Origin of the sequence: Bradyrhizobium sp. HKCCYLS2038, from assembly GCF_051167655.1 — a bacterium.
In the GTDB taxonomy this organism is placed as follows: Bacteria; Pseudomonadota; Alphaproteobacteria; order Rhizobiales; family Xanthobacteraceae; genus Bradyrhizobium.
This window is the reverse complement of record NZ_JBNPTM010000007.1, coordinates 169,034-225,291: the sequence shown is the minus strand read 5'-3', so window position 1 is coordinate 225,291 and position 56,258 is coordinate 169,034. Positions and strand designations below refer to the sequence as shown.

Genomic DNA, 56,258 nt, shown 5'->3' with positions numbered 1-56,258 from the left:
GCTTCGACATCGCGGTGGTCGTCGGCGTGCAGGAGAATTCCGAGCTGGCGCAGAAGGTCCTGATCGGGGGCCGGCTGATCTGGGTGACGAGCCCGGCCTATCTCGCCGCGCATGACATCGGCGACGACCTCCGCGCGCTCGATAGCCATCTGATGATCTGCGAGCGCCGCTACGGCGATCGGACCCTGATGATCAAGCAGCACGGCCATCTCGTCCGCTTCGACGTCGGGCCGCATGTCGCCCGCATCAACAATCCGCTGGCGGTGCGCCGCGCCGTGGCGCACGGCGCCGGGCTCTCGTTCCTGCCGGAGCATTACTGCGTCGAACTGCTCGGCGAGGGGCGCCTCGTCGAGATCGGCAAGGAGGTCGTGTTCGACACCCGCGCCGCCCAGCTCACCGCGATCTTTCCGAGCCGCAAGCTGATCTCCTCGCGCGCCCGCGCCTTCCTCGACTTCCTCGAGGAGATCTGCGCCGAGCCTGCGCGCGCTTGAGCGGGCGCGTGCAAGCAAAACGTCACATGACACGCTTCACGAAGGAGTTTAAGACGCGCGGCTCTTGAAATTGAACCGTCAGGCGAGAGGCTGCCATGAATCTGCGCGAGCAATGGGAAGATCAGGCCGCGCAATGGCTCGCCTGGGCGAGGGCGCCGGGGCATGACAGCTTCTGGCGCCATCATCGCGATCAGTTCGCCAGCCTGCTGCCGGCGCCGGGCGCGTTGACGCTGGACATCGGCTGCGGCGAGGGCCGGCTGTCGCGGCATCTCACCTCGGAAGGGCACAGGGTGATCGGCATCGACGCCTCTCCCTCGCTGATCGCGGCGGCGCGCGCCGTCGACCCCGCGATCCCCGTCATGCGTGCCGATGCGGCATCGCTGCCGCTGGCTGACGCCTGCGCCGATCTCGCGATCGCCTTCATGTCGCTGCAAGACATCGACGCGATGCCGTCAGCGCTGCGCGAGGCGGCACGGGTGCTCAGGCCGGGCGGCCGGCTCTGCATGGCGATCGTCCATCCGCTCAACTCGGCCGGCAAGTTCGCCAGCCTCGCGCCGGACGCGCCGTTCGTCATCCAGGGCAGCTACCTCGACTCCTTCAACTACAGCGACCCGATGGAGCGCGACGGCTTCAGCATCGTCTTCCACAGCGCGCATCGGCCGCTGCAGGTCTATTTCGCCGCGCTGGAGGAGGCGGGCTTTCTGATCGAGCGGCTTCGCGAGCCATCGATCCCGGCAGACACGATCACCCGCGACAGCAGCCGGCGCTGGCTGCGCGTGCCGATGTTCCTGCATCTGCGCTGCCTGCGTCCTTAAGCGCCGGAGCGCAGGAACGCGCTCCGGCGTCGCGCATCGTCAGCCGCGCCTTGCGGCCTCGATCGCGGCCACGTCGATCTTGTGCATCGTCATCATCGCGGCGAACACGCGCTTGGCGACGTCGCCGCCTTCGGCCATCGCGTCGGTCAGCGCGCGCGGGGTGATCTGCCAGGAGAGGCCCCATTTGTCCTTGCACCAGCCGCACGCGCTCTCTTTGCCGCCATGGCTGACGATGGCGTTCCAGTAGCGGTCGGTCTCTTCCTGGTCGTCGGTCGCGATCTGGAACGAGAACGCCTCATCGTGTGTGAACGCCGGCCCGCCATTGAGCCCGACGCAGGGAATGCCGCACACGGTGAACTCCACCACCAGCACGTCGCCGGCTTTGCCTGATGGAAAATCCCCCGGCGCGCGGTGCACGGCGCCCACCTGGCTGTCCGGAAACAGATCGGCATAGAACCGCGCGGCCGCCTCGGCGTCCTTGTCGAACCACAGGCAGATCGTGTTCTTGTGCTTTGCCATGAGGGCTTCCTTCCGTTCTCGCATGTAAGGCCACGCTTCAGCCATCTGATCGGCGGCCGTCCGGGTGTGAGCCAGCTGATCTCGATCTGGCTGATCCAAGGACGGCCGTGGTGGCGGCGATCCGACATCAGAATCTGTAACCTCAGAATATTTTTTGCCAATCGCGCGAAGGTTCCATTGCCACCTTGAGGTTGTGGTTCTTGCGCGGCTCGATCGTGTAGGCTGCGCGCTGGATCAAACGGGGAATGGGGACCTGGGAGAATGAGTATCGGGCGCATATCGGCTGGTCCGTTGGTCCGACTGGTGGCGATTGTCCTGCTGGCATTGGTCGTCCTGGCCGGCCATCGCGCCGAAGCTGCGTTCGACTTTGCCCGCTACAAGGAGGCCAGCCTCGATGATCTGCTGGCATTGCCGCGTCCGCGCACCGGCGTCGATGTCAAGCGCGCCGCGCCGTTCAAGCTGGAGGTGACGCTCAGCGATGTCGGTGGCGTCTGTCCATCCGAGTTCCTGAAGCGATCGATGCTGATCTCCGGATTCACCAAGGAGCAGGTCGACGCTCTCGGCGTGTCACATTGCATCAAGGTCCGCTCGGCGAAGGGGCGCGAGCTGAAGGTGTTCGTACAGGACATCGTCTACGGCTTCCTGCCGCGCGAGGTCCCGGTCGGCGGCAAGCTGACGCTCTACGCCATTCATGTGTTCACGTCGGCCGAGGGGCCGGGTCTGCTGGTCAACGAATTCCAGACGGCACAGTCGGCCGAGCAGCCGAAGCCGCCATCATCGCCATCGGAGACCGCGATGGCCCGCTGCGGCTGCTGGACGCAGAGCGATCATCCCGGTGTCGACCTCGAGGGCGACGTCGTCGGAGCTCCGGTCGGCGTGATCGAGGATGGCGTCGTGGTCAAGATCGAGCAGAACGAGCAGGCGCCAGCGGATCTTCCGATCATCGGCGGCTGCGGCCGCTACGTCGTGCTCAAGCACAGCTACCCGAATGGCGCCGTCGTCTTCACCCGCTACGTCGGTCTCGGCCGCCTCATCGATTCGAAGGGCCAGGTGCCCGGGGTCGGTACCCGCATCAAGAAGGGAGAGAAGATCGGCGAGCTCGGCGCGAACAAGATGTTTCATTTCGAGCTCCGCCCGGTCGCGCAGGGCAACGTCACCGCGGATGCGGCCTGGGCGCGGCAATATGGCGGGATTGCCGACATGGAATGGTCGCGCTACGAGCCGGTCGATCCAAAGAAGTTCGATCCTGACGCCTTTGGCGGTCAGGGCACGCGCGGGAAATAGGCGAGATAGGCTGCGGACGATGATGCGCGTTGCGACGACGCTGTTGCGGGTGACGGTCGCGATGCTGACCGTCTGGCTCGTTCCGCCGGCGCAGGCCCAGGCGGCCGGGCGCCCCGCCTCGCCTCAGCCGATGTCGGCCGTCCCTGCCGACATGAAGGACCTGCACGGCGAATGGAAGCGCGCCGGCGCCGGCTTCGCCTGCATCGTTAAGCCGCCGCGCGAACTGCCCCAGGAGCAGCTGCTTGCCGTGATAGCCCGCGCCTGCCTGCGTCTCGGACCCCTCGTGCTCGGCGACGCCGCCAACAGCGCGACGGCTGCGCTCGGGCCGCCGCATCGGACGTTGAAGCAGCCGAAGGGGGAGGTCGCCTGGATCTATTTCATCGGCCAGCGCGAGCGTTATCCGTACTTCGTCGTCACCGTGGCGGCGGACAAGATCGTCGCCCTGCAGGTCACGGGCGACGGCACCACGGCTGCGCCCGGCTACGATCTCAGCCAGGTCGGTCTCGGCGCCACCACCGAGGATCTCGTCAAGGTGTTCGGCCAACCCGGCCATTTCGAGCCGAGCGATCTGAAGGACGTCGAGCTCTGGACCTATCCTCCGCATCCCTTCTCCTTCGAGCTCAAGGGTGGCCGCGTGATGTCGATCCGGCTGCGCCAGCCGTAGCTGGCGGCGATCGCGGCGACGGTGTCACCCCTGAGGCCGTCCGGATTTGACGGGTCTGACGCAGCGGATTCTTCAGAGAGCAGGCATCGCATCGCTGCAATTGCAATCTTGGTCGAGGGTGGCTGGAGCGGGTCGGCGGCGCTGCTGCTCCGTCCGATGAATTTTTGTATTGCGTTTTTTCAGAAATCGTGCTTTTCTCTGCTCAACCCGCCTCGAGCAGAGGGACGTACGCGTCGTCACGAACGTGGAGGTGGGCTGCGATGGACGTGGCGGTTGCGCTTGACGAGTGCGATCGACGCGGACGGCGAAGTCGTGTGGTCCTGGCCTCTCGACGCTGAGGTCAAGTCTGCGGTCAGTTGCCTATGGGCACGCGCGGGCGATGGGGGCAAGAGAGCCGATCCCCAGGGAGAGCACGAAGGACACCGTTAAAACCAGTCGCGCGGGGAAGGCCGGGATGTCCGAGCCGAACCTGTGGTACCTGCCGCCTGCATTTTTTTTCTGCAGGCGGGCCATGGGGGCGGCAGGCTCCCGGCCTTCTCCGCGCCCTCTCGTGATTGGAGGGCGATGACGAATGCATCACTCGGGCACGATGTGCCGCGGGAAAGTGATGTCGCGTGTCATTGATGTCGAGTCCCAATGGTGCCGTGTCTCATGAGCGAAGCGCCAACCACGCCCTCGCTGTCCTGGAGAAGCGCGCGGCACGCGCGCGCAGATCCGGGATCCATAACCCAGGGGAGGAGTTCGAGGCACGATGGCCGCTCCATCCCGCCCCGCCACACCCGTCACGGCGTATGGATCCCGGGTCGGCGCCCACCAACGCTTCGCGTTGGAGGGATTGCCCGGGACGACACTGTTTGTGTGGTGATCGCGTTGGCAAACCTGGACGCGTGAATGTGGAGGTCAACACCGCCAACCACACCTCATCGTCATCCCGGACAAGCGCGCGGTACGCGCGCGCCGATCCGGGATCCATAACCCCAGGTGGATGTTCGAGGCACGATGGCTGCCACATCGCGTCCAGCCACGACCGACCCAGGATGACAGCGAATGTGTTGCGCGCTCCTGGCAGCCATGATCAGCCGTGACTTTGCAGCGCCATCCCGATCCCGTATCCAGCAGCGACAACGCAGAGAGGAAACCACAATGACCAAGACTGCAGCCGAGATCGAGGACGACAGGCAGATTCGCGAACTGCTGCAGAACTGGGCGATCTGGCGCGATGCCGGCGACTGGGAGCGCTTTCGCACGGTGTGGCATCCGGACGGGCGGATGATGGCGACGTGGACGCAGGGCACCGGCGACGAGTTCATCGCGATCAGCAAGGCGGCCTGGGCGAAGGGCGTCAACATCCTGCACTTTCTCGGCGGCATCTCGGTCGATCTCGCAGGCTCCCGCGCCGTCGCGCAGACCAAGATGACGATCTCGCAGCGCGCCGAGGTCGAGGGCGTGCTCTGCGACGTGCTCTGCACCGGCCGGTTCTACGATTTTCTCGAAAAGCGCGCGGGACGATGGGGCATCGTGCTGCGTCAGCCGATCTACGAGAAGGATCGCATGGACCCGGTGACGCCGGGCGACGTGCCCGCGCTCGACCGCGCGCTGCTGGAGCAGTTTCCGGTCGGCTATCGTCACTTGGCCTATCTGCAGACGCGCATCGGCTACACCGTGAAACGCGACATGCCGGGATTGAAGGGCCCCGAAGTCGAAGCGCTGTACGCCCGCGGGGCGGCGTGGCTCACGGGCGAGCCGTTGTGAGCTTGGATGGTCGACCGCGGAGGGCGGCGAGAACCGCGGCCCCTCGCGCTGATCCGCCGGAGCCCGTGTTCCGTTACGAAGTCGGGTTCCGCCCTGCGAGGTGCATGGCGGCGGCCACGCTCACCATCTGGGGCGCACGTCGGGCGGACTGATCTTTCAAGTCATTGAATCGAAAAGGATTTGCGCGACATTCATGGCCGGTTCGGAGGCTTCGTATAGCTTGCTGTATACAAGATGGGTATCTCGTTGCCCAAAAATCTCGAAACTTGCGCCAAACGCCGCAGTTGCTGTATACAATGATCTAATCAAGGTATACTGCCACGAGGACACGCTATGGCCGCTTGCTTCCCGATGAACGCCTGGTACGCCGCGGCCTGGGACGCCGAGGTGAAACAGGCGCTGCTTCCCCGCACGATCTGCGGCAAGCATGTCGTCATGTACCGCAAGGCCGACGGCACGATTGCAGCGCTGGAGGATGCCTGCTGGCATCGGCTGGTGCCGCTGTCGAAGGGCCGGCTCGAAGGCGACACGGTCGTCTGCGGCTATCACGGCCTGAAGTTCAGCCCGCAGGGGCGCTGCACCTTCATGCCGTCGCAGGAGACCATCAATCCCTCCGCCTGCGTGCGCGCCTATCCGGCGGTCGAGCGTCACCGCTACATCTGGCTGTGGATGGGCGATCCGGCACTGGCCGACCCGACGACCATTCCGGACATGCACTGGAATCATGATCCGGCCTGGGTCGGCGACGGCAAGACCATCCAGGTGAAGTGCGACTATCGCCTGGTGGTCGACAACCTGATGGATCTGACGCACGAGACCTTCGTGCACGGCTCCTCGATCGGCAACGACGCAGTCGCCGAAGCGCCGTTCGACGTCACCCATGGCGAGCGCACCGCGACGGTGACACGCTGGATGCGTGGCATCGAGCCGCCGCCGTTCTGGGCCAGGCAGCTCGGCAAGCCCGGCCTGGTCGATCGTTGGCAGATCATCCGCTTCGAGGCGCCGTGCACCGTGACGATCGATGTCGGCGTGGCGCCGACCGGCACCGGCGCGCCCGAGGGCGACCGCTCGCAGGGCGTCAACGGCATGGTGCTGAACACGATCACGCCGGAGACCGACAAGACCTGCCACTATTTCTGGGCCTTTGCCCGCAACTACAAACTCTCCGAGCAGCGGCTGACAACGGAAATTCGCGAAGGCGTGTCGGGCATCTTCCGCGAGGATGAGCTGATCCTGGAAGCGCAGCAGCACGCGATGGACGAGAATCCGGGGCGTGAGTTCTACAATCTCAACATCGACGCAGGGGCGATGTGGGCACGACGGATCATCGACCGGATGATCGCGCGTGAAACGCCGCTGCGCGAAGCGGCGGAGTGAACGGAATGGCTGAGCGTGACAACGAGCGCTCGATCTCGCAGACGGTCCGGGCGCAGCTCACCCTGCGCGACCTGATCCTGACCGGAGCCTTGCGCCCCGGCGAGCGGATCTCGGAGCTGCAGGCGGTGGAAGCCGCAGGCGTCTCGCGCACCCCAGTGCGGATGGCGCTGGTGCGGCTGGAAGAGGAGGGGCTGCTCGAGGCCATTCCGTCCGGCGGCTTCATGGTGAAATCGTTTTCCGAACGCGACGTGCTCGATTCCATCGAGGTGCGCGGCACGATGGAGGGCCTCGCCGCGCGGCTCGCCGCTGAGCGCGGCGTCTCCGTCCGCGACACTGAGCCGATGCGCGAATGCCTTGCGCAGATCGACGAACTGATCGCGCCGCCGGAAATCTCCTTCGACGCGTTCTCGGCCTATGTCGCGCTCAATGCACGCTTTCATGCGCTTCTGGCCGAGCTGTCGCGCAGCCCGCCGGTGATCCGCCAGGTCGATCGCGCCAGCGCGCTGCCGTTCGCCTCGCCGAGCGGCTTCGTGATGGCGCAATCGGCGCTGCCGGAGGCGCGGCACATCCTGGTGGTCGCGCAGGAGCATCACCGCATCGTCATCGACGCGATCGAGAACCGCGAAGGCGCCCGTGCCGAAGGGATCATGCGCGAGCATGCCCGTCTGGCGGCCCGCAATCTCCGGCTGGCCGTGAAGGCCCGCGGTCCAATGGACCTGGTGCCGGCCGCCGTGCTGATCAAGACACAGCTCACGAGCTGAGGGAGACGATCATGCGCTTCCAGGACCACTGGTCGCCCGCGACGCTGGTTTCGACCCGTGATCTCGCACCGGGAATTCGCGAGTTCGTGCTGCGGCCGGACGGCTATGTCTGCGCGCCCTATGCCGTCGGCAGTCACATCAAGGTCGGCGTTCTCATCGGCGGCCAGCCGGATGTGCGATCCTACTCGCTGGTGGGCGAGGCCGATCCGCGCGGGTATCGGATCGCGGTGCGATCAGCGGAAGATTCGCGCGGCGGATCGCGCTATCTGTGGTCGCTGCAGCCGGGCGCGCGGATCGAAGTGAGCAGCCCGAGCTCGCTGCTGCAGGTCGACTGGCAGCGTCAGCACTATTGTCTCGTCGCGGGCGGCATCGGCATCACGCCGCTGGTCGGCGCCGCAGCGGCGCTGCTGCGCAAGACGCCGAACGTGTCGCTGCACTATGCGGTGCGATCGCGGGGCGATGCCGCCTATGTCGAGGAGCTCTCGGCGCTGCTCGGCGACGGGCTTGCGGTGTACGCGGCCGATCAGGCGCAGCGGCTGGATCTGTCCGCCCTGTTTGCCGGTCTGCCGGCCGGCGCTGCGGTGCTGTTCTGCGGACCGATCCGCATGCTCGATGCGGCGCGCGCGGCGTGGGCGGCATCTGGCCGTGCTCCCGCGGATCTCAGCTATGAAACCTTCGGATCGAGCGGCCGCCTCGCCACCGAGCCGTTCAAGGTGCGGCTGCGCGGCTCTGGCGAGGAGATTTTGGTGCCGCGCGACCGTTCGATGCTCGACGTGCTCAATGCGGCGGGTCACGAGATCATGGCCGATTGCCGCCGCGGCGAATGCGGCGTCTGCGCCATCGACGTGGTCGGAATCGAGGGCCAGATCGACCATCGCGACGTGTTCTTCAGCGAGACGCAGAAGCACGAGAACCGCAAGCTGTGCGCCTGCGTCTCGCGGGCCCATGGTGTGGTCACGATCGACACGCTGGAGCGCGCCGACGCGCTGTGAGGTCGGTACGGGCTATTTGTCGGCGACGCTGACCGGCATTGGCGTTGGCGGCCGGGCCTGCGACTTCCGGCCGGTCTGCTCTGCGGCAAGCGCCGCCCGCGCCGCCTTGAGCCGCGCATCGGTGTCCTTGTCGGCGAGCAGCGCGTCGGTGAGGTTGGCTTCGGTGACGCGGGCCGCTTCGGCCGCGGCCTTCGCCGCCGCGAAGTTGGCTGGGGTCGGGTTGGCTTTCGCCAGCGCGTCCGCGGTGTCGCGGTCGGACACCGCCTTCTCGTTGGCCGCCAGCGCCGCGTCGAGCTTGGCGTCGGCGATCTCCTCCGCGGCCTGCGCGGCGGCCAGCGCCGCGGCGGCCGGACTGAGCGGCGGCGGCCGTGTCTTGGCCGCTGGCGCTGGCGCCGACGGCTTGGTGCTCGCCTGCGGCGGCGGCGGTGGTGCGACGACCGGCGGCGGAGCAGGCTGTTGAATGGAAGGAGGCTGCAGCGACGGCATGGTCGGCACCAGCTCGAGCGGCACCACGCGCGCGAACGAGCTGCGCGCGTCGCGCAGCAGGCCGCCCATGACCTGGTCGAGCGGCTCGGCCATCGCAGTCCCGCTCAGCGCCGCAGAGCCGAGCACGGCCAAGGCGACGTTTCTCGAGGTGATGCAGACGGCCATCGGAGACTCCCTACCGACACGATCGGCGCAGCCGACCCTCGGCGTTCACGGCCTGCCTTATTCCGCCAATGGGGTCTCAGGGTGGCGACGTCGTGGAGGACGCCGCCCAACATGCGTCACGTCGGCCGCAATGCGTTCAGGCGAGTTCTTCCCGTACCCGCGCCGCCGCCGCGCACATCGCCTTCAATTTTCCGAACGCGGTCGCACGTGGCAGGTACTTCATCCCGCAATCCGGCGCGACGACCAGCCGCTCCGGCGCCACGACTTTGAGGCCGTTGCGGATGCGCTCGGCGATCACCGTCACCGGCTCGACCTCGGGATCGCCGAGATCGAGCACACCGAGCACGATGGTTTTGGCCGAGAGCTCCTTGAGAATGCCAAGGTCGAGCCGCGGCTGCGCCGCCTCGATCGCGATCTGGGTCGCGCTGCAATCGGCGAGCTCGGTCAGAAACGGATATCCGTTCGGCTTGCTCGATCCCGGTACGATCGCGGCATAGCCGAAGCAGACGTGAACGATCGTCGGCACCGTGATGCGATCGAGCGCGCGGTCGATGGCCTTGACGGCATAGCGCCGTGCCGATTGCGGATTGTTCCGGACCCAGGGCTCGTCCAACTGGATCACGTCGGCGCCCGCACGCTGCAGGTCGCGGGCTTCGGCATTGACGACCTCGGCAAAGGCCATCGCGAGCGCCTCGTCGTCGCGATAGAAATCGTCCTGCGCCTGCTGGCTCAGGGTGAACGGCCCGGGCAAGGTGATCTTGGCGGCGCGCGTGGTGTTGCGGCGGAGAAACTCCATGTCGCGCAGCTCGACCGGGTATTTCCGCCGGATGGGGCCGACGACCCGCGGCACCGGCGTCTTGATGCCGGACGGAGATATGATGATGGCGGGATTGTCGGCATCGATGCCGTCGAGCGCGGTGGCAAAGCGGTTCGAGTAGCTCTCGCGCCGGATCTCGCCATCGGACACGATGTCGATGCCGGCCTGCTCCATGTCGTGAATGGCGACGATGGTGGCATCGTCCTGTGCTTCGTCCAGCAGCGGCCGCTGAATGCGCCACATGCCCTGCAGCCGAATGCGCGGAACGGATTTCGAAAGCATGGCGCGGTCGACCAGCCAGTCCGGCTGCGGATAGCTTCCGACCACGGTGGTCGGCAGGAGATGTTGGGGCATGTTCACCGCAATGGTCCTCCCGCGGTCCGATTCGCTTGCGCCAAGCATGATAGCAGACGATTTGCTAGGCGCCCGCGGATCGGAGCATCCGGGCCGCGCAGGCGTCGATCAATCCGACTATCCATGCATCCTTTTCACCATACAGGTGTTATTTGTAGTGAAAACGCTAGCCATCACCCATCTTTGGATCGTCATCAAAATGCATCGTATTTTGCGCAGTTTGTGAGTTGGTGAGGCCGGTCGCGAGGTACGGCGCCATGCGAGAAAGACAAATCCTGACGCTCAATTCGGGCTCCTCCTCGCTGAAGTTCGCCTTGTTTGAACAGGGCGCCGATCTGGTCGAGACCATGCGGGGCCAGATCGAGGGACTTGGCACCGCGTCACCTCATCTTCAAGCGCGGATGAGGGGAGACGCGCTCGCGGATGAGCGGCTCGGTGCCGCTGATGCGGCTGATCCAGAGGCCGCCCTGCGCGTCGTGCTCGGGCTATTGCAGCGTGCGACCGGACGTGAAGCGATCGACGCGGTGGGTCATCGCATCGTTCACGGCGGTCTCGCATTCGACCGGCCCGTAGTGATCGACGACGATGTTGCGAGGAGCCTTGAAACGCTCAATCCGTTGGCGCCGCTCCACCAGCCTCACAATCTCGCCGGCGTCCGCGCCGCCCATCGCGCCTTCCCAGGAGCGCTGCAGATTGCATGCTTCGATACCGCGTTCCACCGCTCGCATCCGTGGGTGAACGATACCTATGCGTTGCCGCGCGAGTTTTACGATGCGGGCGTCCGTCGCTACGGCTTTCACGGACTGTCCTACGAGTACGTCGTCGCGCGGATGAAGGAGGTCGCGCCGCGCGAGGAGAGGGGACGCGTGGTCGTGATGCATCTCGGCAATGGCGCCTCGATGTGCGCGATCCGCAATGGGCAGAGCATCGGCTCGTCGATGGGCTTCACCGCCCTGGACGGACTGCCGATGGGCACGCGATGTGGACAGTTGGATCCCGGCGTCGTGCTCTATCTACTGCAGGAGAAACGGATGACGGCGGAAGCGGTCACCGATCTCTTGTACAATCATGCGGGGCTGAAGGGGCTTTCCGGATTGTCGCAGGACATGCGTGAACTGGAAGCGGCCGGCACGGTCGAGGCCATGCAGGCGATCGCGTATTTCGTCGACCGGATCAGGCGTGAGCTGGGCGCGATGGCGGCCGTGCTCTCGGGGCTCGATGCAATCGTGTTCTGCGGCGGCATCGGCGAGCACGCCTGGCAGATCCGCGAGCGCGTCTGCGCCGGCTTCGAGTGGCTCGGCATCGCATTGGACGCGGGCAGAAACCGCGCAAGTGAAACCGTGATCTCTTCGGATGGCTCGAACGTCAGGGTGTTCGTGATCAACACCGACGAAGAGATGATGATCGCGCGGCACTCCGCGGCTTTGCTCGACGGAGGGGGCAACGACTGACCTGGTGACCAGATCTGCGGATTTGCCGCTTGCATGCGCTGGTTTTTTGGTATCTCCAGGAGGAAAGACCAAGAGCATTTGGGCAGGGAAGCAATGGACGGCGGCGCGGCGTTGCGTGATGCGGACCTCGAATTCGACTACGTGATCGTCGGCGCCGGTTCGGCCGGCTGCGTGCTCGCCAACCGGCTCAGCAGCGACGGCAGGCACAAGGTGCTGCTGCTGGAGGCGGGCCCGAAGGACACCAACATCTGGATCCACGTCCCGCTCGGCTACGGCAAGCTGTTCAAGGAAAAGGCCGTCAACTGGATGTACCAGACCGAGCCGGAGCCGGGGCTCGACGGGCGCTCGGTCTTCCAGCCCCGCGGCAAGGTGCTCGGCGGCTCCAGCTCGATCAACGGTCTGCTTTATGTGCGCGGTCAGCACGAGGACTATGACCGCTGGCGGCAGCGCGGCAATGTCGGCTGGGGCCACGATGACGTGCTGCCCTATTTCAAGCGCGCGGAAAACCAGTCGCGCGGCGCCGATGACTATCACGGCACCGGCGGCCCGCTGCCTGTGTCGGATTGGCGGCACGAGGATCCCCTGTCTGAATCCTTCGTCAAGGCGGCGGTCGAGGCCGGACTGCCGTTCAATGCCGATTTCAACGGCGCCAGCCAGGAAGGCGCGGGCTTCTTCCAGACCACCACGAGGCGCGGGCGTCGGGCCAGCAGCGCTGTATCCTACCTTCGTCCGGCGCTCGGGCGCGGCAACCTTCACGTCGAGACCGATGCGCTGGCACAGCGCATCCTGTTCGATGGCCGCCGTGCCTGCGGCGTGAGCTTCAGCCAGCGCGGCCGGCTGCGAACGGCGCGGGCCCGCAAGGAGGTCCTGGTCTCGAGCGGGGCCTACAACTCGCCGCAACTGCTGCAATTGTCCGGCGTCGGCCCGGCCGACCTGCTGAAGCAGCACGGCATCGACGTCGTGCTCGATGCGCCTGGCGTCGGCAACGACCTGCAGGACCATCTGCAGGTGCGCATCGTGATGCGTTGCAGCCAGCGGATCACGCTCAACGACATCGTCAATCACCCCGTGCGCAAGGTGCTGGCAGGCGCGCAATACGCCGCGTTCCGCAACGGGCCGCTGACGATCGCGGCCGGCACCGCCGGCGCGTTCTTCAAGACCGATCCGCGGCTAGCGAGCCCGGACATCCAGATCCATTTCATCCCGTTCTCGACCGACAAGATGGGCGAGAAGCTTCACACCTTTTCCGGCTTCACCGCGTCTGTCTGCCAGCTCAGGCCGGAAAGCCGCGGCTCGCTCCGGATCAGGAGCGCCGACCCGGCGGCCCCGCCGGAGATCCGCATCAATTATCTCGCCAGCGAGACCGACCGGCGCGCCAATATCGACGGCATCAGGATGCTGCGGAAAATCCTGGCGGCGCCCGCGCTGAAGCCGTATGTCTCGGATGAAGCCTATCCGGGTTCCAAGGTCGTGAGCGACGACGACATCCTGGCCTATTGCCGGCAGACCGGCAGCACAATCTACCATCCGACCTCGACCTGCCGGATGGGGAGCGATGCTCTGGCCGTGGTGGATCAACGCCTGCGCGTTCGCGGCATCGACGGCTTGCGCGTGGTCGACGCCTCGATCATGCCGGATCTGGTTTCGGGCAACACCAATGCGCCGGTCATCATGATCGCGGAGAAGGCCTCCGACATGATCTTGCAGGACGCGCGCTGACGCAGGAATGAGTTCGTGACAATTTTCCGGATCGGCACCCGCAAGAGCACGATGGCGTTGGCGCAGACAGAGGAGATCGCGCGCCGGCTGCAGGCGGCGATCCCGTCGCTCGACATCGAGATCGTCAAGTTCGAGACAACTGGTGACTCCGACCAGACCAGCAAGCTCCTGACCCATGGTGGCAAGGGGGGAGCCTTCGTCGCCGAGATCCGCCGCGCCATGCTGGACGGCAAGCTGCATGCGGCGATGCACTCGCTGAAGGACATGCCGGGCAACGAGGAGACGCCAGGTCTCGTCATTGCCGCGCTGCTGTCGCGCGATCCGCCGGGTGACGTGCTGGTGCTGCGGAAAGGGCTGTCGCTCGACGAATTTCGCAAGGATGGCGGGCGCGGCTACAAGATCGGCACCAATGCGGTGCGCCGGGCGGCCTATGCGCGGCGGCTGTTTCCACACGCTGAGCTGATCCATTTCCGCGGCGCGGCGGATACCCGCATCCGCAAGCTCGACAATGGCGAGCTGCAGCGGTTGCCGGACGGCGGCGCGGTCGGGCCGGCCGATGCGCTGATCATGGCGCGGTCCGGGTTGGAGCGGGTCGGGCTGGCCGACCGTGGCTCCTATGAATTCCCTGCCGCCGACATGCTGCCGGCGGCCGGGCAGGGCATCGTCGCCGTCGAGTGTCCCGCGGCCGACTTCGAGACCCGGCGCATCCTTGCGACCATCGACGATGCGGCGGCGCGCGCCTGCGCCGATGCCGAGCGCGAGGTGCTGTGGGTGCTCAACGGCCACTGCAACTCGCCGATCGCCGGCTTCTCGACCATCGAGGCCGCGCAGATGACGCTGACCGCCTCGGTGCTCGACGAGGACGGCGGACGCTTCATCGAGGCGCAGCGCACCGGCCCCGCCGATCGTCCCCGCGAGCTCGGCCGTGCGGTCGGGCTCGAATTGCTCGCCAACGGCGCGGCTGCGCTGATCGAGCGCAGCCGGCCGCGCTGATCGGTCAGCCCTTGTAGGCGCGCACCCGCGCCAGCATCTGCTCGACATGGGCGATCGGGGTCTCCGGCGTGATGCCGTGGCCGAGGTTGAAGATATGCCGGCCGCCGGCATAGCTCGCCAGCACGTCGTCGACCGCCTGGTCGAGCGCCGCGCCGCCGGTGATCAGGGCCAGCGGATCGAGATTGCCCTGGACGGCGACCTTGCTCTGCACCCGCTCGCGCACCAAGCCAGGCTCCGCGGTCCAGTCGATGCTGACGGCGTCGATGCCGGTCTCGGTGACATAGCCCGGCAGCAGCGCGCCGGCGCCGCGCGGGAAACCGATGATCTTGGCATCGGGCCGCACCTTGCGCACGCCCTCGACGATGCGGCGCGTCGGCGCCACCGACCAGCGGGCGAACTCGCGCGGCGGCAGCACGCCGGCCCAGGTGTCGAAGATCTGCAGCGCGTCGGCGCCGGCCTCCAACTGCTTCAGGAGATAGGCGATCGAACTGTCGACCAGCGCGTCGATGATCTTGCTGAACGCCTCGGGATGCCGGTAGGCCAGCAGCCGCGCCGGCGCCTGGTCGGGCGTGCCCTGGCCGGCGACCATGTAGGTCGCGACCGTCCATGGCGCGCCGCAAAAGCCGATCAGCGCGGTGCTCTTTGGCAGCTCGGCGCGGACGCGGCGCAGCGCCTCGAACACGGCCTCGAGTTTGGAGAGGTCGGCTTGGCCGGACAGCGTCGCGATCTTTTCAGGCGTATCCAGCGGATCGAGCCGCGGGCCTTCGCCGACCTCGAAACGGACGCTGCGGCCGAGCGCGTGCGGGATGACCAGGATGTCGGAGAAGATGATGGCCGCATCGAAGCCGAAGCGGCGGATCGGCTGCAGCGTGACCTCGGCTGCGAGCTCCGGGTCGAAGCAGAGGTCGAGAAAGCCGCCCGCCTTGGCACGCACCTCGCGGTATTCCGGCAGGTAGCGGCCAGCCTGCCGCATCATCCAGATCGGAGGCACGCTCTTGCGCTGACCGGCCAGCACGTCGAGGAAGGGCTTGTTCACGGCAGTCTCACTCACGCTGGGGCTCCGCAACATTCGGGAACGGTTTACCGTCCGTGATACATGCCTCCGCGGTTCCGGCCAAGGTCATATCGGACGCCCGCCATCGCGATCGTCGCAGCGCCCTGCTGCAGCGTGCCGCCGCCAACGCCGGGGAACACCCGTTTCGGCCATGCGTTGTGGTCGCACAGGGAGATCGATCATGGCCGAGAAATTCAATCCCGCCCCGCGCGACAAGCATGCGGTCGACCCGCGTGAGGCCGCTCGTCTCGACCGCGAGGCTGCGACGCAGCTCGACAAGGGACTCATGGATACGTTTCCGGCGTCCGATCCGGTGAGCCTGCAGCAGCCGTCGACGACGCGCGTGAAGGGTGGCGATCCCGGCGAGAGCGAGCAGCGCGAGCCGTCGCTATGGGACAAGGTGCGGTCGGTGTTCGCTCGTTGAACTATCAACTTCGCCGTCGTTCGTGTTCGATGCGTCTCTCGTTCTCCGTAGAAATACGGCTCTTGCCGTAGTCTTACGGTGCGCTTCGGATCGCGGCTGATCCCGCGCATTTCAGATTTAAATAAGATGTCCATGGGACTCTCGCGCCGTCCGGAGAGTTCCGCGGAATGGACGTTGCTGCGACCAAATCTGATAGAAGCCGTCTGCCGATGTGGGCGGCTGGCGTTCTCGCGCTGGTATGTGGCGCCATTGTCGCCTTCAGCGGCTGGAGCGAATGGGAATCGCGCAACGCCGAGCTGCACAACGCGGAGACCGATCTCGGCAATCTTGCGCGTTCGCTGACTCAACACGTCGAAGACTCGTTCGAGCTTGCGGACTCGCTGCTCCGCGGCGTCGTCGCCGCGCTGGAGACCGACGACGGCAAGCCCGGGGTGGCCACGCGGCTGCAGACGATTCTCAAGTCCAGAAAAGCCAACCTTGGCCGCATCCGCGGTGTGTTCGCCTATGACGAGAACGGCGACTGGATCGCGACCACCGAAGACGTCGTGCTGTCCAACTACAACAATGCCGATCGCGATTACTTCAGCCATCACCGGACGTCGGCCGACCGCTCGCTGCTGATCGGCCACCCGGTGCGCAGCAAGGCCGGGGGACAATGGGTGATCACGCTGTCGCGGCGCTGGAACCACAGCGATGGCCGGTTCGGCGGCGTCGTGGTGGCGACCATCGATGTCGCTTATTTTGCCCAATTCTACCGCCAGTTCGATGTCGGCCAGCACGGCTCGATCAGTCTGATCAGCCGCGACGGCGTTCTGCTCGCCGACAATTCCGAACCCAGTTCGCAGCTCGGCAAGCCTCCGATCGAGCAGATTCCCTATCACCCCACATCGGGTGCCTTGCACTTCCGGCGGCCTGACGAGAGCTCGGATCGCCTCGGCTTCTACCAGCACGCCCAGCGCTACCCGTTCCTGATGATCGTGGCCCGCTCCGAAGCGGATGTGCTCGCGGGCTGGCAGCGCGAGGCGCGTGTTCGTCTCTCGGTCCTCGTCTGTCTGGTCGCGCTGATCATTGCGATCGGGGTCTTCCTGGTCAAACAGCTGGTCAGGCGGCAGCAACTGGCGTCGGCGCTTGCGGCAAAGGAGGAGAACTTCCGGCTGATCGCCGAGGGGTCCAGCGACATCGTGACGCGCATCGAGCTCGACGAATGCATCGGCTACGTCTCGCCCTCGACGATGCGCGTTCTGGGATGGCATCCCTCGCAGCTGCTCGGCAAGCGTGCGATTTCCGGCGTGCATCCGCTCGATCGTCCGCAACTCCAGGAGATCCTCGATCAGCTCAGGAACGGAACCGCGGACGAAGCGCGCGCCACCTATCGCATGCGCCGTCGCGACCGGTCGGAGATCTGGGTCGAGGCCACCGTGCGCGCCACCCGTCGGCCGGACGGCACGCTCGATGGATTCGTCGCCGTGACGCGCGACGTGACCCAGCAGAAGACGCTGCAGGGCAGGCTCGAAACCCTGGCCATCGAGGACAGCCTCACCGGGCTTGCCAATCGCCGCCGCTTCGACGAGCGGCTGTTGGAGGAGTGGGGCAGGGCGTATCGCGACAAGACGTCGCTGGCGCTGCTGATGATCGACATCGACCACTTCAAGGCTTTCAACGACGCCTATGGCCATCCGGCCGGGGACGAATGCCTGCACAGGGTCGCCGTCATCCTGGCCGACGAGGCGCAGCGCAGCTCGGACTTTGCGGCGCGCTATGGCGGCGAGGAGTTCGCGATGCTGCTGCCGAACACCGATGCCGCAGGATGCGCCCGGCTCGGCGAGCGGATCCGGCGGGCGCTGCACGAGGCCGGCATCGTTCATGCCCACAATCCGGCCGGCATCGTGACGGCCAGCATCGGCGGCGCCGTTTGTCGTCCCGGCTTCGAACGTTCCGCCGGCCCGGCCTCGCTGATCGAGGCGGCCGACCGCGCGCTGTATGCCGCGAAGGATGGTGGGCGCGACCGCGTCGTCATGACCGCCGAGGTGATCGAGCTGTCGTCCAGCAAGGCGCCGACGACGGCTCCGGCGTGAGCCGGCGGTTGCGTCAGTAATGCGGCGGCCGCTCATTGCGCGGTCCCTCGGCCTGGTCCTGTGCGTCCGCGAGCCGCTCGACCAGCAGCGCAATCTGCCGCTTCAACGCATCGATCTCGCGCCACTGCGCGGTGATGGTCTGGTTCAGCGTCTCGATCGTGTCGTCCTGGAACGTCAGCCGCATTTCGAGCCGGTCGATCCGCTCGCTGATGTCCTCGCTCGACGGCTCAAAGCTGCTCATCGCGGACGTCCTCCTGGTCTGCGCCGGCGGCGATCGGCTGCTCCAGCAGCCCGTGCCCCAGCGCGACGCGTTCGTCGAACACGAAGCAGCCGCCGCGCCAGCGGCTGTCCTGTTCCGGGACCTCCTCCAGATATTTGAGGATGCCGCCCTTGAGATGGTAGACTTCGGCAAAACCCCGCGCGAGCAGCAGCGCGCTCGCCTTCTCGCAGCGGATGCCGCCGGTGCAGAACATCGCGATGCGCTTGTGCTTGTCTGGGTCGAGCGCCCGCGCGGCAAAATCCTTGAACTGGCCGAAGCTCTGCAGGCCGGGATCGAGCGCGCCTTCGAATGTTCCCATCGCGACCTCGAACGCGTTCCGCGTGTCGAGCACCACCACGTCAGGCGAGGCGATCAGCGCGTTCCAGTCGACGGCATCGACATAGGTCCCGACCTGCCGGGTCGGATCGGCGGCGGGATCACCGAGCGTCACGATCTCCCGCTTCAACCGCACCTTCAGCCGCTGGAACGGCATGGCTGCAGCGCTGGAGAGTTTCAGCTCCAGATTGTCCAGCCGTCCCGCGAATGCCTCTCCCTGGCGCAACTCCGTCACCAGCGCGGCGATGGCTTCGTTTGTCCCGGCGACGGTGCCGTTGATACCCTCCGCGGCGAGCAGGATGCTGCCCTTGATACCGTGCGCGGCGCAGAACGCCTTCAGCGGCTCGCGGAGGTCGCGAAAATCAGGCAATGCAACGAACTGATAGAAGGCAGCGACGGTCAGGGGCATGCGGCGGTTTACCAGCAGACCTGACCATAGAAAAGCTCGTAGCACCGGCCATTGCCGAGGCCGGAAGGAATGTGTCATGTACCCGGTCAGCCCTGGCAGTCCAGCCCTCCGACGATCACGCAGCGAGCAACGATGAGAAGCTTCCATTTCCCCGGCAGGTCCACGGTCCACGCCCAGAATGGCATGATCGCAACCTCGCACCCGCAGGCCGCGCTGGCCGGCATCGAGGTGCTGCGCGCCGGCGGGACCGCTGCGGACGCGGCCGTGGCGGCGTGCGCCCTGCTCGGCGTCATCGAGCCGCAGTCCACCGGTATCGGCGGCGACTGCTTCGCGCTGGTGCAGCCCAAGGGCGAGGGCCGGGTCACGGCCTATAACGGCTCGGGCCGGGCGCCGGCCGCCGCGACCGTGGATTGGTACCTCGAGCGCAAGATGCATTCGGTGCCGCTGACCTCGGCCCATGCCGTGTCGGTGCCGGGCGCGATCGATGCCTGGGACCGCATCCTGCGCGACCACGGCCGGCTCGGGCTCGACCGGCTGTTGCAGCCGGCCATCCGCGCCGCGGAGGAGGGCTATGTGGTGGCGCCGCGCGTCGCCTTCGACTGGAACAACCAGTTCGAGAAGCTCCGGAACGGCACCAACACCGCGCGCTATTTCCTGCCGCGCGGCAAGGCGGCGGTCGTCGGTGACGTGATCCGGCAGCCGGAGCTGGCGCAGACGCTCCGCGTCATCGCCAAGGAGGGGCCGAAGGGCTTCTACACCGGTGCGGTCGCCGAGGACATGGTGCAGACCCTGCGCGGCATCGGCGGCCTGCACACGCTGGAAGATTTCGCCAGCCACCAGACCGAGGTGACCGCGCCGATCGGCACCACCTACAAGGACCACGAGGTCTGGCAGTGCCCGCCGAACGGCCCGGGCATCACCATGCTGGTGATGCTGAACATCCTCTCGCGCTTCGACCTCACGCGCATCGATCCGCTCAGCGTCGAGCGCTTCCATCTCGAAGCCGAGGCGGCGCGCATCGCCTACATGATGCGCGAGCAGCATATCGGCGACCCCGAGCACATGACCACCGAGGTCGCGACCATCCTCGCCAAGGAGTTCGCCGACGAGTACATTTCGCAGATCAGCCTCGACAAGCTCCTGGACCTGCCGAGCGTCGCGCCGCCGATGAACCCGGAGACCGTGTACATCACGGTGGTCGACCGCGACCGCAACGTCTGTTCCTTCATCAACTCGATCGCCCATTCGTTCGGCTCGGCGATCGTCTCCAACGAGACCGGCGTGCTGCTGCAGAATCGCGCCGGCGGCTTCCGCATCCAGCCGGGCCATCCGAACTGCATCGCGCCTGGTAAGCGTCCGCTGCACACCATCATTCCGGCGCTGGCCACCAAGGCCGGCCGCGCCCAGATGTCGTTCGGCGTCATGGGCGGCCAGTACCAGCCGGTCGGCCAGACCCATGTGCTGACCAACATCCTCGACTATGGCTGCGACGTGCAGGAAGCGATCGATATGGCGCGTGGCCTGCACTACGAGGGCGTCTATCAGCTCGAGGACGGCGTGCCGGCCGAGGTGGTCGAAGGGCTGCAGAAGATCGGCCACAAGACCGCCAAGGTGGTCTCGCCGCTCGGCGGCGGCCAGGCGATCTGGATCGATTGGACCAAGGGCACCCTCACCGGCGGCTCCGATCCGCGCAAGGACGGCTGCGCACTGGGCTATTGAGGCGGGCGTCGCAGGCTCTGCTGGCGTCACCGCCGCGCGCCGTCCAGTAGGGTGGGCAAAGGCGCGCCGCGATTCATCAGCATGCCTCGCTGTCTCCCGCGCCGTGCCCACCATTCGCGCACCAGTCTCGCTGACAAACGGTGGACACGCTGCCGCCCTGCGGGCGGCCGCTTTGCCCACCCTACGCGGCCTAAACTTCGCTGTCGTCCCGGCCCTGCGCCGGGACCCATACCCCCAGGGAGTGGTTTGAGGCAGGCTGGTCATTGGCAATTTGCCCTTCACATCTGCTGCGGCGTATGTGTCCCGGATCGGCGCTGCGCCGCGCTACGCGCGTCGCAGCTTGTCCGGGACGACGCGTGGAGGGAGGTTGCTTCACATCTCAAACAGCATGGACATGGCGATACGATCTCGCGGCCTGCACGGCCCGAGGTCTGCGATCAGTTTGTCCCTCACAAAGAGTGCAAGGGCGCAGGGAATGCCGGGTGAGGGCCTCACCCATGGCCCGCCTGCGAAAAGAATGCAGGCGGCAGGTACCACAGGCAAAGCCGGTCATCCGGCATTCCCTGCGCGACAGTCTCACGCTTATACGCAGTCTCCCTGGTGCGCCGGGCTTGTTGGCCACCATTACCACGCGGCACGTCAGTGCCGTCGCGGCTTGATACCAGCGTCGGGGTATCAGGACGCTGCGACTTCACGTCCGCAAGCGATCGTTCGTCCGCACCCTCGTTTGAAGAGGATGCTGCGGTCTCTCGCGGCCATCGCATCCCCGCCTCGCGTGTCGTGACGATCGCGCGCAACGCCCCTTGCAGTGAGGCGGGATGGCCTACACAATCATAAATTCCGATAAAGCGCAAGGTGCTTATTTTTTTCAGAATTAGAGGCGGTGATCGTGTGAAGGGCGACGGGCTGGTCACCTGCGCCGCCATGCGCTAAACCGCGTCTCCCGTGAACGAGCAGAGGCAGTCCGAGCATGCGGCGTCCGATCGATCGAAGAGTTGTGCTGACGGTGGCGGCATCGGCAGCAGCCGCCGTGCTGGGCCCTCATGTGGCTTCGGCACAGACCAGTTCCGCCAAACCGACAGGAAAGACCATGACCACTCCCTCCGGACTGCAGATCATCGACACCAAGGAAGGCACCGGCGCGACGCCGTCGCGTGGCCAGACCTGCGTGATGCACTACACGGGCTGGCTCTACGAGAACGGCCAGAAGGGCAAGAAATTCGACTCGTCGGTGGATCGCAACGAGCCGTTCGAATTCCCGATCGGCATGAAGCGCGTGATCGCCGGCTGGGACGAGGGCGTGGCGACGATGAAGGTCGGCGGCAAGCGCACGCTGATCATCCCACCGGAGCTCGGCTACGGCGCTCGCGGCGCCGGCGGCGTGATCCCGCCGAATGCGACGCTGTTGTTCGACGTCGAACTGCTGGGCGTGAAATAAGTCGCAAATGGTCCCGGGTGGCAACAAAGCGTGATGCCCGATACAGCGCCCTCTCCCGCCCTGGCGAAGCTTTGCTTCGCTTGGGGGAGAGGGCGCATTCACGAGCGCCGGCGAGGATCCTGCAGCGATCTGGTTGGTCGTGGCCATCCATCATCGACTAACAACGAAAAGACCGGCCCGCGAAGGGCCGGTCTTGTTAGTCTCTCAAGCATCATCACGCGACATCAGCGGTCGCGCCGACCCTGCTCAAAGGTTCTTGTTCGCCGCGCCGGCGGCGCTGTTCACGGCGTCCTTGGTCGCCTCCTTGGCGTCGCCCATCGCCTTCTGGCCCTTGCCCTTCACTTCCTGGACGGCGCCTTCGCCCTGCAGGCGCTCGGAGCCAGTGGCTTCACCGATGCCCTGCTTGGCCTTGCCGATCGCCTCGTTGGTCGCGCCTTTGATCTTGTCCGTGGTCGAGCCCATGGTGTGTCTCCATTGTGTGTGTAGACTGCGCGGGGTCAACGCGGGTCTGGCGAAATGGTTCGCGGGGAACCCGAATGGCGCCGATGCGGCATTTCGACTAGAATCAGCTGGGTTCCCTCAGAGAACGTCGAGAAGAAGAAATCATGTCAGGTCCTCACGATCACGCGCACGGCCACTCCCACGATCACGCCGACGAGCGCTGGAAGCACGATGGCGTGCGCGTCATTCCCGGCAATCAGCTCGATTCCAATGTCCCTTCGACACCGGGCATGGACCGCAAGGCAGCGATCAATTTCGCGCGCGTCGGCGCGCAGAAGCTCTGGGCCGGTACCGTCACGATCAAGCCTGACGCCAAGACCGGCGCGCACCATCACGGCCATCTCGAAAGCGTGATCTACGTGGTGAAGGGCAAGGCGCGGATGCGCTGGGGCGAGCAGCTGCAGTTCACCGCGGAAGCCGGTCCCGGCGACTTCATCTTCGTGCCGCCCTACGTGCCGCACCAGGAGATCAACGCCAGCCGCGACGAGGTGCTGGAATGCGTGCTGGTGCGCAGCGACGGCGAGGCCGTGGCCATCAACATCGACATCGAGCCGGTCGAGAAGCCCGAGACGGTGCTCTGGGTCGACCCGGTGCATCGCGATCCGGCCGAGACGAAGTCGTGAGGCGCCGCGCGAGATAGGATTGACCGGCCGACCACGGGGATGCCGCCCTCCCTCTCCCCGTGAAGAACGGGGAGAGGGAGCGCGGCGTCGCTTGGGGATGGCAGGTCGGGCTCAATGAGGAATGCGAGCGGATATTCGCGTGTGCAAGAACTTATTTGTGCAGAGTGACGCCGCTCGCCGCGAGCGCCGCTGCAACTCCCTCTCCCCGTTCTTACGGGGGCGCGACGAGCTTCGTTCGCGCTGAGAGGGGCGGGGTGAGGGGCAGCCCCGCGGGAAGTGCTACTTGTTAGCTTCGGAGGCCTTCATCGAAAGCCAGTCCAAAACCCGCTACTTCGCCAGAAATGCCGTGCCGGCCGGGCCGTTGGCGACGGACATCGACAGGGCGCCGGGGGCGATGTTCCAGTTGGTGGCGTTCAGGATCAGGGTGTTGAACACCATGGTCACGCTGTTGCTCGAGACGTTGGACACCGAGTTGATGGTGACGTTGCGGCTGGGGAGATACATCAGGCCGGTGAAGGACGAACCGCTGGTGCCGTTGATCGGCAGGTTGCTCGTCGACAGGCCGGTCGGCTCGTACATCAGGATGTTGGCATAGGTGCCCGTGGTCGGCGCCGACAGCGTGGCGTTGACGTTGCCGTTGAAGGTGAGGGTCGCGTTCTGATCGACCAGGTAGAAGGTGACGCCGGTGCCGGTGACTGTCCAACTGGAGTTGAAGGTCATGCCGCCGTTCTTGATGACGTAGAGTCCGGGATTGAGCTTCAGCGTGCCGGAGCCGTTGAAATTGGTCCATCCGCAGTAGACGCCCGGATCGAGGGTCACGGTGCCGGAATCGTAGGTCTTGTTGTTGAAGGTGCAGGTCCCCACGGTCGGCACCGGCAGCGTGCCCGCGAACGGATCCGAGATCGCCGCGCAGCTGGTCTCGGCCGGCGGGTTGACGCCGCCGTTCTTGATGATGGTCGAGCCCTTGATGCAGATGCGCTTGGCGTTCAGCGTGGCGTTGAAGATCGCCGCGGGGCTCTGCGTCGACAGCACATGCACCTCGCAGGTCGGTGCATTGAGCTGGGCGCCGGAATTGACCAGCAGCGATTGCGAGTTGAGCGTGCTGACGAGCAGGATGCACACCGGCGTCCTGGTCTGGGCGCCGCCCTTGGCGGTGGCCGTGGCCGTGACGTCGAGCGACGTGGCGCCCATGACGTTCAGGAACGAAGTCGGGACCGTCGCATTGGCGGTGCCCGACACCGAACCATCAGTGTTCGCGACGAAGGTGGCGGACTTCGCCGTGCCGAAGCGGCTGGCGAAATCGCTCTTGAACACGGCGTCTGCCGTCGAGATCTGCTGTCCGCTGGGCTGGATCACTGCGGCCAGGACCGCGGCGTCGACCGACTTCTGCAACTTTGCCTTGACGTCGCCGGTCTTGGCGAGATCCACGGCCGCACCCACCGAGATCAGGATCGGGATGCTGGCGATCGCGAAGATCATGCTGATGTTGCCGTTCTCGGCACGGCAAAACCTGCGCGACAGACGGCGAAGGGAGTCGAGTGAGATCGATGCGGACATAGGTGCGACGCTTCCTGCTGGGTTGCTGTCCGAGGCTCGGCGCTGGCGAAGCGAGCCCGTGCTGCAGGAGTGGACCGCCAGACGTTACCGCCGACTGAATCCGGTTCCATAAAGAAACCTTTGGGAGCGCGGACGGGAACGGAAGGTTATCATTGTGTTTTACTAATTGTGGAGAAATGGCCCCTGGTACCATTCACCGGTGGTGAAGCCATCAGATACCTTCTAACGGCGGTACATCAGCTTGCTGTCAGTTGTGGGCCGGAGGAGGAGTTCTCCTCATCGTCGATGCGCGACTAATGCGAGTGTGCGTGCCAGATTCCACGTGATGCGAGCACGAGGCTGCAGACCAGGGCGTAGGCCACGAGCGATAGGGTGACCATGGCCGCCAGCGAGGCCATGCCGCCGCCGAGCAGGACGATGGCGACGAAACCGCCGCCGGCTGCGATCAGGATGCGCAGCGCGGAGCCCACAAAGGGCCACAGCACATGGCCAGCGCCCTGGCCGGCAAACGACAGCACGAAGCCGAAACCGAGCGCGGCATAGGCGGGGGCGACGGTGCGCAGGTAGGTGGCGCCTTCGTGCAGCACGTCGGCATCATGACTGAACAACGTGAGCCAGAGCGGCGGATGCAGCGCCACGATCAGCCCGATCGCGCCGACCAGGGCCGCACCGCTCAACGCGCTGATCCAGGCGATGCGGCGTGCGCGCGTGCCCTGGCCGGCACCGACATTGATGCCGACCATGGTGAGGGTGGCGGTGCACAGGCCGAACAGGATTGGTATCATGATATAGTCCAGCCGCGAGGCGATGCCGTAGGCGGCGAGCTCCGAGGTGCCGAACCGGCCGGCGAGCGCGGTTACCAGGATGACGGTGAGGTTGACCATGACGGCATTCAGCGCCGTCGGCAGGCCGACCCTGAGAATGTCGGCGAACAGCCGGCGCTGCAGCGGCGCGACGCGCACATGCAGGCTGGAGCGGCCCGAGGCCATGTAGCGCAGCAGCACGAGCATCGCGCCGCAGTAGTACAGTCCGAAGGCGATGCCCGCGCCGGCGATGCCGAGTGCCGGCAGCGGGCCGAGGCCGAAGATCAGCATCGGAGACGCGGGGATCATGACCAGCGCGCCGACCAGCGTGACCAGCGCCGGCACGCGGACATTGCCGACGCCGCGCAGCGCGGCGGCCTGCAGGTTGACGATCCACACCGGAATCGCGCCGGCGAACAGGTAGTTGGAATAGCGTAAGCCCGCCTCGAGCGCGCCGGCGCGGCCGCCGAGCGCGTGATACAGTGCCGGACCTGACAGCGTGATGGCGAGCGTGAACAGGCCGCCGGCGATCACCGCGAGCACGATGGCATGAAAGGCGATGGCGTCGGCATCGGCCTGGCGCCCCGCGCCCACAGCGCGCGCGACCGCAGAGGAGACGCCGCTGCCGATGCCGCCATTGGACATCATCGTCATCAGCATGAACAGCGGGAACACCAGCGCGGCGCCCGCCAGCGCATCGGTGCCGAGGAAGCCGACATAATAGGCCTCGGCGACGTTCACCGCGGTCTGCGCCACCAGCACCGACATCGTCGGCAGCGCCAGGCGGACCAGGGTCGGCAGCACCGGACCGCTCAACAGCGCCGCACGCGTCGCCGCGGCCTTGCTGCGCGACGGATCGGCGACGCCGGGAGAGGGCAGCTTGTCCGGGACGCCGGTCTGCGGCGCCTCGCGGGCCTGGGTCGAAACGTCCATCCTGCCTCCCGCACGCCCGGCAAGCCCGAGGCGTTTGAATGACGATCGTCATTCAATAGGGCCGCAGCCGCGCAGGGGCAAGGGAAGCGCGGCGCAGACCGATCATGAATTCTTGAAGTAACGGCTGCAGGTTCGCCGCGCGCAGGACGGCGGGGTGTGGCTAGTAATGGACGCGCAGGCCGATGCCGCCGTGAATGGTGTTGCCGACCGGCTGCGGGCCGAGCGTGCCGTTGACGAACAGGTCGGCGATCCAGCCCTGGGAAAGCCGGAAGCCGAGCCGGCCGCCATATTCGAACCAACCCTGGTTGCCCATGGTCGGCGTCACCGTGCCGTTGCCGGTAACGGTGGCGACGATGCCGGACCGGGTGCCGAACGACTGCACGTAGCCGCCATTGATGTTGGCCTCGATGGTCGAGCCGAACAGATGCGTCCACTGGCCGCCGACCTTGACCAGGCTGGTGCGGTCGGTGCCGCCGGCGATCGCGGCGTCGGAGGGGTTGAACGTCACGGTGGGATCGCGATAGGCGGCGACGTTCTGCCACAGCTGCCACAGCTCGACCGAGGCGGCGAGCTCGTCGCGCGGCGACATCCGGCTGATCCAGCCGGCGCGGCCATAGACCGCGTAGTTCGACGCCGTCGTCGTGCCGTCGACCGTCACCGTGCCGAGGCTCGTGTTGTAGCTGCGGCCGTAGCGCACGCGCTCATGCGGCGTCAGGATGGTGCCGACGTCGAAGAACGGCCGCGACGATCCCCAGTCGGTGGCGTCGTAGCGCAAGGCGAAGGCGCCGATCGGCGCCGACGTCACGTGATAGCCGTTCTCGTTGTACTGGGTGTAGGCGAGGCCGGCGAGCAAAGCGAGATTGCCGGTGAGCTGCTTGCGGCCATGGATACCGGCTGAGAACGAGCCGGCCGAGCCGAACGCGCTGATGCAGTCGTTGCAATTGACCTGCTCGTTGACGCCGAGCAGCACCAGGCCGAGCACCCGGTTGGTGATCATCTGGTTGAAGCGCTGGTCGGCGAGCCTGTTGACCGCGCCGCGGCTGGAATCGGCGCCGTTGGGCGTCGGCGAGGCGGCAGGCGACGGCGTCGGCGTCGGCGTCGGGCAAGGCACCGCGTTGATGGTCTCGACGTTGCAGCCGCTCTGGGCCGCGGCCGGGACGGCCTGCCAGGCGAGCGCGAAGCTGGCCACGGCCATGATGAGGAGGAGCGGGCGGGCGCGCATCGTCATCGCCCACACAGGATGCCGGTGAAGTCTTGCGGCGGCGCGTTGCTGGCGAGATCGGTGACGGTGCACAATCCGGTCGTCGAGGTGCAGGTCGCCGCAAAGCTCCAGGACGGATTGTTGGTCTTCGTGATCGTGCTGCGGCCCTGGCCGGTCGCGGTGATGATCGCGGTGTCGCCCGGCTGGGTCAGCTCGATGCACTGGAAGGTGAGGGTGCAGACGCGCGATGCGCCCTCCTGCAGCACGACCATGGTCTGGCCGCGCTGCGACCTGATGTCGAGGATGGTGCCGCGCACGCCGATGGTCGCGAGCGGCGTGTTGATCTTGTAGGCGGCCTTTTCGGAATGACCGGTGACGAAGCGGAACGCGCCAGTGCCGAGCCGGATGGCGATGTCGCGATAGCTGGTCTCGTCGTTGAAGACGGTGCGGTCGAGCGTCAGGGTCGCGTTCGGGCCGAGCGAGAGGTTGGTGCTGTCGAGCATCACGAGCCGGGCGGCGCTGTCGCTGCCGGTGCGCACGGTCTCGTTGCGCACGACGCCGTCGCCGACGCTGATCGGGCTGCTCGCGGCGCCGGCCACGCGCGCGACGTCCTTCTGCACCAGCACCGCCTCGCCGATGCGGCTGTCGGCCAGCACCGGGCCCGCCGCGGCCAGCAGGGCGGCGGTCGAGACGGCGGCCACGATTGTACGGCGACGCAGGCTCATGTCAGACTCGACGATGGTTCCCCGCGATCCTAGCGCAAGACGGGCCGCAGGAATGTTGTAAGATGGACACAAGTCGGTCGTGATGCGCAACGCTGGTTAGTTGCGCCCATGGTGAGATCAGTTCAATCGCATGCCCACGAAGGTATCCGCTTCTCGCCACACGGCTGACGACGACACCGACGACGCGGCGCCGGCGCGCGCGGATTCGCTGCGCCGCTCCGTGCTGACGACATTGCTGATCTTCGCGATCGCGCATGTGCTGCTGATGGTCGGCCTCGCCTCGCCGCCGAAATTCATGTTTGACGAGGTGCACTATGTGCCGGCCGCGCGGCAGATGCTCGGCGTTTCGCCTGTGAGCCCGCAGCTCAATCCGATGCACCCGCCGCTTGCCAAGCAACTCATTGCGCTGTCGATCAGGACGTTCGGCGACAATCCGTTCGCGTGGCGCTATCCCGGTACCGTGCTCGGCGGGCTCGCCATCGCCGCGATCTATCTGTGTGGACTGGCCCTGTTCGCGGCGCAGGGACCGGCGCTCACGGCGGCGCTGCTCGCCTTCGTCAACCAGATGCTGTTCGTGCAGGCGCGCGCCGCGATGCTCGACATCGGCGCGCTCGGCTTCAGCCTGCTCGCGATCGCCGCCTTCCTGTTCAGCTTCCGGCTGAGGCGGCCACAAGCCGTGTTTGCTTTGGCGGGCGCGATGTTCGGGCTTGCCATCGCCTGCAAATGGAGCGGGCTGTTTCCGCTGCTGACGGCGCTCATGATCATCGGCGTGATCAAGCTGCTGCAGCATTGGCAGACGACGTTCGGCGATCCCGAGCCGACCGACTGGTATCAGCCCGAGCAATGGCCGCAACTGCGATGGTGGCACGTCGCGCTGTGCCTCGGCGTGCTTCCGGCGCTGTGCTATCTCGCGACCTTCGTTCCGCTGCACGGGCTGTCGATTGGCGCGATTTTCGAGGCGCAGCGGCGCATCTTTGCCGACAGCGTCACGACCGCGATCGCCGGCCACACCTATATGAGCGCGTGGCCGACCTGGCCGTTCCTGGTCCGCCCGGTCTGGTTCCTGTTCGACAAGGCAGGCGACAACGACATCGCCGCGGTGGTGCTGCTCGGCAATCCGCTGGTGCTGTGGCCCGCAGTGCTGGCGGTCGTCGCCTGTGCCTGGGACTTCGCTGCACGGCGCAGCGCGGCCGCGTTCCTGATCCTGGCGTTCTATCTCGGCTGCTATCTGCCCTGGGCGCTGCTGCCGCGGGCGCTGAGCTTCCTGTACTACTATCTGCCGTCGGCGACGCTGGCGAGCCTCGCGCTCGTGCACGTCCTCACACGGCTGCCGCGCTGGGCGACATGGGCCTATGTCGCCGTCGCCGTCGCCGGCTTCCTCGCGCTGCTGCCGGTCAGCGCCGCCTTCCTCGGCACGACGATGCAGACCTTCACAAGGCTGATGCTGTTCCAGAGCTGGATCTGACGACGCTCAAAAAAACGCCCCGCCTGCCAGGGGATCTCGAGCAGGCGGGGCGATGCGCGGCGGAGCGCTCACTTCGCCGCGGTCTTGGTGTCCATGTTGACGACCTGGACGCGACGGTTGAGCGGATCGGCCGGGTTCGCCGCATCCTTCAGCTTGGTCTTGCCATAGCCGACGGTGACGAGGTCCTGGCCGGTCAGGCCGAACTTCTCGACCAGATAGCGCTTGATGGTGTCGGCGCGCCGCTCGGACAGGCCCTGATTGAAGCTCTCGCCGCCGATGCCGTCGGTATGGCCGGCGACCACGAAGGTCGAGCCCTTCAGGTTCGGATCGGACAGCGCCTTGCCGAGCTCCTGCACCGCCGGCATCGACGCCTTGCTGATATCGGCCGAGTTGTAGTCGAACTGGATCTCGAGATCGATCTTCGGCTTGGTGGCGGCGAGTTCGGCGATCTGCTCGCGCTCGCCGAGCGACAGCGAGCGTGTCTTGCGGTTGCGCATGCTGTCGAGGAACGCGGCCTGCTTCGCCTGCGCCGCGGTGTCGACCGGCTGGGCCGCCTGCGGCCCAACCGTCAGGCCGCGCGTGGCGGATTTCGGCTTCAGCGCATTCAGGATCTGGTCGGCCGACACGGCTTCGCCGGCAAGAGCCACACCTGCGCTCATCGTCACCAGGGCGGACAGCGTGGCGGCTTGAATTGCAAAACGTCCAAAATATCGGGTCATCGTCGTCATCCTCGGGTCGTCATGACCTATGGCCATTGGATGTGCCGAGACTACAACCGGTTCAAAGCGTTCGAATGTGATTGATGTCACTCAGCGCCGCCGGCTGGTCTGTTCGCGCGCCGGCACGGCGGGTGCTGCGAGGTTGTCGCAAAGCCATCGGGCCTCGGCCGGCCTGCCAACAACAAATCGGCAAGATGCGGTTCTACCGGATATCCATCGCCGGAAAAAAATCGCAAACGGGGGGTGCGACGCAGGCCAGCGGCGAATTGAGTCAAGAAACGCCAACAGAAAAGCTATAGCCGTGTTCAACTCATCACCCAGGCGCGACTACCAGTCTCATCGGGCCGGCAGCCAGGACCAGGCGGGATCCTCGAGTTCCATGTCGACGCTGATCGGCGCCGGCATCATCGCCGCCTCGATCCTGCTGTCGACGCTGATCACCGCGGTCGGCAACCGTTATGTCGGTTTGGAGAGTCCTGCCGATGACACGGCCTGGCTGGTCGATCGGCTGACGGGGCGGATCTACAAATGCCGCGCGCCCGATCCTGGCCGCGCCAGCTGCAGGACCGAGATCGCGACCGGCAGCATTCCGGACAAGGCCAAGCAGTAAGTTCCGCGGCGGGATCTGCTGCGTAATTGCCGTTGCGGGTGTGGGTCCGAATCTCGCACCATTGTTCCGTCATGGCTTCCGTTCCCACGCCTGTTGCGCTCTCGAAAACGGCCGCGCGCCGGATCTGGCTGCGCGCCCAGCGCCTCGATGCCGAGGCGCCGTTCGGCGCGGGCGCGGACGCGGTCGCTGCGGCCATCGCTCATCTCGGTTACGTGCAGATCGACACCATCAATGTCGTCGAACGCTGTCACCACCACATCCTGTTCAGCCGCATTCCGAGCTATCGCCGCGCCGATCTCAGGCAGGCGCAGAGCGTCGACAGGTCGGTCTTCGAATATTGGACCCACGCGCTGTCTTATGTGCCGGCGCAGGATTTCCGCTACTTCGTCCCGGCGATGCGGCGCTATCGCCGTGAAGGACATCGCTGGCTCACGACGGTGAAGCCCGAGGACAGCCGCAAGGTGATGCGGCTGATCCGCCAGGGCGGTGCGCTGACCATTCGCGACATCGACGACGACGAGTTGCGTGAGAAGGATCACGCCTGGGCCAGCCGCAAGCCGTCGAAGCGCGCGCTGCAGCTCGGCTTCTACGAGGGCGTGCTGACGGTCGCGGGCCGCGACGGTATGCTCAAGACCTATGATCTCACCACCCGGCATTTCGGCTGGGAGCGGCTGCCGAAGGGCGTCACAGAGCGCGAGATCACGGCCTATCTGCTCGACCGCGGGCTGCGCGCCCAGGGCATCGTCAGCCTCGACTCGCTGTGCCATCTCAACGCTTCGCGCAAGGCGGACGTGCGCCGCGTCATCGAGGCCCGGGTGCGGCGCCGCGAGCTGGTGCCGGTGGCACTGGAAGGCGCCGGACGGCAGGAGCACTGGGCCGCGCCGGCCGCGCTCGAGGAACCGATCGAGATCAGTCCCGAGCGGGTTCACATCCTGTCGCCGTTCGATCCGCTGATTATCCAACGCAAGCGGACGCAGCTGATCTTCGACTACACGCATCTGTTCGAAGCCTACGTGCCGAAGGAAAAGCGCAAGCTCGGCTATTTCGCGCTGCCCGTCCTGGCCGGCGAGGACATCGTGGCGGCGCTGGACCTCAAGACCGACCGCCAGAACGGCAAGCTGCTGATGCAGAAATGGAGCTGGGTCGGTCCGGGCAAGGCGGCGCGCGGCGACGCCCGGACGGATCTGAAGCGGCGCATCGAGGAGGAGCTGCACCGGTTTCAGCGCTTTCAGCTCGGCGACTGATCGGGCTCGGCGCGCGCCGCGGCGACCGCGAGCAGCGTGCGATCGATCCCGATGCCGATGAGGATGCCGGCGACATAAGCTGCGATATTCCACAGCGAGAAGATCCGTCCGAGCAGCAGGGCGCCGGCGAGCGTCAGGCGGAAGCTGTCGAGCCACGGCGTGTGAACCAGCCGGCTTGCCTCGACGATGACGGCCACGGCCAGTGCAAGCAGGCCAGTCTGCCGCCATGACATCAGCGGCAGCAGCGCGACGAGCAGCACATAGACCATCGTCGCCCACAGGACGGAGCCGCCATATTTGACCACGAAGACAGGAAGGCCGAGGCCGCGACCGTAGACCCTCAAGCCGAGCCCGAGCGCGATCACGACCAGCGCCGTCACGACTGCGAGGCCGGCGCGTCGGCGTGCGTCAGCTGAGCTCAGCATGTGCGATGACGTGCTGGCGATGCAGTTCCCGCGCACCCGCGATGTGTCGCTGTCCGACAGCCTGCTTCCGATTGCCTCGCCACCACTCAGTTCTCGCTGCCGGTGCTCGCCTCAACCGCGCTGATCGCGGTCGTCGTCTGGATGGAGCTTACTGCTCGCCGCGCGTCCTGCCAGAGGTTGGCGGTCCTGTTGGCCGTTCGGAGCCTGCCCAGCGCGTGAGCACCTGCGGCAACATGTCCAGATGTTCACGAAGTCCTGATCACTGACGATTATTGACATTCGTCAATCAACAATCGACATTCCTTCGCAACAGCAGCGAAGGGGTATCCGATGCTCGTCCAGGTTTTTTCCAGCTTTTCCAGGCTGTTGAGCGGCGCAGCCCTGGCCGCCTTGGCGATCTCGCTCGCCGGCTGCAATGAAACCGTCGCCCAGAAGGCTGAGCCGGTCAGGCCGGTTCTGGTCGCCCCGGTCCATTACGAGGCCGAGACGCCGGAGCGCAGCTTCGTCGGCACGGTCCGGCCGCGGATCGAGGCCGACATCGGCTTCCGGGTCGCCGGCAAGGTGGCCAAGCGCTTGGTCGAGGTCGGCCAGACCGTGGAGGTCGGCCAGCCGCTGGCCACGCTCGACGAGGTCGATCTGAAGCTGCAGGCCGAGCAGGCCGAGGCCGAATTCCGCGCCGCCACCGGCGTGCTGGCGCAGGCCTCGGCTGCCGAGACCCGCGCCAAGGAGCTGCGGGCCAAAGGCTGGACCACGGATGCGCAGATGGACCAGGCCAAGGCTTCGGCCGATGAAGCGCGCGCGCGGCTGAATCGCGCCGAGCGTTCGGTCGAGCTGACCCGCAATTCGCTGTCCTATGCAACCTTGGCGGCGGATGCGCGCGGTGTCGTCACCGCCAGCATGATCGAGCCGGGCGTTGTGGTCGCCGCCGGCCAGGCCGCGGTCCGCGTCGCGCGCTTCGCGGAGAAGGAGGCTGTCGTCGCGATCCCCGAGACACTGCTCGAGCGCGCCAAGACCGGCAGCGCCTATGTCACGCTGTGGTCGGACGCCGATAGGAAATATGCGGCGAAGCTGCGCGAGATCGCGCCGGCCGCCGATCCGGCGACGCGCACCTATCTCGCCAAGTTCTCGCTGCCGGACGCCGGCGACGCCGTCTCGCTCGGCATGACCGCGACCCTGACGCTCGCCGATCCCGCCACCACGCGCGTCGCGCGGCTGCCGCTGTCGGCGCTGTTCAGCGACGGCCGTGATCCGTCGCTCTACGTCGTCAACGACAAGGGCGAGGTGACGCTGAAGCCGGTCAAGGTGAAGGCCTATGACAGCAAGGACGTGCTGGTCACGTCAGGCGTCGACGAGGGCGAGAAGGTCGTCGCGCTCGGCGTGCAGAAGATCGACCCCGCGCAGAAGGTGCGCGTGGTCTCGGCACTGACGTTCTGATGGCCTCTTGGTTCGAGACGCGCGGCGTCGCCGCGCTCCTCACCATGAGGAGCTAAACCCTCATCCTGAGGAGGCGCGAAGCGCCGTCTCGAAGGATGAGGCCACTGAAGCGCGAAACAACTAGGTCCTCGTCGGAGAGCACCCATGAAGCGGTTCAACCTGTCGGCCTGGGCGGTCAGTCATCCGCCGCTGGTGCTGTTCCTGATCATCGCGCTCAGCGTCGCCGGATTCTTCTCGTATCAGAAGCTCGGCCGCGCCGAGGATCCGTTCTTCACCGTCAAGGTCGTCAACGTCTCGGTGATGTGGCCGGGCGCCACGGCTGCGGAGATGCAGAGCCAGGTCGCCGACCCGATCGAGAAGAAGCTGCAGGAGCTCCCCTACTTTGAGAAGGTGCAGACCTATTCCAAGCCGGCCTTCACCGCGCTGCAGCTCACGTTCCGCGATTCGACGCCGCCGAAGGAGGTGCCTTACCTGTTCTACCTCCTGCGCAAGAAGCTCGTCGATGTGGCGCCCGCGCTGCCGTCGGGCATCGTCGGTCCGTTCGTCAACGACGAGTTCTCCGATGTCGACTCGATCCTGTTCATGATGACCGGCGATGGCGCCGACTATGCGCAGCTGAAGAAGACCGCCGAGGGCCTGCGCCAGCGCCTGCTGAAGGTCGCCGGTGTCACCAAGGTCAATCTCTACGGCACCCAGGACGAGCGCATCTACGTCGAGTTCAGCCATGCCAAGCTCGCCACGCTTGGGATCACGCCGCAGGCGCTGTTCGATTCGCTCGCCAAGCAGAACAACGTGACCCCGGCCGGCACGGTCGAGACCTCCTCGCAGCGTGTGCCGCTGCGCGTCACCGGTGCGCTCGACGGCGCCAAGGCGGTTGCGGAGACGCCGGTTGAAAGCAACGGACGCGTGTTCCGGCTCGGCGACATCGCCACCGTCACCCACGGCTTCGTCGATCCGCCGACCTTCAAGGTGCGGCAGGAGGGCAGGCCCGCGCTCGGCGTCGGCGTCGTCACCGCCAAGGAGGCCAATATCCTGGAGCTCGGCAAGGAGGTGCACGCCGCCGCCGACGATTTCATGAAGGCCGTGCCGCAGGGCATCGAGATCGAGCAGATTGCCGATCAGCCCAAGGTGGTCGAGCACGCCGTCAGCGAATTCGTGCACTCGTTCGTCGAGGCGCTGGTGATCGTGCTGTTCGTGTCGTTCCTGGCGCTGGGATGGCGCACCGGCATCGTGGTGGCGCTGTCGGTGCCGCTGGTGCTCGGGCTCGTCTTCATCGTCATGGAGATCATGGGGCTCAACCTGCATCGTATCTCGCTGGGAGCGCTCATCATCGCGCTCGGCCTGCTGGTCGACGACGCCATCATCGCGGTCGAGATGATGGTCGTGAAGATGGAGCAGGGCTGGGACCGGATGCGCGCGGCGTCCTTTGCCTGGGAGTCCACGGCGTTCCCGATGCTTACCGGAACCCTGGTCACGGCTGCCGGCTTCCTGCCAATCGGCTTCGCCAACTCCGCGGTCGGTGAATATGCCGGCAGCATCTTCTGGATCGTCGCCATCGCGCTGGTCGCGTCCTGGTTCGTCGCGGTGATCTTCACGCCCTATATCGGCGTCAAGCTGCTGCCCGACATGAAGCTGCATCACGGCCATGATGAGCATGCGATCTACGAGACCCGCATGTATCGGGGCCTGCGCCGCGTCATCAGCTGGTGCGTCGATCACCGCATCACGACGGTCGCTGCCACCGTGGGCATCTTCTTCGCCTCGATCGCGGCCTTCGGTCATGTCCAGCAGCAGTTCTTCCCGCTGTCCGAGCGCCCCGAACTGTTCCTGCAACTGCGCCTGCCGGAAGGCACCGCTTTCGCCGTCACTGAAAAGGCCGCGACATCAGCAGAACGGCTGCTCAAGGACGACAAGGACATCGAGACCTACACCGCCTATGTCGGGCAGGGCTCGCCGCGCTTCTGGCTTGGCCTCAACCCGCAGCTGCCGAACGAGGCCTTCGCCGAGATCGTGATCGTCGCCAAGGACGTCGCCGCGCGCGAGCGCATCAAGGCCAAGATCGAGACCGCGGTCACGAATGGCGAGCTGAACGAGGCGCGTGTCCGCGTCGACCGCTTCAACTTCGGTCCGCCGGTCGGCTTCCCCGTCCAGTTTCGGGTCGTCGGCCCCGATGCCGCCAAGGTGCGCGACATCGCCTACCAGGTGCGCGAGGTCATGCGCCAGAACCCGAACGTCAGGGACCCGCAGCTCGACTGGAACGAGCAGTCGCCCTATCTCAAGCTCGTCGTCGACCAGGATCGTGCCCGCGCGCTCGGCCTGACCCCGCAGGACGTCTCGCAGTCGCTGGCGATGCTGATCTCAGGCGTGCAGGTCACGACCATTCGTGACGGCATCGAGAAGGTCGGCGTCGTCGCCCGTGCGGCGCCGTCCGAGCGGCTGGATCTCGCCGGTGTCGGCGACCTCACCGTGACCTCGCGGAACGGCGTCGCGGTGCCGCTGCAGCAGATCGCCAAGATCGAATATTCGCACGAGGAGCCGATCCTGTGGCGCCGCAACCGCGACATGGCAATCACGGTGCGCGCCGACGTGGTGGATGGCGTCCAGGCGCCCGATGTCACCAACCAGATCTCGCCGAAGCTGCAGGACATCCGCAACCACCTCGAGCCGGCCTACCGGATCGAGGCCGGTGGCGCCTTCGAGGAATCCGCCAAGGGCAATGCCTCGATCTTCGTGCTGTTTCCGCTGATGGTCATCGTGATGCTGACGCTGCTGATGATCCAGCTGCAGAGCTTCTCGCGGCTGATCCTGGTGTTCCTGACCGCGCCACTCGGCATCATCGGTGCCTCGCTCGGGCTCAATGTCGCCAACGCGCCGTTCGGCTTCGTGGCGCTGCTCGGCCTGATCGCGCTCGCCGGCATGATCATGCGCAATGCGGTGATCCTGGTCGATCAGATCGAGACCGACGTCGGCCATGGACTGACCCGCAAGGAAGCCATCATCGAGGCGACGGTCCGTCGCGCCCGCCCCGTGGTGCTGACGGCGCTGGCGGCGATTCTGGCCATGATCCCGCTGTCGCGCTCCGCGTTCTGGGGACCGATGGCGATCACCATCATGGGCGGTTTGTTCGTTGCAACCTTCCTGACGCTGCTGTACTTGCCGGGTCTGTATGCCCTATGGTTCCGCAAGAGCCTGGATGAGCGCGGGGCAGCTGCGCAGGATCATTCTGCAGCGCAACACGTTGACGTGCCGAGGCCCGCGATCCCGCTCGCGGAGGCCGCGGAATGAAGGACGGACAAGATCGCAGGCATGATGACGCTGGTTTCCGAACATATCGAACCTGACACGAGCGAACGCATCCTCGTCGTTGCTGAACGCTTGTTTCGACAGATCGGCTACCAGAAGACGACCGTCGCCGACATCGCCAAGGAGCTCCGCATGAGCCCGGCGAACGTCTACCGGTTCTTCGACTCCAAGAAGGCCATCCATCGCGGTGTCGCCCGGACGTTGATGGCCCAGGTCGAGGCGGCGGCGATCGCGATCGCGGAGCGCGCCGGACCGGCGGCGCCGCGGCTGCGCGAGCTGCTCGGCACCATCCATCGGATGAACACCGAACGCTATGTCGGCGACAACAAGCTGCACGAGATGGTCGCGGTGGCCATGGAGGAGAGCTGGGACGTCTGCGAGGCGCACATGCTGCTGATCACCGAGACCATCGGCCGGGTGATCGGGCAGGGCGCGGCGTCCGGCGAGTTCACGGTCACGGACGTGCCGCTGACCACGAAGTGTGCAACGACCGCGATGATGCGCTTCTTCCATCCGCAGATGATCGCGCAATGCGCGACCAAGCCCGGCCCGACCATCGACGAGATGATCGATTTCGTGCTGGCAGGGCTTGGTTCGAGGGGCGCTGCGGTCTAGGTTGCCGTCATTCCGGGGCGATGCGAAGCATCGAACCCGGAAGCTCGAGATTCCGGGTTCGCCTCTCCCGATCAAAATGGCTTCGCCATTTTGTCGCGCGAGTCGCTCCGGAATGACCGCACCCTGGGGAGACGACGGCGTGACTGAACGGGACCTGCATTTCTACGAACCGAAGAACGGCCACGGCCTCCGCCACGATCCCTTCAACGCCATCATCGCTCCGCGTCCGATCGGCTGGATCTCGTCGCGCGATCCGGATGGCCACGTCAACCTTGCGCCTTACAGCTTCTTCAACGCCTTCAACTACACGCCGCCGATCATCGGCTTCTCCTCGACGCAGTGGAAGGACTCTGCCGCCAACATCCAGGACACCGGCGAGTTCGTCTGGAATCTGGTGACGCGCGATCTCGCGACCCAGATGAATGCGACCGCCGCGCATGTCGCCCGCGACGTCGACGAGTTCGAGCTCGCCGGCCTCACGCCGTTGCCGTGCAAGTTCGTCAACGTGCCGCGCGTGGCCGAGAGCCCGGTCGCGTTCGAGTGCAAGGTGACGCAGATTATCCCGCTGCAGGGCGCCGACGGCAAGAAGGCGAACGCCTGGCTGACGCTCGGCGAGGTCGTCGGCGTGCACATCGACAAGGCGCTGATCAAGGACGGCGTCTACCAGACCGCAGCGGCGCATCCGATCGTCCGCGCCGGCCGGCGCGGCGACTATTTCGAGATCAAGGCGGAAGACATGTTCGAGATGATCAGGCCGGACTGACCGCGCGATCGATGACGCGCGCGATGCCAGCTGCACTTCCAGCCGCACTTCGAACTGCTCTTGGAGGCGACCTGCCGTGACCGAAGCCACTGTTCCTGCCGCGCCGTCCGTGCCGCGCGGCGATCTCTGCATCCGCACCCTGGCGATGCCGGCCGACACCAATGCCAATGGCGACATCTTCGGCGGCTGGCTGCTGAGCCAGATGGACGTCGGCGGCGGCGTGTTCGCAGCCAAGGTCGCGAAGTCGCGCACGGTGACCGTCGCGATCGAGGCGATGAACTTCCGCAAGGCGGTGTATGTCGGCGACCTCGTCTCCGTCTACGCGCATCTCGTGCGCGTCGGCCGGACATCGATGACGGTGCGTCTGGAAGCCTGGGTGCTGCGCCGGCGGGAAGAGCAGCCGATTCTGGTCACCGACGGCAACTTCACCTACGTCTCGATCGACGACAACGGCCGGCCGCAGCCGATCAGGCGCGACGGTGTGATCGCGACCTGATCGCGCGCTGCTGCTCTCGATCGTCTCCGGTGTTTTCGGGCTTGGTGATCACCGTCCGGCGTTCCTCGCCGGCGAATGAATAGCGTCAGCGCTGGCAAAGCGCTCGCGGTTGCGCTGCGGGACTACGTAAACGGCACCACCTCATCATCAGCCGGGCATCGATCAAACATATCTCGGACAGAATCCACTGCTGACATTCCGCATGGACCGACGCTACGGGCGTTGCAGGGAACATTCCCCTCAGCGCCCCGTTAAAAGCCCCGGAATGAACGACGGGATTTCGCAATGTCCGACACCTACATCATCGAGGTCAGCTCTCAGGCGGCGGGGATCGTCGTCCGCGACCGCGGCGGCTTCCGCTTCTTCGCGGCGTCGCATCGCTTCAATGCGCTCGAGGGCCAGGTGTTTCGCAACCCGCGGGAGGCCGAGCGCGCGGCGCTCCGCATCGTCACCGGAGAATTCAGCGCGGCCGCCTGAACCGTTGCAACGGTGCTGGCCCTGCGGGCAGCCGCAGCGGCGGCTCGGCACATCTGCTCCCGGACCAGCGAATGTTGCGGTGCGCTCGGAACGTTCGCTGATTGACGCTTGACTCGATCAGCATCACCATGGTGCAGCTGTTTCGAAAGCTTGCCATGGCCGTCTTCTCCCAACGTCAGACCGACATCCTCAACATCGCCCGCGCCTCCGGCCGCGTCATGGTGGAGGATCTGTCGCGCCGGTTCGAAGTGTCGGCGCAGACGATCCGCAAGGATCTCAACGATCTCTGCGAGCAGCGTGCGCTGACCCGGATCCATGGCGGCGCCATCATCGCCTCGGGCGTCGAGAACCTTGCCTATGAGGCGCGGCGCTTCGTCGCGGCCGACGAGAAGAAGGCGATCGGCGCGATCGCGGCGGCCCGCATCCCGAACGGGTCGTCGCTTTTCATCAACATCGGCACCACGACCGAAGAGGTGGCGAGCGCGCTGTCCACCCACCAGGACCTGCTGGTGATCACCAACAATCTCAACGTCGCGATGCTGCTCTATCCGCATCCGCGCATCGAGGTGATCGTGGCCGGCGGCAGCGTGCGGCGCTCGGATGGCGGCGTGGTCGGCTCGACCGCCACGCAGCTGATCGGCCAGTTCAAGGTCGACTACGCGATCATCGGCGCCTCGGCGATCGACGAAGAGGGCGCACTGCTCGACTTCGACTATCGCGAGGTGCAGGTGGCGCAGGCGATCATCGCCAATGCACGCAGCGTGATGCTGGTGGCCGATTCCACCAAGCTCCACCGCAGCGCGCCGGTGCGCATCGCCCATCTCAGCCAGATCCAGACCTTCGTCACCGACCGTCCGTTGCCGGACGGGCTCGCCAGCCTGTGCCACAGCCGCGGCATCGAGGTGATCTCGGCGATGCCCGCCGATGAGTCGGAGGATGCCGCAGAGGCAAGCGAAACCGCCTCGCCCTCCGTGCTCCGGCGCGCCTGACATTCCGCTCTCAACAAAGGCCGGTTGACCCCCGATTGGGCAGGTTTTGCCCAATCTCGGGCCAACTTGCGAATTTCGATTTGCTTTCACTTTCGTTTGTGTTTAACTCGAAAGCGAAAGTGAAATCGCCAGACTGAAGGCGATTGCCGGGGGATGCGTCTGTTGGAGCGGATCTACGACCTCGCCATCATTGGAGGCGGCGTGAATGGCTGTGGCATCGCGCGCGATGCGGCCGGACGCGGAAACTCCGTTTTCCTTTGTGAAATGAATGATCTGGCGAGCGGAACCTCGTCCTGGTCGACCAAGCTCGTGCATGGCGGGCTGCGCTATCTCGAATATTACGAGTTTCGGCTGGTTCGCGAGGCGCTGATCGAGCGCGAGATCCTGTGGCAGATCGCGCCTCACATCATTCGCCCGCTGCGCTTCGTGCTGCCGCATCATGCGGGCCTGCGCCCGGCCTGGCTGCTGCGTCTCGGCCTGTTCCTCTATGACCATCTCGGCGGCCGCAAGCTGCTGCCGCCGACCCGCTCGGTCAATCTGCGCAGCGACGAGGTCGGCCGTCCGCTGATCGCCGGGCGCTACGACCGCGGCTTCGAATATTCCGACTGCTTCGTCGACGACGCCCGCCTGGTCGTGCTGACCGCGCGCGATGCGGCCGACCGGGGCGCTGAGATCCGGACCCGCACACGCGCGACCGAGATCCGGCAGGACGGCGGCGTCTGGCTGCTCACCACCGAGAACACGGAGACCGGCGAGCGCCAGACCATCAGGGCGCGCGCGCTGGTCAATGCCGCAGGGCCCTGGGTCGAGCAGGTGCTGGCGACCGGCGCCGGCGTCAATGCCAAGGCCAAGGTGCGGCTGGTGCAGGGCTCGCATATCGTCGTCCGCAAGCTCTACGATCACGACCGCGCCTACATCTTCCAGAATGCCGACGGCCGCATCATCTTCGCGATCCCCTATCAGCAGGACTTCACGCTGATCGGCACCACCGATCGCGACTATCAGGGCGACCCGGCCAAGGTGAAGGCGACCGACGAGGAGATCGCCTATCTCTGCGCCGCGCTCGGCGAGTACCTCGCCAAGCCGGTCCAGCCGAGCGACGTGGTGTGGAGCTATTCCGGCGTGCGTCCGCTGTATGACGACGGCGCCAGCGAAGCCAAGGCGGCAACGCGCGACTACGTGTTCGAGCTCGACACGCCCGGTGGCCTGCCGCTGCTGTCGATCTACGGCGGCAAGATCACGACCTACCGGCGGCTGTCGGAAGAGGCGCTGCAGCGTCTGGCGCCCTATCTGAAGGGCGCCAAGGCGGAGGAGGGCTGGACCGGCAAGGCGCAGCTGCCCGGCGGTGACATGAAGGTCTCGGCCGTGGCGCCGCTGATCGCCGATCTCACGAAGAGCTATCCGTTCCTGTCAGATGCACATGCGAAGCGGATCGCGCACGCCTACGGAACACGGGCCAAGACCATGCTCGCCGGTGCGACATCTTCGGCCGATCTCGGTCAGGATTTTGGTGGCACCTTGACGGAGCGCGAAGTCAGGTACCTGATGACGCATGAGTGGGCGTTGACGGCCGAGGACATCGTGTGGCGGCGATCGAAGCTGGGATTGCGAATGTCGGCGGCTGAAATTGCCGCGCTCGATGCGTGGATCATCGCCAACAGTGAGCGCGGGGCCGTGACGGCGCGCGAGGCCGGGGGACGGGCATGAGCGTTGCGCTCGATCACGTCTCGCGGATCGTCGACGGTGTCACGACGATTCGCGACGTCTCGCTGACCCTGCAGCGCGGCACGCTCAGCGTGCTGCTCGGACCGACGCTGTCAGGCAAGACCTCGATCATGCGACTGCTCGCCGGTCTCGACAAGCCGACGACGGGACGGGTGCTGGTCGACGGCAAAGACGTTACCGGCTTCGACGTGCGGAAGCGCTCGGTCGCGATGGTCTATCAGCAGTTCATCAACTATCCCTCGCTCACGGTGTACGAGAACATCGCCTCGCCGCTGCGGGTGCAGGGCAAGCCGCGCGCGGAGATCGAGAAGCGCGTCGCGGAAGCCGCCCGGCTGCTGCGGCTTGAGCCGTACCTGAAGCGCACGCCGCTGCAGCTCTCCGGCGGCCAGCAGCAGCGCACCGCAATCGCGCGCGCGCTGGTGAAGGGCGCCGATCTCGTGCTGCTCGACGAGCCCCTGGCCAATCTCGACTACAAGTTGCGCGAGGAGCTGCGCGCCGAACTGCCGCGCATCTTCGAGGCGTCGGGCGCGATCTTCGTCTATGCCACCACCGAACCGTCGGAGGCGCTGCTGCTCGGCGGCCGCACCATCTGCATGTGGGAAGGCCAGGCACTGCAGGCCGGCGACACCGCCGCGGTGTATCGCCGCCCCGACACCTTGCGCGTCGGCCAGGTGTTCTCCGATCCGCCGATGAACACTGTCGAGATCCAGAAGCGCGGCGACAGCGTGCAGTACGCCGGCAACGTCAATGCTCCGGCGGTCGGCCTCTACGCCGATCTGCCCGACGGCAGCTACCGCGTCGGCTTCCGGCCGCATCAGCTCGGGCTGGCGAAGGGCGACGGCAGCCATGGCCGCCATGCCTTTCCGGCGACCGTTTCGGTCACCGAGATCACGGGATCGGAGAGCTTCGTGCATCTGACGCGCGATGGCATGAACTGGGTCGCCGTGCTGCACGGCGTTCATGAATACGAGCCCGGCGAGGTTCTCGATGCCGTGCTCGATCCGTCCAACGTCTTCGTGTTCGACGCCGGCGACCGCCTGGTCGCGGCGCCCAAGATGTGAGGGAGATGCCGCATGGCCCGCATTGACCTCGAAGGTCTCGCCCACTCCTACGGCAACGGCAGCGACGTCGAGAGCTACGCGCTGAAGCCGGTGACGATGACCTGGCGGCAGGGCGGCGCCTACGCGCTGCTCGGCCCATCGGGCTGCGGCAAGACGACGCTGCTGAACCTGATCTCTGGCATTCTCACGCCGTCGCACGGCAAGATTCTGTTCGACGGCACCGACATCACCAAGGCTTCGACCCGCGACCGCAACATCGCGCAGGTGTTCCAGTTCCCGGTGATCTACGACACGATGACGGTCGGCCAGAATCTCGCGTTCCCGCTCAAGAACCGCGGCGTGCCCAAGGCGGAGATCGACAAGCGCGTCGCCGACATCGCCCGTCTGCTCGACCTGACCCCGGATCTGAACCGCAAGGCGACGCGGCTCACCGCCGATGCCAAGCAGAAGATCTCGCTCGGCCGCGGCCTGGTGCGCTCCGACGTCGCCGCGGTGCTGTTCGACGAGCCGCTGACGGTGATCGATCCCGAGCTGAAATGGCAGCTGCGCTCGAAGCTGAAGGCGCTGCATCGCGAGCTCGACCTCACGATGATCTACGTCACTCACGACCAGACCGAGGCGCTGACCTTCGCCGATACCGTCGTCGTCATGCATGACGGTCGGGTCGTGCAGAGCGGCACGCCGGCCGAGCTGTTCGACAAGCCGGCGCACACCTTCGTCGGCTATTTCATCGGCTCGCCCGGCATGAACATCCTCTCCGCCGAGGTCAAAGGGCGCGAGGCCCGCATCGCCGGCCACACCCTGCAGCTTTCGCGGAGCTATGACGCGCTGCCGGCCGGCGCCAAGATCGAGATCGGCGTGCGGCCTGAATTCGTCGACGTTGCGCAGCCCGGACCGGGCCTGCTCGATGCCAATATCGAGCGCGTCGACGATCTCGGCCGCATCCGCTTCGCCCGCGTCCGCGTCGGCGACGTCAAGTTCGCGGCGCGGCTGCCGGCCGGCGTTTCGCCGCAGGGCTCGGCGGTCGGACTGAAGTTCGATCCGGCCTATGTTCACGTCTACGCAGACAGCCGCCTGGTCGAGGGAGCCTGAGTGATGGACAAGACCATCAACAACAAGGCCTGGTTCCTGGTGCTGCCGGTGTTCCTGCTGGTCGCGTTCTCCGCGATCCTGCCGCTGATGACGGTGGTGAACTATTCGATGCAGGACACCTTCGGCAACAACCAGTTCTTCTGGAACGGTGTCGCCTGGTTCAAGGAACTGCTCGATCCCTCGACCGATCTCGGCGGCCGCTTCCTGGCCTCGCTCGGACGCAACCTGATGTTCTCGCTGGCCATCCTGGCGATCGAGGTGCCGCTCGGCATCGTCGTGGCGCTGTCGATGCCGCGGGCCGGGTGGACGGTGGCGTTCTGCCTCGTCACGCTGGCGCTGCCGCTCCTGATTCCATGGAACGTGGTCGGCACCATCTGGCAGATCTTCGGTCGGCCGGACATCGGGCTGCTCGGCTATACGCTCAACGGCCTCGGCATGGACTACAACTATGTGTCGAACGATTTCGATGCGTGGGCGACGGTCATCGTCATGGACGTCTGGCACTGGACCAGCCTGGTGGCGCTGCTGTGCTATGCCGGCCTGAAGTCGATCCCCGACGCCTATTACCAGGCGGCGCAGATTGACGGCGCATCGCGGTGGGCGGTGTTTACCGCGATCCAGCTGCCCAAGATGCACCGCGTGCTGCTGATCGCCGTGCTGCTGCGCTTCATGGACAGCTTCATGATCTATACCGAGCCGTTCGTGGTGACCGGCGGCGGGCCGGGCAATTCGACCACCTTCATCTCGATCGAGCTCGTCAAGATCGCGCTCGGCCAGTTCGACCTCGGCAAGGCGGCCGCGCTGTCGCTGGTTTACAACCTGATCATCCTGATCGTGTGCTGGGTGTTCTACACCATCATGACCAATGCCGGCGCCGAGCGCCGGCCGGTGGAAGGGGGCGCGTGATGAACACCATTCCGGGCCGCCGCATCATCATCTCGCTGTTCCTGGTCTTCCTGCTGTTGCCGATCTACTGGCTCGTCAACATGAGCTTCAAGACCAACAACGAGATCGTCACCACGATGACGCTGTGGCCGCATCAGCCGACGCTGGCCAACTACATGCGCATCTTCACCGACGAGAGCTGGTATTCCGGCTACATCAACTCGCTGAAATACGTCATCATCAACACGGTGATCTCGATCCTGGTGGCGCTGCCGGCGGCCTACGCGTTCTCGCGCTACCGCTTTCTCGGCGACAAGCACCTGTTCTTCTGGCTGCTGTCCAACCGGATGGCGCCGGCCGCAGTCTATGCGCTGCCGTTCTTCAACCTCTACTCGGCGATCGGCCTGTTCGATACGCCCTGGGCGGTCGCGCTGGCGCACTGCATCTTCAACATTCCGCTCGCCGTCTGGATCCTCGAGGGCTTCGTGTCGTCGGTGCCCCGCGAGATCGACGAGACCGCGTTCCTCGACGGCTACTCGTTCCCGCGCTTCTTCGTGAAGATCCTGGTGCCATTGATCGCGAGCGGCATCGGCGTCGCGGCGTTCTTCTGCTTCATGTTCTCCTGGGTCGAACTGCTGCTCGCGCGTACGCTGACCTCGGTCGACGCCAAGCCGATCTCGGCGGTCATGACCCGCACCGTCTCGGCCTCGGGCATGGACTGGGGCCTGCTCGCCGCCGCCGGCGTGCTGACCATCATCCCCGGCGCGCTCGTGATCTGGTTCGTCCGCAACTACATCGCGCGCGGCTTCGCGCTGGGACGGGTGTGATGATGGGAATGCACACCGTTCGCCAAAGTCTCGGTGCGCTCCCTGCCCCCTTGCGGGACGCGACGAGCTACGCTCGCGCTGAGAGGGTCGGGGAGGGGGGGACCTCACGGGCAGTCATCGCGGGGACCCCCACCCCCGACCCCTCCCCGCAAGGGGGAGGGGAGCTCACCGTCACCGACGCGAGAGCAAACCTCTACTCTGCGTCAGCCGAAGCATGGAGGCACTAGCCATGGACAGCATCGCATGGATGGCCTGGACGGTGCCGACGGCGATCTTCTTCGCCGCGTTGGCCTGCACGCTGGCCGTCATGACTCTGCTCGCCGCCCGCTATCCCGAGGCCGAGCGGGTGGGCGTGCTGCGCATCCCGACCACGCGCGGCGACCGGCTGTTCATCTCGCTGATATCGGCCGCCGTGATCCATCTGGCATGGATTGGGCTGGTCGGGACCGATACGATTGCGACCTTGCCGATCGGCGAGGAGGGTTTTGAGGTTTCGAGCCTGTGGCTCGCGACCGCAATTTCGCTTGCATCAGCCGTTGCGATCTTTCGCACCGTCTGACGCAGGCGAGGAAGGGCAGATCCGGGACCAACCCGGACCTGAATACGTCTGTCGCTGCAAGGAGGAAACCATGCGACACTTGAAACGGAAGCATCACCAGAGCAAGGCCGGCTATCTTGCGATGACCAGCGCGGTGGCGCTGTTTGCCGCGACCATGACGTTGTCCATTCCGGCGCTCGCCGACGACGCCACGATCCAGAAGTGGATCGACAGCGAGTTCCAGCCGTCGACGCTCTCCAAGGAAGAGCAGAAGAAGGAGCTCGAGTGGTTCGCCAAGGCCGCCGAACCCTTCAAGGGCATGGAGATCAACGTCGTCTCCGAGACCATCACGACTCACGAATACGAGTCGAAGACGCTGGCCAAGGCGTTCACCGAGATCACCGGCATCAAGCTGAAGCACGACATCATCCAGGAAGGTGACGTCGTCGAGAAGCTGCAGACCCAGATGCAGTCCGGCAAGAACGTTTATGACGGCTGGATCAACGACTCCGACCTGATCGGCACGCACTTCCGCTACGGCCAGACCATCGCGCTGTCCGACTACATGAAGGGCGAAGGCAAGGACGTTACCGACCCGATGCTCGACGTCAACGACTTCATCGGCAAGTCGTTCACGACCGCTCCGGACGGCAAGCTCTACCAGCTGCCCGACCAGCAGTTCGCCAACCTGTATTGGTTCCGCTACGACTGGTTCACCAACCCGGACTACAAGGCGAAGTTCAAGGCCAAGTATGGCTACGATCTCGGCGTGCCCGTGAACTGGTCGGCCTATGAGGACATCGCCGAGTTCTTCACCAACGACATCAAGGAGATCAACGGCGCCAAGGTCTATGGCCACATGGACTACGGCAAGAAGGATCCGTCGCTCGGCTGGCGTTTCACCGACGCCTGGCTGTCGATGGCCGGCAACGGCGACAAGGGCATCCCGAACGGCCTGCCGGTCGACGAATGGGGCATCCGCATGGAAGGCTGCCGTCCGGTCGGCTCCTCGATCGAGCGCGGTGGCGACACCAACGGTCCGGCGGCCGTGTACTCGATCACCAAGTATCTCGACTGGATGAAGAAGTACGCGCCGCCGCAGGCGCAGGGCATGACCTTCTCGGAGGCCGGCCCGGTGCCCGCGCAGGGCAACGTCGCCCAGCAGATCTTCTGGTACACCGCCTTCACCGCCGACATGGTCAAGCCCGGCCTGCCGGTCATGAACGCGGACGGCACCCCGAAGTGGCGCATGGCTCCGTCGCCGCACGGCGCCTACTGGAAGGACGGCATGAAGCTCGGCTACCAGGACGCCGGTTCGCTGACGCTCCTGAAGTCGACCCCGGCGGACCGCCGCAAGGCGGCTTGGCTGTATCTGCAGTTCATCGTCTCGAAGACGGTCAGCTTGAAGAAGAGCCACGTCGGTCTCACCTTCATCCGTGAATCCGACATCTGGGACAAGTCGTTCACCGAGCGTGCGCCGAAGCTCGGCGGCCTGATCGAGTTCTACCGCTCGCCCGCGCGCGTGCAGTGGACCCCGACCGGCAACAACGTGCCCGACTATCCGAAGCTCGCGCAGCTGTGGTGGCAGAACATCGGCGATGCGTCGTCCGGTTCGAAGACTCCGCAAGCCGCGATGGACGCGCTCGCAGCCGCTCAGGACTCCGTCCTCGAGCGTCTCGAGAAGTCCAAGGTCCAGGGCGACTGCGGTCCGAAGCTGAACAAGAAGGAATCGGCCGAGTTCTGGTTCAACAAGTCGGCGAAGGACGGCAACATCGCTCCGCAGCGCAAGCTCGCGAACGAGAAGCCGAAGGGCGAGACGGTCGACTACGACACGCTGATCAAGTCGTGGCCGGCGACCCCGCCGAAGCGGGCCGAGGCGAAGTAAGCATCGCGATCCCCTCGGACGGTCCGGCTACAGGTCGGACCTCCAGGGAAATTGGGAAAGGCCGGGAGCGATCCCGGCCTTTTTCGTTGACGCGGCGGAACTGCGGTTTCGCGGAGACCGGCTCAGAGCGAGTATTGCGCGGTCAGCGTCAGAGGAAGGCTGAAGAACGGAAACAGCATGGTCTGCTTGTACTTGACGCAGGCGACCAGGGTTGAGCCACCGACCGGCAGATAATTCTTGAGCGAGGACGTGCTGAACGTGACGGCGCCGCTGCCGCTGACGATGAACGTGTTCGCCACCGTGTAGGTACCGTCCTGGTTCACGACGCGGTAGATGACCGCGTCGACATTCGAGAGATTTGTGCCGGAGAGGGTGCTGCCGGTCATCGTGATGCCCATGATGTTGGACAGCGTGTTGATGCTGTCGGTCGACAGCGACGCGGGCGTGCAGCTCTGGGTAGCCGTCGACCCGGACGTCGTGATGGAGCATTGGGCCGGTGCGATCATCGCGTCGGCCGCGCGGATCATGGCCTCCGCGGCTTCGACCGTCATCCGATCGGAGATCAGTGCCTCGCCGAGATTGCAGAGGCCCATCAGCAGCGTGGCGATGAGCGGAAGGGCGAGCGCGAACTCGACCGCGGCGACCCCGCGGCGGTCCGCGATGAACGACCTGGGATGCAGTTTCGACCGGAACATCATTTCGGGACGATCACGATGGAGGTGTCGATCTTGTTGCCGAACAGCGCCGGCCAGGCCGACAGCATGGATGAGAGATCGAGCAGCTGCTTGCTCGGATACACCACCCTGATCAGCACCGGAACCGCGCTCTGCGGCGCGTAGTAGTCGGTCGCCGAGGCGCTCGTCGTCGGGCTGTTGGCTGTGACCTGGCCGACATACAGCGTGTAGCTGCTCGCGGTGATGCCGTAGCTGGAGCTCAGATTGTTGGTCAGGATGCTCTTTGCGGCCGCGATGTTGGCCGGCCGCGTGGATTGCGGTATGATGGTCTGGCCGAGCGCGAATGTCTGTTCGTGCAGCACAGAGATATAGTAGTAGCGATAGCCGAACTGGACGATCAGGAACAGGATCACGCAGAACAGCGGCATCAGCATTGCGAACTCGATCGCGGTGACGCCGCGGTCGTCGCGACGAAACCGGCGCGCGATGCCGGCCGCTCGCGACAGCGGCTGGCCGGGCTTTCGAGGCCAGGAGAACGGACGACTCATCGCGCGATTCCGAGCCAGATATCCTCGGTCATGATGCGCTTGCCGCCGAGCGAGGCCCAGGAGCGCATCACCTCGTTGCCGCGGCCGTCGTCCTGGCGTTCGGCGCGCACGCTGATCTCGGTGATGCCGAGCGTCCTGACCGGAACGATGTTCGCGTCCGTCGCGGTCGCCGTGCCGTCATCGATCCAGACCGCCAAGCCGTCGAGGTCGGCGCCGCGCAGCACGCCGGTTTCGCTGTGGTCGAATTCGGCCAGCTTGGCATAGCCGTCGGCATGGCCGTCCGCTGTTCCGAACAGCCGCTTGCCGTCCATCTTCTTGGCCGCCTGGCCGTCGCGGTTGTCGACCAGGAATCCCTGGCCGTTGCCGACCAGCCACTCGACCTGCACCGGATGCCCATCGCCCATGAGATCGAAACTGACCGTCCTGCCGATCGCGGAGCGGCGTCCGAGCGGCGCCGTGCTTTCGCCGGTCGTGACGATGCGCCCGAGCCCGGTCAGGTCGAGCGCGATCGGAGATTCCAGCTCCGTGCAGGCACCGCTGCCGTCGACCCAGATCGCGCTCGTGGGACCGCGCACGAAGGCCAGATACTTGCCGCTGTCGATGTATGATTTGAGATTGGCGGCGTTCTGGTTGATCATGTTGTAGACGTACAGATTCTGATACGTCGAGCTGAATGTGGTCGTGCTCCCGGAACTCGTGACGCCCGCGACCTGGATACTCGTGGTGTTCGGCTCGTAGTCGGCGGCGAGCGGAATCACGTTCTTGCCGTTGACGCTGGCCTGGCTCGAATAGGCGAAGGTCGTCGTGGAGACGAACTTGCTGCTGTTATAGAGGCTCTTGGTCGGGCTCTGGCCGCTGAACGTATCGTAGTGCGGCCCACACGTTCCTTTCGGCGCGGTGCTGGTCGAGGTCGTCGTGCTGCCGGTCGTGGTTGTCGTTGTCGTGGTTGTTGTCGTCGTCTGCGAGGCCGGACAGATCATCGGAATCGATCCGTCGGCGTTGAGGAGCTGAATGTAGAGGATGTCGGTGTCGGCGACGGTAACGCCGCTGGTAGGGCTGTTGCCGAAGGTCCCGATGGTGCCGGTGCTCGATATCGTGAACGTGTCGGTGTAGTCGCCGGCGTGGCTGGCTCGGTAATAGGTCGTCGGAGGGTCGCCATCGCGGGCCAGCGACACGACATAGGTCGATCCGGAAGGCAGGCCCGTGGAGATCGTGGTCGTCGTCGTCGCGCCGGAGCTCTGCACGTGCTTCTGCGTGATGACGCCCTTGACCAGGCTGATGCCGAGCGGAGCGTTCTGCGAGAACACCGGGTCGACGCATTTCGACAGCGAGAAGGCGGTGCTGTCGCATGTCGCGGTGGCCGAAACCGGAACGTCGGCCGCGCCGAGCACCCTCGTGAAGGTGACGGGAACGGTGTAGGTGCCGGTGACGGTATAGGACGTGCCGGCGTTCGTCACATCATACTTCGCGCTCGGCAGGTTGGCGACCATCTGAGAGGCCGCGAAGGCGCTCGCCTGACTCAGCAGGTCCTGGGTGTTCTGCGTCGCCATGCTGACGTTGGATTGAATTCGCTCGCAAGTCCGGTTCACGACCTGCTTGATGGCGACCTTGGCAGACTGGGCGCGATAGGTGTCGATGCCGAAGCCGACGAAACCGGCCATTGCGACAAACAGAATCGCGAACGTCACGGCGAAGTTGCCGCGCGTGTCGTGCCGAAATTCGTGAAGCAGTTTCCTCATCGGATCCCGCTCTCCTTGACGATGTCGATGATTTCGAAAACGCTAGGAGGCGCGACATTAAATCGAGGTTAAATGAACTTCGCACTTGCACACATGCCATGTCAGGTCCCGACAACTCGGAGCTGGATACCGGTGTTGCCCATCGAGGTACCGGCAATGAGTGAGGTTCAAGTTATTAGTCGTAAACTAATTGATGCAGGCGGCAGTGCCTCGCCGATGAGGTGGCCTAAGACCGAAGGTGGCGTCGTGTAGCTCCGAATGTCGCTGGAGATCGCTGGCTGGAGATCGGACGCCGCATGCACGTCCCTTGTGCGCCTCTGCACCGGACTTCCGATTGTGCGTCATGAGGGCAACCGAGGGATGGCGCGGATCCCCGCGGGGCCGCCCTGGAGTGATGGCCGATGGGACTCAAGCTCTGTCATCGTGATTCGGAAAAATCGGAGCAAGCGGGCCGGGCTCCTGATCGCTGATGGCCTGACCGGTTAGGCGCCCGAGCCATGCGAACCGGGAGATATTCCCGGGTCATTTGGGACATATTCCACAAGGCAAGCGCCTTGAAGCGGATGCGGACAGGCTGCACTCTTTCGTTCTCGGGATGATTGCGACGTTCGCCGCGACTTCGCCTCAAGGACACGAAACAAGAAGGCTTCAGAACGATTTGACGAGCGCCCCGGTGGGCGGAGCCGTCATCGTGATCACCAGCCCCGAAGCCATCGAGGGAGTACGACCATGGATCAGGCGCACGTCGCCAGCCTCGCGAGCACGCTGCCCGAGGCGTTGTCGCCCTGGACCATGTTCATGCAGGCCGACATCGTCGTGAAGGCGGTCATGATCGGTCTGGCGCTGGCTTCGGTGGCCACCTGGACCGTGCTGGTGGTCAAGACCATTCAGCTCCGCTCGGCGCTGCGCACGGCCCGCGGCTCGCTCGCTGCGGCGACAGCGGCCCGCTCGCTCTCAGATGCAACGGGCCGCATTTCCGCCGACGGCGGAGTCGTGAGCCGGCTGCTGGCGGTGGCCGAGGACGAGATCGACAGGTCCCGCGGCCTGCCGGCCGACGGCATCAAGGAGCGCGTCTCGTGGCAGTTCGAGCGCATCGAGGCCGCAGCGGTCGCGCGCATCGGCCGCGGCATCGGCATTCTCGCCACCGTCGGCGCGGTCGGGCCGTTCGTCGGCCTGTTCGGCACGGTCTGGGGCATCATGAACAGCTTCATCGGCATCTCGCACGCGCATACGACCAACCTCGCGGTGGTCGCCCCGGGTATCGCGGAGGCGCTGCTCGCCACCGCCTTCGGCCTCGCGGCCGCCATTCCCGCCGTCGTGATCTACAATCTGTTCGCGCGTGCGACCGGCGGCTATCGCGCCGTCATCGCCGATGCCTCCGTGGCGGTGATGCGCCTGCTCAGCCGTGATCTCGACCGCCAGCACGCGGGGCCGGCCGAGGCGCGCCGCAGCGCCATTCGAGCGGTCGATGCGCCGCTGATGTCGATCGCCAATCCGGCGGAGTGAGCCATGGCCGTCAAGCTTGCCCGGCGTACCGACGAGTTCGAGGAGACGCACGACATCAATGTGACGCCGTTCATCGACGTCATGCTGGTGCTCTTGATCATCTTCATGGTGGCGGCGCCGCTCGCCACCGTCGACATTCCGGTCAATCTCCCGGCAATCTCGGCCGAGCCGCAGCCGCGCGCGGAAACGCCTGTGTTCGTGACTTTCAAGGCCGACCGCTCGCTCGCCGTCGGTGACCAGAGCGTCGCGCAAGCCGACATCGCCGCTTCGCTCGATGCCGCGACCAAGTCGGATCATGGCCAGCGCGTGCTGCTGCGTGCCGACCAGACGCTGCCCTATGGCGAGGTGATGGCGCTGATGAGCGCGCTGCGCCGCGCCGGCTACACCAAGGTGGCGCTGGTCGCGCTGGAAGACCGGAGTGCGCAGTGAGCGTCCTGACGCTCGGTCCGTTCGACGACGAGGAGCGCCGCGAGCGGACGCTGTGGAGCGTCGCCGCGATCCTGGTGGCTTCGCTGCATGTCGGGCTCGCCGCGGGCTATTTGCTGCTGCGCCCGACGCCGGACGGACGCGCGCAGGCCGAGGCGTTCGATGTCGTGTTCACGCCCGCGGTGGTGAACGAGCCGGCTCCGGTCGCGCAAGAGACGCCTGCCGAGCCCATGCCGCCGGCCGAGCCGCCGAAGGAGGAGCCGGCGAAGGAGGAGCCCGTTGCCCGCGAGGCCGTCGCGGAGCCGGTGCCGCAGGCGCAGCCCGATCCCGAGCCGCAGGTCACGGCGCAGCCGGAGCCGGTGCCCGAGACGATCCCGCAGCCTGAGCCCATGCCGCAGGTCGCGCTGGCCCCCGAGCCGCCGCGGGCCGATGACGTCGTGCTGCCGCCGCCGCCACCGCCGAAGCCGATCGAGGCGAAGCCGCCGGAGCCGAAGCCAGCACCCGCGCCCGAGCGTGTCGAGCGCAAGCCGGTAGAGAAGAAGGACGCTAAGGAGAAGGCCGAGAAGAAGCCTGCACCACCGAAGGCTGCCGCGGCGCCGGCGAGCCGGCCTTCTCGTGTCGCATTGGCGCCGAATGCGGGCGAGGACAGCGAAGGCGCGCGCGAAGGCCAGGCCAATTGGAACAGCCAGGTCCGGGCGAGCATTGCTCGCGCCGCGAGCTATCCATCCGACGGCAACGGTGCCAGTGGCACCGCGACCGTGATGGTCGTGATCGATCGTAACGGCCGGCTACTGTCACGACGCCTTGCCGGCAGCTCTGGCTCGCCCGCGCTCGATCGAGCGGCGCTGTCGATTGTCGAGCGCGCCGCACCGTTCCCGCGCTTTCCCCCCGTGATGCGGCAGGCGCAGGAATCGCTCAACGTTCCCTTGCACCTGCGTCAGCGTTGAGCGTTGCAGCCGCGCTGCGCGCGTCGTCTACTTCGAGCACTCGGTCAGATCCGTATCGCGCACGACGAACTGCGCGCCTTCCTTGAGCTCGATGTTCTTGGCGAGGCAGGTACGGCCGCCCTTCTCGGACAGCTTGATGTCGTAGCGGCCTGATTTCACGCCGACCAGCGTCATGCGTTCGTTGTGGTCGAGCATGCCCTCGTCGTCGTTCTTGCACTGGTCTTCGCCCCAGGTCTTGGTGCCGGCAGCGGCCAGGTACATCTTCACGATGGTCTGCCCGGTGCGATTGAGGAAGCGCGGACCATCCTCGGCTGAGGCGGCAGAGCCGGCCAGCATGGCGAGAGCGCAAGCGGTAACGAGGCGACGCATGACGAATGTCCTTTTCTTATGATTGAGGATGAGATGAGCGGATGGCAGCCGGGCCGCGATCAGAAATCCTTGCCGATGCTGCTCTTGATCGCGAGCCCGCGCGAGGCGTTGGTCAGGCCATAGCCGACGCCGACGCTGAACTCGAAGCCCTTGAACTTGGTGTCGGCAACGGCATAGAGCGTCTGCATCTGCTGGTGCCAAGGAAGAATGTGTCCGAACGGTCCGAGATTGGAGAAATGCTCGATGCCGACGGTCCAGCGGTTGCTCAGGCGTTTCACGAATCGCACCGACGGCTCGAAGGCCGAGCCAGCGCCGTCGATGCCAAACGTCATGTTGGCGTTGAAAATGAGTTGATAGTCGTCGGGCAGATTGACGCCGATGATCGGCGTGAACATCTGCGCCAACCGCGGCGTCGCCTCCTGCACGAAACGTGGCGCGCCGGGCTGGCCGGCGCCGGCCTTGTTGGCGACCCACAGATCCGGCGTGAGCCCGCCCTGCGGCGCCAGGATGGTGCGTGACACCAGGCCGAGGAAGACGGTCCGCTCCAGCCGGTCGCCCTGGATGAAGGTTTGTCGGATGGTGACGCCGCCGGATTGGAATGAGTAGCCGGGCACGCCATTGTCCATCACGTTGCCGAGCTGCATCGGCACGTTGGCGCGCGCGAAGGCATAGGGCGAGGTCAGCGCGATCTCGTACCATTCGGTCGGCGAATAGCCGATCTCGGTCTCGCCGGTCACCGCGCGTTGCGGCACGCGGCGTCCGCCATTCTGCTGCTGCGGGTTGAAGGTCGTGAGATAGC

The 56,258-nt window shown here is 65.9% G+C and carries 54 protein-coding genes (2 of these 54 running past the window's edge); 36 read left to right on the top strand and 18 right to left on the bottom strand.

The annotated features are described in order from the left end of the window. On the top strand, positions 1-491 hold the 3' portion of the coding sequence (locus tag ACQR1I_RS28630; RefSeq protein WP_434868664.1) for a LysR family transcriptional regulator. The gene continues 415 nt to the left of window position 1, outside the view; only the last 491 of its 906 coding nucleotides appear in the window; its start codon lies beyond the left edge, outside the window; it ends in the stop codon at positions 489-491. Positions 492-586: 95 nt separating this feature from the next. Next, positions 587-1,306 (top strand): class I SAM-dependent methyltransferase, encoded by a 720-nt coding sequence (locus tag ACQR1I_RS28625; protein WP_434868663.1) that lies wholly within the window; start codon positions 587-589, stop codon positions 1,304-1,306. Between the two features lie 39 nt (positions 1,307-1,345). On the opposite strand, the gene ACQR1I_RS28620 is transcribed toward ACQR1I_RS28625, so the two are convergent. Next, positions 1,346-1,825 (bottom strand): VOC family protein, encoded by a 480-nt coding sequence (locus ACQR1I_RS28620; protein WP_434868662.1) that lies wholly within the window; start codon positions 1,823-1,825, stop codon positions 1,346-1,348. A gap of 303 nt (positions 1,826-2,128) precedes the next feature. On the opposite strand from ACQR1I_RS28620, the gene ACQR1I_RS28615 reads away from it, so the two are divergent. The 6 genes from ACQR1I_RS28615 to ACQR1I_RS28590 all read left to right on the top strand — a co-directional run bounded on the left by ACQR1I_RS28615 (position 2,129) and on the right by ACQR1I_RS28590 (position 8,655). Next, the gene (locus ACQR1I_RS28615) at positions 2,129-3,109 is read left to right on the top strand and encodes a M23 family metallopeptidase (protein ID WP_434868661.1); all 981 of its coding nucleotides are present in this window, start codon (positions 2,129-2,131) and stop codon (positions 3,107-3,109) included. A 19-nt stretch (positions 3,110-3,128) separates the two neighbouring features. Next, a complete protein-coding gene (locus ACQR1I_RS28610) occupies positions 3,129-3,773 on the top strand; it encodes a hypothetical protein (RefSeq protein WP_434868660.1) in 645 nt (214 codons plus the stop codon). A 1,143-nt stretch (positions 3,774-4,916) separates the two neighbouring features. Beyond that, positions 4,917-5,525, top strand: coding sequence for a nuclear transport factor 2 family protein (locus ACQR1I_RS28605; RefSeq protein WP_434868659.1), 609 nt, complete (start codon positions 4,917-4,919; stop codon positions 5,523-5,525). A gap of 333 nt (positions 5,526-5,858) precedes the next feature. Next, a complete protein-coding gene (locus ACQR1I_RS28600) occupies positions 5,859-6,902 on the top strand; it encodes a Rieske 2Fe-2S domain-containing protein (RefSeq protein WP_434868658.1) in 1,044 nt (347 codons plus the stop codon). A gap of 5 nt (positions 6,903-6,907) precedes the next feature. Beyond that, positions 6,908-7,663: a GntR family transcriptional regulator gene (locus ACQR1I_RS28595; protein WP_434868657.1), complete on the top strand. Its 756-nt coding sequence runs from the start codon at positions 6,908-6,910 to the stop codon at positions 7,661-7,663. 11 nt (positions 7,664-7,674) lie between these two features. Further along, a complete protein-coding gene (locus ACQR1I_RS28590; protein ID WP_434868656.1) occupies positions 7,675-8,655 on the top strand; it encodes a PDR/VanB family oxidoreductase in 981 nt (326 codons plus the stop codon). 12 nt (positions 8,656-8,667) lie between these two features. Here ACQR1I_RS28590 and ACQR1I_RS28585 read toward each other — a convergent pair whose 3' ends face one another. After that, a complete protein-coding gene (locus ACQR1I_RS28585) occupies positions 8,668-9,306 on the bottom strand; it encodes a hypothetical protein (protein WP_434868655.1) in 639 nt (212 codons plus the stop codon). Between the two features lie 136 nt (positions 9,307-9,442). Further along, a complete protein-coding gene (locus ACQR1I_RS28580; protein ID WP_434868796.1) occupies positions 9,443-10,477 on the bottom strand; it encodes a 5-methyltetrahydropteroyltriglutamate--homocysteine methyltransferase in 1,035 nt (344 codons plus the stop codon). A 257-nt stretch (positions 10,478-10,734) separates the two neighbouring features. Here ACQR1I_RS28580 and ACQR1I_RS28575 point away from each other — a divergent pair, with 257 nt between their 5' ends. The 3 genes from ACQR1I_RS28575 to hemC all read left to right on the top strand — a co-directional run bounded on the left by ACQR1I_RS28575 (position 10,735) and on the right by hemC (position 14,640). Further along, entirely contained in the window at positions 10,735-11,928 is a 1,194-nt protein-coding gene (locus ACQR1I_RS28575) for an acetate/propionate family kinase (protein ID WP_434868654.1), read from the top strand. Between the two features lie 93 nt (positions 11,929-12,021). Further along, a complete protein-coding gene (locus ACQR1I_RS28570) occupies positions 12,022-13,647 on the top strand; it encodes a GMC family oxidoreductase (RefSeq protein WP_434868653.1) in 1,626 nt (541 codons plus the stop codon). Positions 13,648-13,662: 15 nt separating this feature from the next. Then, positions 13,663-14,640 carry a hydroxymethylbilane synthase gene (gene hemC / locus ACQR1I_RS28565; protein WP_434868652.1) on the top strand — a complete coding sequence of 326 codons (978 nt, stop codon included), beginning with the start codon at positions 13,663-13,665 and terminating at the stop codon, positions 14,638-14,640. A gap of 4 nt (positions 14,641-14,644) precedes the next feature. On the opposite strand, the gene hemE is transcribed toward hemC, so the two are convergent. Next, on the bottom strand, positions 14,645-15,709 hold the full coding sequence (hemE, locus tag ACQR1I_RS28560) for a uroporphyrinogen decarboxylase (RefSeq protein WP_434868651.1): 1,065 nt from the start codon (positions 15,707-15,709) through the stop codon (positions 14,645-14,647). A gap of 166 nt (positions 15,710-15,875) precedes the next feature. On the opposite strand from hemE, the gene ACQR1I_RS28555 reads away from it, so the two are divergent. Next, positions 15,876-16,118, top strand: coding sequence for a hypothetical protein (locus ACQR1I_RS28555; protein ID WP_434868650.1), 243 nt, complete (start codon positions 15,876-15,878; stop codon positions 16,116-16,118). Positions 16,119-16,285: 167 nt separating this feature from the next. Further along, a complete protein-coding gene (locus ACQR1I_RS28550; protein WP_434868649.1) occupies positions 16,286-18,193 on the top strand; it encodes a sensor domain-containing diguanylate cyclase in 1,908 nt (635 codons plus the stop codon). Between the two features lie 13 nt (positions 18,194-18,206). Here the strand turns inward: ACQR1I_RS28550 and ACQR1I_RS28545 are convergent, their stop codons facing one another. Next, entirely contained in the window at positions 18,207-18,434 is a 228-nt protein-coding gene (locus ACQR1I_RS28545) for a SlyX family protein (RefSeq protein WP_434868648.1), read from the bottom strand. Further along, a complete protein-coding gene (locus ACQR1I_RS28540; RefSeq protein WP_434868647.1) occupies positions 18,421-19,197 on the bottom strand; it encodes a rhodanese-related sulfurtransferase in 777 nt (258 codons plus the stop codon). Before ACQR1I_RS28540 ends, ACQR1I_RS28545 begins: the two co-directional genes overlap by 14 nt. 132 nt (positions 19,198-19,329) lie before the next feature. Between ACQR1I_RS28540 and ggt the strand changes: the two genes are divergently transcribed. Together ggt and ACQR1I_RS28530 are read left to right on the top strand one after the other, a co-directional pair. After that, positions 19,330-20,916, top strand: coding sequence for a gamma-glutamyltransferase (ggt, locus tag ACQR1I_RS28535; RefSeq protein WP_434868646.1), 1,587 nt, complete (start codon positions 19,330-19,332; stop codon positions 20,914-20,916). Between the two features lie 970 nt (positions 20,917-21,886). Beyond that, a complete protein-coding gene (locus ACQR1I_RS28530; protein ID WP_434868645.1) occupies positions 21,887-22,354 on the top strand; it encodes an FKBP-type peptidyl-prolyl cis-trans isomerase in 468 nt (155 codons plus the stop codon). Positions 22,355-22,600: 246 nt separating this feature from the next. On the opposite strand, the gene ACQR1I_RS28525 is transcribed toward ACQR1I_RS28530, so the two are convergent. Then, positions 22,601-22,816 (bottom strand): CsbD family protein, encoded by a 216-nt coding sequence (locus ACQR1I_RS28525; protein ID WP_434868644.1) that lies wholly within the window; start codon positions 22,814-22,816, stop codon positions 22,601-22,603. A 143-nt stretch (positions 22,817-22,959) separates the two neighbouring features. Between ACQR1I_RS28525 and ACQR1I_RS28520 the strand changes: the two genes are divergently transcribed. Beyond that, positions 22,960-23,478 carry a cupin domain-containing protein gene (locus ACQR1I_RS28520; RefSeq protein ID WP_434868643.1) on the top strand — a complete coding sequence of 173 codons (519 nt, stop codon included), beginning with the start codon at positions 22,960-22,962 and terminating at the stop codon, positions 23,476-23,478. 327 nt (positions 23,479-23,805) lie between these two features. Here ACQR1I_RS28520 and ACQR1I_RS28515 read toward each other — a convergent pair whose 3' ends face one another. The 4 genes from ACQR1I_RS28515 to ACQR1I_RS28500 form a co-directional block, all read right to left on the bottom strand. After that, complete coding sequence (locus ACQR1I_RS28515) at positions 23,806-25,035, bottom strand: TadE/TadG family type IV pilus assembly protein (protein WP_434868642.1); 1,230 nt, start codon at positions 25,033-25,035, stop codon at positions 23,806-23,808. A 293-nt stretch (positions 25,036-25,328) separates the two neighbouring features. Beyond that, a complete protein-coding gene (locus ACQR1I_RS28510; RefSeq protein ID WP_434868641.1) occupies positions 25,329-26,771 on the bottom strand; it encodes an MATE family efflux transporter in 1,443 nt (480 codons plus the stop codon). A gap of 160 nt (positions 26,772-26,931) precedes the next feature. After that, entirely contained in the window at positions 26,932-27,999 is a 1,068-nt protein-coding gene (locus ACQR1I_RS28505; RefSeq protein ID WP_434868640.1) for a hypothetical protein, read from the bottom strand. Beyond that, a complete protein-coding gene (locus tag ACQR1I_RS28500) occupies positions 27,996-28,697 on the bottom strand; it encodes a FecR family protein (protein ID WP_434868639.1) in 702 nt (233 codons plus the stop codon). The genes ACQR1I_RS28505 and ACQR1I_RS28500 overlap by 4 nt, the downstream gene beginning before the upstream one ends. A 130-nt stretch (positions 28,698-28,827) precedes the next feature. On the opposite strand from ACQR1I_RS28500, the gene ACQR1I_RS28495 reads away from it, so the two are divergent. Next, complete coding sequence (locus ACQR1I_RS28495) at positions 28,828-30,162, top strand: glycosyltransferase family 39 protein (protein WP_434868638.1); 1,335 nt, start codon at positions 28,828-28,830, stop codon at positions 30,160-30,162. A gap of 68 nt (positions 30,163-30,230) precedes the next feature. On the opposite strand, the gene ACQR1I_RS28490 is transcribed toward ACQR1I_RS28495, so the two are convergent. Next, the gene (locus ACQR1I_RS28490; protein WP_434868637.1) at positions 30,231-30,881 is read right to left on the bottom strand and encodes an OmpA family protein; all 651 of its coding nucleotides are present in this window, start codon (positions 30,879-30,881) and stop codon (positions 30,231-30,233) included. Positions 30,882-31,260: 379 nt separating this feature from the next. On the opposite strand from ACQR1I_RS28490, the gene ACQR1I_RS28485 reads away from it, so the two are divergent. Both ACQR1I_RS28485 and ACQR1I_RS28480 read left to right on the top strand, forming a co-directional pair. Next, a complete protein-coding gene (locus ACQR1I_RS28485; protein WP_434868636.1) occupies positions 31,261-31,491 on the top strand; it encodes a hypothetical protein in 231 nt (76 codons plus the stop codon). 71 nt (positions 31,492-31,562) lie between these two features. Continuing rightward, entirely contained in the window at positions 31,563-32,735 is a 1,173-nt protein-coding gene (locus tag ACQR1I_RS28480; RefSeq protein WP_434868635.1) for a winged helix-turn-helix domain-containing protein, read from the top strand. Here the strand turns inward: ACQR1I_RS28480 and ACQR1I_RS28475 are convergent. Next, a complete protein-coding gene (locus tag ACQR1I_RS28475; protein WP_434868634.1) occupies positions 32,720-33,160 on the bottom strand; it encodes a DUF2809 domain-containing protein in 441 nt (146 codons plus the stop codon). The two genes, ACQR1I_RS28480 and ACQR1I_RS28475, sit on opposite strands and share 16 nt — an antisense overlap. Positions 33,161-33,490: 330 nt before the next feature. On the opposite strand from ACQR1I_RS28475, the gene ACQR1I_RS28470 reads away from it, so the two are divergent. The 14 genes from ACQR1I_RS28470 to ACQR1I_RS28405 all read left to right on the top strand — a co-directional run bounded on the left by ACQR1I_RS28470 (position 33,491) and on the right by ACQR1I_RS28405 (position 49,250). Continuing rightward, entirely contained in the window at positions 33,491-34,594 is a 1,104-nt protein-coding gene (locus tag ACQR1I_RS28470; protein ID WP_434868633.1) for an efflux RND transporter periplasmic adaptor subunit, read from the top strand. 144 nt (positions 34,595-34,738) lie between these two features. Further along, positions 34,739-37,879, top strand: coding sequence for an efflux RND transporter permease subunit (locus ACQR1I_RS28465; RefSeq protein WP_434868632.1), 3,141 nt, complete (start codon positions 34,739-34,741; stop codon positions 37,877-37,879). Between the two features lie 21 nt (positions 37,880-37,900). After that, positions 37,901-38,512, top strand: a complete 612-nt coding sequence (locus ACQR1I_RS28460; protein ID WP_434868631.1) for a TetR family transcriptional regulator — start codon at positions 37,901-37,903, stop codon at positions 38,510-38,512. Between the two features lie 139 nt (positions 38,513-38,651). Beyond that, complete coding sequence (locus ACQR1I_RS28455; protein ID WP_434868630.1) at positions 38,652-39,275, top strand: flavin reductase family protein; 624 nt, start codon at positions 38,652-38,654, stop codon at positions 39,273-39,275. A 76-nt stretch (positions 39,276-39,351) separates the two neighbouring features. Continuing rightward, positions 39,352-39,771, top strand: a complete 420-nt coding sequence (locus ACQR1I_RS28450; protein WP_434868629.1) for an acyl-CoA thioesterase — start codon at positions 39,352-39,354, stop codon at positions 39,769-39,771. 285 nt (positions 39,772-40,056) lie between these two features. Continuing rightward, entirely contained in the window at positions 40,057-40,248 is a 192-nt protein-coding gene (locus tag ACQR1I_RS28445) for a hypothetical protein (RefSeq protein WP_434868628.1), read from the top strand. Positions 40,249-40,403: 155 nt separating this feature from the next. Continuing rightward, a complete protein-coding gene (locus tag ACQR1I_RS28440) occupies positions 40,404-41,237 on the top strand; it encodes a DeoR/GlpR family DNA-binding transcription regulator (protein ID WP_434868795.1) in 834 nt (277 codons plus the stop codon). A gap of 153 nt (positions 41,238-41,390) precedes the next feature. Then, positions 41,391-42,944, top strand: a complete 1,554-nt coding sequence (gene glpD / locus ACQR1I_RS28435) for a glycerol-3-phosphate dehydrogenase (RefSeq protein ID WP_434868627.1) — start codon at positions 41,391-41,393, stop codon at positions 42,942-42,944. Continuing rightward, positions 42,941-44,023, top strand: coding sequence for an ABC transporter ATP-binding protein (locus ACQR1I_RS28430; protein ID WP_434868626.1), 1,083 nt, complete (start codon positions 42,941-42,943; stop codon positions 44,021-44,023). Before glpD ends, ACQR1I_RS28430 begins: the two co-directional genes overlap by 4 nt. Before the next feature lie 12 nt (positions 44,024-44,035). Continuing rightward, the gene (locus ACQR1I_RS28425) at positions 44,036-45,115 is read left to right on the top strand and encodes an ABC transporter ATP-binding protein (RefSeq protein ID WP_434868625.1); all 1,080 of its coding nucleotides are present in this window, start codon (positions 44,036-44,038) and stop codon (positions 45,113-45,115) included. 3 nt (positions 45,116-45,118) lie between these two features. Beyond that, a complete protein-coding gene (locus ACQR1I_RS28420; protein WP_434868624.1) occupies positions 45,119-46,021 on the top strand; it encodes a carbohydrate ABC transporter permease in 903 nt (300 codons plus the stop codon). Next, positions 46,021-46,827 (top strand): carbohydrate ABC transporter permease, encoded by an 807-nt coding sequence (locus ACQR1I_RS28415; protein ID WP_315756985.1) that lies wholly within the window; start codon positions 46,021-46,023, stop codon positions 46,825-46,827. Before ACQR1I_RS28420 ends, ACQR1I_RS28415 begins: the two co-directional genes overlap by 1 nt. 229 nt (positions 46,828-47,056) lie before the next feature. After that, positions 47,057-47,386 carry a DUF2160 domain-containing protein gene (locus ACQR1I_RS28410; RefSeq protein ID WP_434868623.1) on the top strand — a complete coding sequence of 110 codons (330 nt, stop codon included), beginning with the start codon at positions 47,057-47,059 and terminating at the stop codon, positions 47,384-47,386. A 121-nt stretch (positions 47,387-47,507) separates the two neighbouring features. Further along, positions 47,508-49,250, top strand: a complete 1,743-nt coding sequence (locus ACQR1I_RS28405; protein ID WP_434868794.1) for an ABC transporter substrate-binding protein — start codon at positions 47,508-47,510, stop codon at positions 49,248-49,250. 122 nt (positions 49,251-49,372) lie between these two features. On the opposite strand, the gene ACQR1I_RS28400 is transcribed toward ACQR1I_RS28405, so the two are convergent. The 3 genes from ACQR1I_RS28400 to ACQR1I_RS28390 are packed head-to-tail and all read right to left on the bottom strand — an operon-like array spanning position 49,373 to position 52,211. Then, a complete protein-coding gene (locus ACQR1I_RS28400; protein ID WP_434868622.1) occupies positions 49,373-49,948 on the bottom strand; it encodes a TadE/TadG family type IV pilus assembly protein in 576 nt (191 codons plus the stop codon). Further along, positions 49,945-50,472 carry a TadE/TadG family type IV pilus assembly protein gene (locus tag ACQR1I_RS28395; RefSeq protein ID WP_434868621.1) on the bottom strand — a complete coding sequence of 176 codons (528 nt, stop codon included), beginning with the start codon at positions 50,470-50,472 and terminating at the stop codon, positions 49,945-49,947. The genes ACQR1I_RS28400 and ACQR1I_RS28395 overlap by 4 nt, the downstream gene beginning before the upstream one ends. Continuing rightward, positions 50,469-52,211, bottom strand: coding sequence for a TadE/TadG family type IV pilus assembly protein (locus tag ACQR1I_RS28390; protein ID WP_434868620.1), 1,743 nt, complete (start codon positions 52,209-52,211; stop codon positions 50,469-50,471). The genes ACQR1I_RS28395 and ACQR1I_RS28390 overlap by 4 nt, the downstream gene beginning before the upstream one ends. Positions 52,212-52,940: 729 nt before the next feature. Between ACQR1I_RS28390 and exbB the strand changes: the two genes are divergently transcribed. The 3 genes from exbB to ACQR1I_RS28375 are packed head-to-tail and all read left to right on the top strand — an operon-like array spanning position 52,941 to position 55,090. Beyond that, a complete protein-coding gene (gene exbB / locus ACQR1I_RS28385) occupies positions 52,941-53,717 on the top strand; it encodes a tonB-system energizer ExbB (protein ID WP_434868619.1) in 777 nt (258 codons plus the stop codon). A gap of 3 nt (positions 53,718-53,720) precedes the next feature. Continuing rightward, on the top strand, positions 53,721-54,146 hold the full coding sequence (gene exbD, locus ACQR1I_RS28380) for a TonB system transport protein ExbD (protein WP_434868618.1): 426 nt from the start codon (positions 53,721-53,723) through the stop codon (positions 54,144-54,146). Beyond that, on the top strand, positions 54,143-55,090 hold the full coding sequence (locus ACQR1I_RS28375; RefSeq protein ID WP_434868617.1) for a TonB family protein: 948 nt from the start codon (positions 54,143-54,145) through the stop codon (positions 55,088-55,090). Before exbD ends, ACQR1I_RS28375 begins: the two co-directional genes overlap by 4 nt. A gap of 27 nt (positions 55,091-55,117) precedes the next feature. On the opposite strand, the gene ACQR1I_RS28370 is transcribed toward ACQR1I_RS28375, so the two are convergent. Together ACQR1I_RS28370 and ACQR1I_RS28365 are read right to left on the bottom strand one after the other, a co-directional pair. Then, positions 55,118-55,459 carry a hypothetical protein gene (locus ACQR1I_RS28370; protein ID WP_434868616.1) on the bottom strand — a complete coding sequence of 114 codons (342 nt, stop codon included), beginning with the start codon at positions 55,457-55,459 and terminating at the stop codon, positions 55,118-55,120. 59 nt (positions 55,460-55,518) lie between these two features. Beyond that, positions 55,519-56,258, bottom strand: the 3' portion of a protein-coding gene (locus ACQR1I_RS28365; RefSeq protein ID WP_434868615.1) for a hypothetical protein. It continues 160 nt past the right edge of the window; only the last 740 of its 900 coding nucleotides appear in the window; the start codon falls outside the window, past its right edge — the gene reads right to left on this strand; its stop codon occupies positions 55,519-55,521.

Coding starts and splice junctions, on each gene's coding strand:
- ACQR1I_RS28590 (WP_434868656.1), top strand. CDS start 7,675: ATGCGCTTCCAGGACCACTGGTCGCCCGCGACGCTGGTTTCGACCCGT.
- ACQR1I_RS28500 (WP_434868639.1), bottom strand. CDS start 28,697: ATGAGCCTGCGTCGCCGTACAATCGTGGCCGCCGTCTCGACCGCCGCC.
- ACQR1I_RS28370 (WP_434868616.1), bottom strand. CDS start 55,459: ATGCGTCGCCTCGTTACCGCTTGCGCTCTCGCCATGCTGGCCGGCTCT.
- ACQR1I_RS28505 (WP_434868640.1), bottom strand. CDS start 27,999: ATGACGATGCGCGCCCGCCCGCTCCTCCTCATCATGGCCGTGGCCAGC.
- ACQR1I_RS28540 (WP_434868647.1), bottom strand. CDS start 19,197: ATGCCCCTGACCGTCGCTGCCTTCTATCAGTTCGTTGCATTGCCTGAT.
- ACQR1I_RS28550 (WP_434868649.1), top strand. CDS start 16,286: ATGGACGTTGCTGCGACCAAATCTGATAGAAGCCGTCTGCCGATGTGG.
- ACQR1I_RS28460 (WP_434868631.1), top strand. CDS start 37,901: ATGATGACGCTGGTTTCCGAACATATCGAACCTGACACGAGCGAACGC.
- ACQR1I_RS28595 (WP_434868657.1), top strand. CDS start 6,908: ATGGCTGAGCGTGACAACGAGCGCTCGATCTCGCAGACGGTCCGGGCG.
- ACQR1I_RS28405 (WP_434868794.1), top strand. CDS start 47,508: ATGACCAGCGCGGTGGCGCTGTTTGCCGCGACCATGACGTTGTCCATT.
- ACQR1I_RS28545 (WP_434868648.1), bottom strand. CDS start 18,434: ATGAGCAGCTTTGAGCCGTCGAGCGAGGACATCAGCGAGCGGATCGAC.
- ACQR1I_RS28440 (WP_434868795.1), top strand. CDS start 40,404: ATGGCCGTCTTCTCCCAACGTCAGACCGACATCCTCAACATCGCCCGC.
- ACQR1I_RS28485 (WP_434868636.1), top strand. CDS start 31,261: ATGTCGACGCTGATCGGCGCCGGCATCATCGCCGCCTCGATCCTGCTG.
- ACQR1I_RS28585 (WP_434868655.1), bottom strand. CDS start 9,306: ATGGCCGTCTGCATCACCTCGAGAAACGTCGCCTTGGCCGTGCTCGGC.
- ACQR1I_RS28495 (WP_434868638.1), top strand. CDS start 28,828: ATGCCCACGAAGGTATCCGCTTCTCGCCACACGGCTGACGACGACACC.
- ACQR1I_RS28625 (WP_434868663.1), top strand. CDS start 587: ATGAATCTGCGCGAGCAATGGGAAGATCAGGCCGCGCAATGGCTCGCC.
- exbB (WP_434868619.1), top strand. CDS start 52,941: ATGGATCAGGCGCACGTCGCCAGCCTCGCGAGCACGCTGCCCGAGGCG.
- ACQR1I_RS28575 (WP_434868654.1), top strand. CDS start 10,735: ATGCGAGAAAGACAAATCCTGACGCTCAATTCGGGCTCCTCCTCGCTG.
- ACQR1I_RS28520 (WP_434868643.1), top strand. CDS start 22,960: ATGTCAGGTCCTCACGATCACGCGCACGGCCACTCCCACGATCACGCC.
- ACQR1I_RS28425 (WP_434868625.1), top strand. CDS start 44,036: ATGGCCCGCATTGACCTCGAAGGTCTCGCCCACTCCTACGGCAACGGC.
- ACQR1I_RS28610 (WP_434868660.1), top strand. CDS start 3,129: ATGATGCGCGTTGCGACGACGCTGTTGCGGGTGACGGTCGCGATGCTG.
- ACQR1I_RS28480 (WP_434868635.1), top strand. CDS start 31,563: ATGGCTTCCGTTCCCACGCCTGTTGCGCTCTCGAAAACGGCCGCGCGC.
- ACQR1I_RS28555 (WP_434868650.1), top strand. CDS start 15,876: ATGGCCGAGAAATTCAATCCCGCCCCGCGCGACAAGCATGCGGTCGAC.
- ACQR1I_RS28400 (WP_434868622.1), bottom strand. CDS start 49,948: ATGATGTTCCGGTCGAAACTGCATCCCAGGTCGTTCATCGCGGACCGC.
- ACQR1I_RS28390 (WP_434868620.1), bottom strand. CDS start 52,211: ATGAGGAAACTGCTTCACGAATTTCGGCACGACACGCGCGGCAACTTC.
- ACQR1I_RS28445 (WP_434868628.1), top strand. CDS start 40,057: ATGTCCGACACCTACATCATCGAGGTCAGCTCTCAGGCGGCGGGGATC.
- ACQR1I_RS28395 (WP_434868621.1), bottom strand. CDS start 50,472: ATGAGTCGTCCGTTCTCCTGGCCTCGAAAGCCCGGCCAGCCGCTGTCG.
- ACQR1I_RS28600 (WP_434868658.1), top strand. CDS start 5,859: ATGGCCGCTTGCTTCCCGATGAACGCCTGGTACGCCGCGGCCTGGGAC.
- ggt (WP_434868646.1), top strand. CDS start 19,330: ATGAGAAGCTTCCATTTCCCCGGCAGGTCCACGGTCCACGCCCAGAAT.
- ACQR1I_RS28515 (WP_434868642.1), bottom strand. CDS start 25,035: ATGTCCGCATCGATCTCACTCGACTCCCTTCGCCGTCTGTCGCGCAGG.
- ACQR1I_RS28490 (WP_434868637.1), bottom strand. CDS start 30,881: ATGACCCGATATTTTGGACGTTTTGCAATTCAAGCCGCCACGCTGTCC.
- ACQR1I_RS28510 (WP_434868641.1), bottom strand. CDS start 26,771: ATGGACGTTTCGACCCAGGCCCGCGAGGCGCCGCAGACCGGCGTCCCG.
- exbD (WP_434868618.1), top strand. CDS start 53,721: ATGGCCGTCAAGCTTGCCCGGCGTACCGACGAGTTCGAGGAGACGCAC.
- hemE (WP_434868651.1), bottom strand. CDS start 15,709: ATGTTGCGGAGCCCCAGCGTGAGTGAGACTGCCGTGAACAAGCCCTTC.
- ACQR1I_RS28620 (WP_434868662.1), bottom strand. CDS start 1,825: ATGGCAAAGCACAAGAACACGATCTGCCTGTGGTTCGACAAGGACGCC.
- ACQR1I_RS28465 (WP_434868632.1), top strand. CDS start 34,739: ATGAAGCGGTTCAACCTGTCGGCCTGGGCGGTCAGTCATCCGCCGCTG.
- ACQR1I_RS28580 (WP_434868796.1), bottom strand. CDS start 10,477: ATGCCCCAACATCTCCTGCCGACCACCGTGGTCGGAAGCTATCCGCAG.
- ACQR1I_RS28410 (WP_434868623.1), top strand. CDS start 47,057: ATGGACAGCATCGCATGGATGGCCTGGACGGTGCCGACGGCGATCTTC.
- ACQR1I_RS28475 (WP_434868634.1), bottom strand. CDS start 33,160: ATGCTGAGCTCAGCTGACGCACGCCGACGCGCCGGCCTCGCAGTCGTG.
- ACQR1I_RS28430 (WP_434868626.1), top strand. CDS start 42,941: ATGAGCGTTGCGCTCGATCACGTCTCGCGGATCGTCGACGGTGTCACG.
- ACQR1I_RS28570 (WP_434868653.1), top strand. CDS start 12,022: ATGGACGGCGGCGCGGCGTTGCGTGATGCGGACCTCGAATTCGACTAC.
- ACQR1I_RS28525 (WP_434868644.1), bottom strand. CDS start 22,816: ATGGGCTCGACCACGGACAAGATCAAAGGCGCGACCAACGAGGCGATC.
- ACQR1I_RS28415 (WP_315756985.1), top strand. CDS start 46,021: ATGAACACCATTCCGGGCCGCCGCATCATCATCTCGCTGTTCCTGGTC.
- glpD (WP_434868627.1), top strand. CDS start 41,391: ATGCGTCTGTTGGAGCGGATCTACGACCTCGCCATCATTGGAGGCGGC.
- ACQR1I_RS28470 (WP_434868633.1), top strand. CDS start 33,491: ATGCTCGTCCAGGTTTTTTCCAGCTTTTCCAGGCTGTTGAGCGGCGCA.
- ACQR1I_RS28530 (WP_434868645.1), top strand. CDS start 21,887: ATGCGGCGTCCGATCGATCGAAGAGTTGTGCTGACGGTGGCGGCATCG.
- ACQR1I_RS28605 (WP_434868659.1), top strand. CDS start 4,917: ATGACCAAGACTGCAGCCGAGATCGAGGACGACAGGCAGATTCGCGAA.
- ACQR1I_RS28420 (WP_434868624.1), top strand. CDS start 45,119: ATGGACAAGACCATCAACAACAAGGCCTGGTTCCTGGTGCTGCCGGTG.